The organism is Candidatus Rokuibacteriota bacterium (assembly GCA_016188005.1).
In the GTDB taxonomy this organism is placed as follows: Bacteria; Methylomirabilota; Methylomirabilia; order Rokubacteriales; family CSP1-6; genus UBA12499.
On the sequence record JACPIQ010000051.1, the window covers coordinates 1 to 57,671 of the forward strand.

The following is a 57,671-nucleotide window of genomic DNA, read 5'->3' on the forward strand; positions in this document are numbered from 1 at the left end:
CGCGACGGGAGCCGGCTGCGCCGGCGTGGCGGCCGCCCGCGCGGCGACGGCACGCCGCACGCCCTCGGACAGCCGCGCATGCCCGGCCAGGCGCTCGCGCGCCACCCGGCACTCCGCGTCGCTGAGCGGGCGCGGCGGGGTCTGCGCGGTCGCGGGCGTCACGGCAGTCACTCCTAGCACGATCAGGACCACGAGCGGGCGCGGCCGCCATCTCTCCATGGGATGTCTCCTCAGGGTGTGCTCGGCGCCGTCATGTCTTCCAGATCTTCAACGCGCCCGCTCCCCATCCGGTTCCACGGCGCAGTACGCCGAGATCCCCTTTCCGCGTTCACCGGAGCTGCGACGGGCAATGGAGATCGAGGAGGTGACGATGGACGGCATGAGGATATCGCTGACGAAGGGCGCGCCGGTCTTTCGGAAGGCGCCGCCGATCCTTACGGCAACGGCGAGATCGACGACGTCGCCACGCACGGCGAACTCCCGGAACCCCTTCCACACTGCGACCGCTCGTCCTTCCGCGCACCCGGCGCTGGCAGGATTATAGGGTGGAATCGTCACCGACTCAAGAGCACCGGGGTGGACACATCGCCCTCTCCGAGCGCGCGTTGCCGCTCGCGTGGCGCGTCGCCCGGGTGCCACTGGGGCGTTCGGGGGATTGCCGGGGGTCCCCGCGTGGCATAGAGTGCCTGTGTGCGGGCACATCGATGAGCCGCAAGCTCCTGGTTGGCATCGCCGTCCTCGTCCTGCTGGGGGCCCTCTCCTACGGGGCCCGCGCGTGGTACGACTCGCTCTCCAGCATCTCCACCGATGACGCCTATGTCGAGGGCGCCGTCACCCCCGTCAGCGCCAAGGTGACCGGGCATGTGCTGGCCGTGGCCGTGGCCGACAACCAGGCGGTGAAGGCCGGCGATCTCCTGTTCCGCATCGATCCGCGCGACTATCAGGCCAGGCGCGATCAGGCTCGCGCGGCCGTGGCCGTGGCCGAGGCGAGCCACCGGGCGGCGCGCGCGGAGCTGCCGCTGGCGCGCGAGGTCACGCGCGCACAGGGCGAGGAGGCGCGCGCGGCGCTGGAGGCCGCGCGCGTGGCCGAGCAGAGCGCCGCCTCGGCCGTGGACGAGGCGCAGGCGCGGCTCGAGGCCCGGCGCGCCGCGGTGGCCGCCATGCGCGCCGATGTGTCGGGCGCCGAGAGCGCCGCCCGGCAGGGGGCGCGCGAGATGGACCGCATGCGGCGCCTGGCGCGCGACGGCTACGTGGCCGTGCGCGACTTCGACCAGGCCGAGTCGGCGGCGCAGGCCGTGGATGCCGTCCTCGAGGCGACGCGCCGGCGGCTCTCCCAGACGGAGAAGGAGGCGCAGCAGGCCGAGGCCGAGCTGGCCTCGCGCCGGCTGGCCGTGGCGCAGGCGCGCGAGCGCGTGGCCGAGAGCCGCGCAGCGCTCGGCCGGGCCGAGGGGCAGCGCCACCAGGTGCCCGTGAAGGAGGCCGAGCTGGGCCGGGCCGAGGGGCGGTTGGCCGAGGCGCGGGCCGATCTGGCGCTGGCCGAGCTGCAGCTCGGGTACGCCGAGGTGCGCGCGCCCGCCGATGGCGTCGTGGCGAAGAAGAGCGTGGAGGTGGGGCAGGTGGTGCAAGCGGGTCAGCCGCTCCTGGCCATCGTGCCGCTCCATGCGGTCTGGGTGGTGGCGAACTTCAAGGAGACGCAGCTCGCGCGCGTGCGGCCGGGCCTGCCCGCCCGGGTGGAGATCGACGGGTATCCGGGCAAGACTCTCCACGGCACCGTGGACTCCCTCAGCGCCGGCACCGGCTCGCGCTTCTCGCTCCTGCCCCCGGAGAACGCCACCGGCAACTGGGTGAAGGTGGTCCAGCGCGTCCCCGTGAAGATCCGCCTCGACGCCACGGAGGTGGGCAACCCCCGGCCGCTCCGCGCCGGCATGTCCGCGGTGGTGACGATCAAGGTCAAGTAGGGGCATGCAGCCTCCAGCCGAGGCGCACGTCTCCGCGGCGCGGAAGTGGCTCATCACGCTGTCCATCATGCTGGTGGCGGTGATGCAGATCCTCGACACCAGCGTGACCAACGTGGCCCTCCCGCACATGCAGGGATCGCTGTCGGCCGGCGTGGAGGAGGTGGCCTGGGTCATCACCTCGTTCCTGGCGGCCAACGCCGTCATCATTCCCGCGACAGGCTGGCTGGCCGGGCTCCTCGGCCGCCGCCGCTTCTTCCTCATCTGCACGACACTGTTCACCGTCTCCTCCTTCCTCTCGGGACTGGCACCGAACCTGGCCTTCCTGATCGCCATGCGCGTGCTGCAGGGCATCGGCGGCGGCCCCGTGATCCCGCTGTCGCAGGCGATCCTCTGGGAGACCTTCCCGCTGAAGGAGCGGGGCACGGCCATGGCCGTCTGGGGCATCGGGATCATGATGGGGCCCATCCTGGGACCGACGCTGGGCGGCTGGATCGCCGACAACTGGTCGTGGCGCTGGATCTTCTACATCAACCTGCCCATCGGGTTCCTGGGCTTCTTCATGGCGAGCGTCTTCCTCTTCGATCCCGCGTATCTGAGGAAGCCGGGGCGCGTGGACGTCCTGGGGCTCGTGCTGATCGTGGCGGGCTTCGGCTGCCTCCAGCTCGTCCTCGACCGCGGAGAGCGCGAGGACTGGTTCGACTCGGGCTTCATCGTGACGCTCGCCGTCGTCGCGGTCCTGGCGCTGGCGGGCTTTCTCCTCCGCGAGCTGACGACCCGCGAGCCCATCCTCGATCTCCGGGTCTTCGCCGACCGGAACTTCGCCGCCGGCAGCACCGTCATCGCCATGGTGGGCTTCGGGCTCTACGCGAGCATGATCCTCGTCGCGCTCTACACCCAGAAGCTCATGGGCTACGACGCCTGGACCGCCGGCATGGTGCTGGCGCCGGGCGGGGTCGGCAACCTGCTCTCGCTGCTGGCCGCCGGCCAGCTCGTGGCGCGCATGGACCAGCGGCTCCTGCTCACGGCGGGCTGCCTGCTCAACGCGCTGGGACTCTACTGGATGACCTCCCTCACGCTGGGCATGGACTACTGGGCGCTCGTCTGGCCGCGCTTCCTCCAGGGGTTCGGCCTCGGGTTCATCTTCGTGCCGCTGGCGACGCTCACCCTGGCCACGATCCGGAAGGACCGGCTGGGCAATGCCACCTCCGCCTTCAACGTGCTCCGCAACCTGGGCGGCAGCACCGGGGTGGCGCTCGCCACGACCTTCCTGTCGCGCAGGAGCCAGGTCCACCAGGCGACCCTCGCGGCCCACGTGGACGTCTGGAGCCCGGAGACCGCCGCGCGCCTGGCGGCGTGGACGCAGCACTTCGTCGCCCAGGGGGCGGACACCTTCACGGCGAAGCAGCGCGCGCTCGCCATGCTCTACCACGACACCGTCGGCCAGGCTCAGGTGCTCGCCTATATGGACGACTTCTGGGTGCTGACGATCCTCTTCTGTGTGATTCCGTTCCTCATCCCGCTCATGCGCCGCGTGCGCGTGGACCCTGCTGCCCCGGGGGACGGAGGTCCGGGGTCCGGAGGCCCGCCGCCACGGGGGCCGCGAGCCGCCGCGCCCGGCCCGGCGCCGCACGTGGTCGTCGAGTGATGCCCGCCGCCGATCTCGGCCTCCTCGACAGCATCCAGCGACGGGTGCTCTGGCTCGCCACCTGGATGGTCCACCACGCCAATGTCCTCCGCCCGAACCCCGACGGGACCAAGGTGGGCGGCCACCAGGCCTCCTCGGCCTCGCTCACGAGCCTGCTCACCGCGCTGTACTTCCACGCGCTCCGGCCGGGGGACATGGTGGCGGTGAAGCCGCATGCCGCCCCGGCCTTCTACGCGATCCAGTACCTCCTGGGCCGGCTGCCGCGGGAGGCGCTCGGGACGCTGCGCGCCTTCGGCGGCCTCCAGGCCTACCCGAGCCGCAGGAAGAACCCCGAGATCGTGGACCTCTCCACGGGGTCCATGGGGCTCGGGGCCGTGGCCGCCAGCTTCGGCGCGCTGGCCACGCGCTACCTGGGCGATCACTTCGGGGTGCGCCACCCCGCCCGCTTCATCGCGCTGGTGGGCGATGCCGAGCTGGACGAGGGCAATGTCTGGGAGGCGCTCCTCGAGGAGTCGATGGCCACGCTCGGCAGCCTTCTCTGGATCGTGGACCTCAACCGCCAGAGCCTGGACCGCGTGGCGCCCGATGGACGCCGGCACCAGCTCGCGCGGATGTTCGCGGCCAATGGCTGGCACGTGGTCCGGCTGCGCTGGGGCGGCAGGCTCCGGGCGCTGTTCGAGTCACCCGGCGGCAGCCGGCTGCGCCGGCGGCTCGAGGGCATGTCCGGTCCCGAGTACCATGCGCTCCTGCGCTGCCCGCCCGCCGCCGCCCGCAAGCTGCTCGTGACCTCCCCCAGGGGCATGCCCGACGCCGTCATCGAGGGGCTGCTGAGCCGGGTCGCCGACGACGAGCTGCCGGCGCTCTGCGGCGATGTCGGAGGCCACGACCTGGCTGCCATCCTGGCGGCGCTCGGCGAGGCGGAGCGCCAGCGGGACCGCCCCTCGGTGATCCTCGCCGACACGATCAAGGGATGGGGGCTCCCGCTGGCCGCCGATCCCGGCAATCACGGCGCGCTCCTGACCCCGGCGCAGGTCGAGGCGCTCCGCGCTGCCTCCGGCATCGCGCCGGGGGGCGAGTGGGAGGCCTTTCCGCCGGAGAGCCGGGAAGCGGCGCTCATCCGGGGGCGGCCGGCGCTCTTCTCGCCGCCGCCGCGGAGCGAGGCCATCGAGGTTCCCGAGCGGCTCGGGGAGTCGTATCCGGCGGAGGCCTCCACCCAGGAGGCCTTCGGCCGGGTGCTGGGGGCCCTCGCCCGGCTCCCGGCCGGTGACCGCCTCGTCACCCTGTCGCCCGACGTGGCCGTCACCACGCACCTCGCCGGCTGGATCAACCGCAAGGGCGTCTACTCGCCCAGCGGCAAGCGCGAGCCCGCGGTGGAGGCCCCCCGAGCCATGCAGTGGAGGAAATCGCCGGCGGGGCAGCACGTGGAGATCGGGATTGCCGAGCACAACCTCTTCCTCGCGCTCGGCGCCTTCGGGCTCACACGCGCGCTGTCGGGCGTGACCCTCTTCCCCGTCGGGACGCTCTACGATCCCTTCGTCACCCGCGGCCTCGACGCCCTCTACCACGCGCTCTACTCGGGCGCCCAGTTCATCGTGGTGGCGACGCCCTCGGGGGTGAGTCTGTCGCCCGAGGGCGGGGCGCATCAGTCGGTGATCACGCCGGGGATCGGCATCGGGCTGCCCGGGATCGTCTACCACGAACCCGTCTTCGCCTGCGAGGTCGAGTGGATCCTGCTGGATGCCATGCGCAGGATGGCCGCGCGGCAGGGCGGCGAGAGCCTCTACCTGCGGCTGTCCACCAAGCCGGTGGCGCAGGCGCTGGCGCCGCCCGCCACCGACGAGCAGCGCGCCCGCGTGCTCCGCGGCGGCTACCGCCTCGTGGACGGGCGCGCCGACCCCCGCTGGGATCCCGAGGTCAACGCCGTCCACCTCTTCGCCGCGGGCGTGATGGTCCCCGAGGCCGTGGCGGCGAGCCGCGCGCTCCGCGCGGAGGGCGTGTACGCCAGCGTGTTCGCCGCCACGAGCCCGGACCTCCTCTACCGGGGGGCGCGCGCGCCGCGCCCGTACCTGGAGGAGCTCGTGTCCGCCGAGGAGGAGGGCGTGGCCGTGGTGTCGGTGCTCGACGGCCACTCCCACGGCCTCGCCTTCATCGGCGCGGCTCTCGGTGTCCCGCAGATTCCCCTGGGCGTGGATCACTTCGGTCAGTCGGGCACCCGCCAGGATCTCTACCGCCACTACGGCATCGACCCGCCGGCCATTGCCCGCGCCGCGCTGACCCTCCTCGGACGGTAGTCCTCGGGGCGTGCCCGCCCGGCGGGCCGTGGGATAATCCATGGGCGCGACCCCGCGCGAGGAGAAGAGTCCCATGGAGCAGCCGACGATCCTCGTGGTGGATGACGACCCGGACGTGCGCGAGACCCTGTCGGAGTCCCTCGCGGCGCTCGACTACCGGGTGCTCACCGCCGACTCCGCTCCGGCGGCCCTGGCGGTGCTCGACACGGCGCGCCCCGATCTCGTCCTCACGGATGTGCACATGGGTGCCATGAGCGGTGTCGATCTCTGCACGCGCCTCAAGGCCGATCCGCGCTGGGAGCTCATCCCCGTCGTCATCCTCACCGGGGTCTCCGATCTCGAGGCGCGCGTGGCCGGGCTGGCCGCGGGGGCCGACGACTTCTTCGGCAAGCCCGTGGAGCTGCTGGAGCTGGGGACGCGTGTGGCGGCGCTGCTCAGGGTCAAGCAGCTGCTGGACCAGCTGGAGCGCGCCGAGGGCGTGATCACGAGCCTCGGCCTCACGATCGAGGCCCGCGATCCCTACACGGCCGGCCACTGCGAGCGGATCCGGAAGTACGCCGTGGCGCTGGGGCATGCCCTCGGCGTGGACCAGGCGACGCTTCGGGCGCTGGCCCTCGCCGGCTATCTCCACGACCTCGGCAAGATCTCGGTGCCGGACGGCATCCTCCTCAAGCCGGGGCCGCTCACCGCCGCGGAGCGCCAGATCATCCAGACGCATGCCGGCGCCGGGGCCGATCTGGTGCAGGGGCTCAGGACGCTGGAGGACGTGCGGCCGATCATCCGCCATCACCACGAGAAGATGGACGGCACGGGCTACCCGGACGGGCTCGCGGGCGCGGCGATCCCGCTGGGGGCGCGCATCATGGCTGTGGTGGACGTGTACGACGCGCTCCACACGGCGCGGCCGTACAAGCAGGCGCTCTCCCACGCCGAGTCGGTGGCGATCCTGCTCCGGGAAACGGAGGCCGGCTACTGGGAGCCGCGCATCGTCACCACCCTCGTCGAGGTGCTCGAGGACCTGGGCCCCGACCGCGTCCGCTGACTGCGCCTGGCCGGCGGGTCAGAGGTCGGGGGAGGCGTGGTGGCCCAGGATGCGATCGGCGTGGTGCCGCCCGAGCGCCCGGCAGTAGCGCCGGGTCAGCTCGGGCATGATCGTCTCGCCCGACGGGGCGCGCTCGAGCCCGAACACCGTTCCGGGGAAATCGAGCGCCTCCTGGATGGCCCAGATGCGATCGTGCTCGTGGGGCGGCAGGATGGCCGCGGGATCGCCGACGGCCACCCAGCCGATGGGCACCACGGCGTCCGCCGCCACGCGCGTCCCCACGTGCACGACGCCGTTGATGCGCACCTCGGCCCGCGCCCCGATCGTGGCCCCGTTGAAGACCGTCGTGCCGGCGGCCAGGAACACGCACTCCTCCACCGTGCATCCCGTCAGGTAGGCGCGCGGACCCACCAGCACGTGATCCCCGATGTGCAGGGGGTGGATGCGCGTTCCCCGGACCACCGCCCCCTCCATCACAATGCAGTGCGAGCCCAGCACCACCGGGCCCCCTTCCGACGTCAGCGTCGCGCCGAACAGGACGCGGCACTCGGGGCCGACGACGACGTTTCCCGCGACGGTGGCCGTGGGAGCGATGTAGGCGGTCGCGTGGATCCTGGGGCGCCTGCCGTCGTGCTCGATGAGCATGCTGTGGCCCTCCCGGCGCTCCCGGCGGGGCGCGCGCGCTGACAGGTCGGTGGGTGCGCGAGCCTATTGTAGCGTGCCCGGGGACGGGCCGCGGGTCGGCGCGCCGCGCGCTGGAGCGGCGCCTTGACGCCGCCCGGACCGGGCCGCATGCTACCTGCTGACATGCCCCATGCGGAGCTGCTCCCCGCCCAGGAGGTCTGCCGGAGGCTCGCCGCCAGCATCGGGGGGGTGATGAAGGGGCAGGCCGGTTCCACGCGGAAGCTCCTGGCCGCCTTCGCCTCGGGCGGCCACGTCCTGCTGGACGATTACCCCGGCACGGGCAAGACCACGCTCGCCAAGGCGCTGGCCCGCTCCATCGGCGCCCGCTTCAAGCGCGTCCAGTTCACGCCGGACCTCTTGCCGTCGGACATCCTGGGCGTCTCCGTCTTCGACCAGCGCGATCAGGCCTTCCACTTCCACCAGGGCCCCATCTTCACCAATATCCTCCTCGCCGACGAGATCAACCGGGCCTCGCCCCGGACTCAGTCGGCGCTGCTCGAGGCCATGGCCGAGGGGCAGATCAGCGTGGACGGCACCACGCATCGGCTCGGGGCGCTCTTCTTCGTCATCGCCACCCAGAACCCCGTGGAGTTCCGCGGCACCTATCCGCTCCCCGAGGCCCAGATGGACCGCTTCGCGCTCCAGTTCGGGCTCGGCTACGTGGGGGCCGAGGACGAGGTGGCGATCCTCTCGGCGCAGGAGCGGGCGCACCCGGTGGACGCAGTCACGCCCTGCGTGTCCACCGAGGACACGGTGGCGCTCCGCGCGCGCGCGGCCGAGATCCGCATCGCCGCCGAGCTCCGGCGCTACGTCGTGGATCTGGTCCGCGAGACGCGGCGGGCGCCGGGCGTCTCGCTCGGCGCCAGCCCGCGCGCCTCCATCGCCCTCATGAAGGCCGCCCAGGCCCTGGCCCTCCTGGACGGGCTCGACTTCGTCACGCCGGAGCACGTGCAGGAGCTCGCCGTGCCGGTCATCGCCCACCGCATGGTGGTGGATCCCCAGGCGCGCTTCTCCGGAGTCACGGCGGAGCGGGTGGTGGAGGAGATCGTGAAGACGATCCCCGTCCCCGCGTAGCCGAGGGCGGCCTCCGGGCGTGACGCGCCGGCTGCTCTTCCGCGCCTTCGGCCTCACCTATGCCGCCGAGCGCTGGATCCGCCGGCGCTTCACCGGGGCCGGGCTCCTGGCGCTGGGGGCGGCGGCGGCCGCCGCCGTGGTCGGCCTGGACACGACCCGCACGCAGGCTTACCAGCTCTTCGCCTTCCTCGCGGCGCTCCTCGGCGTCGCCATGGCGGCGAGCCTCTCCTTCCGGGGCCGCTTCGCGGTGCGGCGGCTCCTGCCGCGCTTCGCCACGGCCGGAGAGCCGCTCGCCTACCGTGTCGCGATCCGCAACGAGACCGCGCGCGCGCAGCCCGGGCTCGCGCTCGTGGAGGAGACGGCCGATCCGCGCCCCGGCTTCCAGGAGCTCCTGCGCGCGCGCGAGCCGGGGGAGGAGCGGCGCAACTGGTTCGACCGCACCGTGGGCTACCCGCGCTGGATATGGCTCGTGCGGCGGAACCAGCGCGCCCGGATCCCCGAGGTGCCCGTGCCGGCGCTCTCGCCGCGCGGCGAAGGGGAGGCCAGGGTCGAGATCATTCCGCTCCGGCGCGGGCCGCTGCGGTTCACGGGGGTGACGCTGGCGCGCCCCGATCCTCTCGGCCTCTTCCGGGCGCGCGTCACGGTGCCGGCCCCGCAGTCGGTGCTGGTGCTGCCGCGCCGCTACCCCGTGCCGGCGCTCGCGCTACCCGGGACGCGGAAGCACCAGCAGGGCGGCGTGGCGCTGGCCGCGTCGGTGGGAGACTCGGAGGAGTTCGTGTCGCTGCGCGACTACCGGCCCGGCGACCCGCTGCGGCGGATCCACTGGAAGAGCTGGGCGCGGGCCGGCCGGCCCGTGGTCAGGGAGTACCAGGACGAGTTCTTCGTCCGGCACGCGCTGGTGCTCGACACCTTCACCGGTCCGGCGCCCGGCGCGCGCTTCGAGGAGGCGGTGTCCGTGGCCGCCTCCTTCGCCTGCGCGGCGCCCACGCAGGACGCCCTCCTGGACCTCATGGTCGTGGGCGGGGAGGCGTACTGCTTCACGGCGGGGCGCGGCCTGGCCCATGCGGACCGCATGCTCGAGATCCTCGCCTGCGTGGAGCCGGCCACGGCCGGCTCCTTCCGGGTGCTCCGCGACGCGGTGCTGGAGCGCCACGCCTCGCTCAGCGGCTGCGTCTGCGTGCTGCTCGCGTGGGACGAGGAGCGGCGTGACCTCGTGGGGCGCCTCGAGGCGCTGGCGATCCCGACCCTCGTCCTCGTGCTCGGCGACGGGGACGACCCCGCGCCGGACCGTGCGGCGCTCCCGGCCCGGCCGGCGGGTGCTGCGGCGGTCCACCGGCTCCAGGTGGGCCGCATCGCCGAGGGGCTCCGGCGGCTGTGAGGACGCCCCGGCTGCTCGTCGGCGCCGCGCTTCTCTTCTGGGGGTGGCAGGTGGGTCTCCTGCTCCCGGCGGTGGCCGCCGCGCTGCTGCTCGAGGGCGCGCGCCTGGTCCGCTGGCGCTGGGAGCTGTCCCGGGGCGACTTCAACCGCGTGTCCGACCTGTCGAGCCTCGTCTTCGCGGGCATCGTCGTCTACCTCGGGGCCACGCGCGAGGCGCCGCGGGCGCTCACCCTGCTCGTCCAGTGGCTCCCGCTCGTCCTGCTCCCGCTGCTGGCGGCCCAGGTCTACAGCACCGCCGGCGGGGTCGATCCGCGCATGTTCTTCTGGAGCCAGCGGAAGCGCGCGGAGGCGGACGGCGACGGGCAGCGCCGCCTCGTGGACCTCGGCTACCCGTATCTGGCGCTCGTGATCCTGGCGGCGAGCGCGGCCAATGTGGGGACCCGGGTCTTCTACGCGGGCCTCTGTGCCTCGGCCGCCTGGGCGCTGTGGGCGAACCGGCCGCGCTGGGCCTCGCCGGCCGGCTGGGCGGGACTCCTGCTGGCGGCAGTGGTGGGGGGCTGGGGCGGTCAGGTCGGGCTCCACTCCCTCCAGCGGGTCGTCGAGGCCACGGCCTTCGAGTGGGTGTCGGAGTGGATCCGCCGGGACACGGACCCGTTCCGGGCCAGCACCGCCATCGGCCAGCTCGGCACGCTGAAGCTCTCCGACCGGATCGTCCTGCGCGTCCTCCCCGAGGGCCCCGAGCCCCCGCCGCGGCTGCTCCGCGAGGCGACCTACAACATCTACAGCGCGCCGGCGTGGCTGGCCGTGGACCCGGGCTTCAGCCGGATCCACTCCGAGGCCGACGGCACCACGTGGAAGCTCGGCCCGGCGGCGCCGGCGCCGCGCACCGTGACGATCGCGACCGCGCTCCGGCGAGGGCGCGGCGTGCTCGCCCTCCCCGGCGGCGCCTTCGAGATCCGGCGGCTCACCGTCGGGCGGCTGGAGCGCAACCGGCTCGGCGCGGTGAAGGTGGACGAGGGGCTGGGGCTCGTCACCTACACCGCGCTGGCAGGTGCCAGCGCGCCGCTCGATGACCCCCCGACCGACGCGGATCTCCTGATCACTCCGCGCGAGGTCCCCGTGTTCTCCTCCGTGGCCGCCCAGCTCGGGCTCCGCTCGCTCCCGCCGCCAGAGGCCGTGCGGGCCGTCGTGGACTTCTTCGCGCGGGGCTTCCGCTACTCGACCTATCGGCCCGGGCGCGAGCGGGAGGCGAGCCCCCTCGAGGAGTTCCTGCTGCGCTCCCGCGCGGGGCACTGCGAGTACTTCGCCACGGCCACCGTGCTCCTGCTCCGCGCGGGGGGCATCCCCACCCGCTACGTCACGGGCTTCGCCGTCGGGGAGTGGAGCGCCCTCGAGAAGGCCTACGTCCTGCGCCAGCGCCACGCCCACTCCTGGGCGCTGGCCTGGACGGGCGGGGCCTGGCGGGATGTGGACACGACGCCGGCGGTGTGGGCCGAGGAGGAGGCGGCGCAGGCCTCGTTCTGGCAACCGGCGGCTGATGTCTGGGCCTGGGGTATGTACCTCTTCTCGCGGTGGCGATATGGGGAGGGGCGGGAGGGCGTCGCCGGGTGGCTTGGCTGGCTCCTCGTGCCGCTCGTCTTGCTGCTGGCCTGGCGCATCTACTCGCGCAAGCGGGTCAGGCGCTTCCCGCCCGCGCCGACCCTGGCCTCGGCCCCGGCATCGCGGGCAGGGCAGGACTCGGAGTTCTACCTCATCGAGCAGCGGCTCGGACGGCTCGGGCTCGGACGCCAGGAGTGGGAGCCCCTGGCGCACTGGATCGAGCGCATCGGCCAGGCGCCCGAGATGAGCCGCGCGGCCGCGAGGCTCCCGCGCGTGCTGCGGCTGCACTATCGCTACCGCTTCGACCCCGCCGGGCTCTCCGCGGCGGAGCGGGAGCAGCTGCGCCACGACGTCACCGACTGGCTCGCCCAGTAGGGGGTCAGGTCTTGCATTTCGACATTGGCAGGTGTCTCAGGGAGCGCAAGAGTGGTGGGGCCCCAGCTACGTGTCGGATTGCAAGACCTGACCCCAGGTGAGGCAGGTGAGGAGGGTGGCGGTGGTGCGGATGCCCTGGAAGAGGTGGTCGAGGCGAAGGTGCTCGTTGGGGCTGTGCTGGCGGTTGCTGGCATTGGCATAGGGCAGGACGAGGGTCGGCAGGCCGAGGAGATCGGTGAAGGCCCAGAGCGGTACGCTGCCGCCGAGCGTCGGCAGGAGCACGGCCCGCTCGCCGCCGTGAGCCCGCTCCACCGCTGCGATCACTTCGCGGCAGATGGGCAGGTCCAGCGCCGTCTTCGCCGGATCGTAGCCCCCCTTTCCCACCACGCGGATGGCCCGCCCCCGGAGCGCGTCGGGCAGCGGTGTCTCCGCCCCCTCGATGACCTCGAAGCCCTGAGCCCGGATGTGCTCGACGAGGCGCCGGTACATCGTCTCCAGCCGCTGGTGCTTGGCCATGCGGACGTCGATGGACACCGAGGCGCGGTGCGGGACGATGGTGTTGGCCTGCTTGCCGGTGAAGCCGCTGGCAAGCCCGCGGATGTTGAGCGTCGGATGGAACATGAGCCGCTCGAGGTAGTCCGCCGGCACGCGCACGCCGAGCTCGCGCTCGAGCGCGGGCCGGTCCACCGGGATCCGGGCCAGCATCTCCCGCTCGGCCGCCGAGGGCGGGGCCACCTCCGCCTCGAAGCCCTCGATGAGCGGGGTGCCGTCCGGCGCCGCCATCGAGGCGAGCAGCCCGTTGAGCGCCCACGCCGGGTTCGGAACCACGAAGTTGCCCGAGTGGACATCGCGCCGCGCCGCCTCCAGCATGAGCTCGAGCGTCAGGACGCCGCGGGCGCCGCCGGAGACGGTGGGGCGGCCGCTGTCGTGCTTGGGCCCGTCGGTGACGAGGACGAGATCCGCCGCCAGGAGCTCCCGGTGCGCCTCGGTGAAGGGGCCGAAGCAGGGACTGCCGATCTCCTCCTCGCCGTCGAAGACGAACTTCACGTTCACCGCGGGCGCGATGCCGGAGGCGTCCATCAGCTCGAGGGCCCAGAGATGCGCCCAGATCGGCCCCTTGTCGTCGGAGGCCCCACGCGCGTAGAGGCGATACTGCCCGAGATCCTCGTCGGCGATGGCCGCGGGCGCGACCGTCGGCGCCCCTTCCTCGGCCAGTCCCCGGCGGAAGACGGGCTCGAGCGGCGAGGGCTGCAGCCACCCGTCCGGCGGCACCGGCTTCGTGTCGTAATGGCAGTAGAGGAGGAGCGTCCGGCGGGCGCCCGGGACGCGCCGCTCCCCGAAGACGGCGGGGTTGCCGCCGGTCTCGATGACGCGGGCCTCGAGGCCGCGGGCCTGCATGGCGGGCGAGCCACTCGCTGCAGGCGCGGACGCGCTCGCGCTCCTGGCTCACCGACTCCAGGCGGAGGAAGGGGATGAAGTCCCCGACGATGGCGCGGCGGCGCGAGGCCAGGAGCCGGTCGAACGCGGGCCAGTCAATCATGGCGGGGATGCCCCCTGAAGCGCCGCGGTGGACCGGGATCCGTCACTTGCGCGCGACGACCTGAAGGACACGAATACGTCCCTCCTCGAGGTTTCGCCTCAGGTTCCGCGTCATGGCCGCGAAGTCCGGTCCCAGCACCAGGTGCAGGCCGAGCGGCGGCGGGCCCGTCTCCCGGACCTTCCTGGCCAGCCCCGCGAACCAGGCCGCGGCGGCCGCCGTCGTATCTTCCCAGCTGTCGATCGTGAAGCCGCTGGCCTCGAGGAACCGCCGCAGGGCCTCGGGGGCGACGAGGAAGCTCGTTTCCGGCGAGCGGGCCCAGGGGACGGGAAAGACCACCTCGCCCCCGGAGCCGGCGACCACATCGTAGAGTGCCAGCGCGCCCCCGGGCGTGAGCACCCGGAAGATCTCCCGGTAGAGCCTCGCCTTGTCCGGGATGTTCATGCCGGCGTGCTGGGTCCAGACGAGATCGAAGGCCGCATCGGGGAAGGGGAGGGCCAGGGCATCGCCCTGCTGGTACGTCACGAGATGCGCGAGCCCCGTGCGCTCCGCGAGCAGCCTCGCCACGCGGCAGTACTCGTCGGTCAGGTCGATGCCCGTGACCTGGCAGCCGAACTCACGCGCGAGGCACCGCGACGGCCCGCCCAGGCCGCTGCCCACGTCCAGCACGCGCTGGCGCGTCTCGAGCCCGGCGGCGCGAGCCAGCTCGAGCGTCGCCTTCCGGCCGCGGACGTGAAACTCGTCGATCGGCGCCAGGTCCTCCGGCGTGAGGTGCTCGACGTCCTTCCCGGCGCCCGTGAGGGCGGTGAGGATGACGCTGGCCAGGTCGCCCCTGGCATAGTGTCGCGTCACCTCGTCCTTCAGCGCGTCAGGCGGCGCCATGGGCTCTGACCTTCAGCGGCGCGCGTCGAGCTGTCCGCGGAGGCGGCGGAAGTCGGCGATGGAGCGGTCCTCGTCGGGACCGAAGCGGTACGTGAAGTTGCGCAGGTAGGCGGCGACCTCGCGCTCGTCGAAGCCCGTGTCGCGGCGCCGCGCGGCGATGGCCGGGATGCTCTCCATCCCGCGGCCAAGCGCCGCGCCCAGCGCCTGGGCGAAGCTGTCCCGCTCGACCGCGGGCACCGCCGCCCGGATGCTCCAGCGGGCGAACACGCAAGGCAGGCCGGTCCACTCGTGCCAGTCGCCCGCGATGTCGAGCACGTGCTTCCAGGGGCGCCCGGTCTTGGCCTCGCGGATCGCCTTGTCGCCGATGAGGAGGATGGCATCGTAGGGCTCTTGCGGACCCACCCAGGCCCGCGGTGTCACCTCGTGCTTGAGCGCCAGCAGCACCCGGAGCAGCTCCACGGAGGTCGCCGTCTCGTCCGTCACGCCGATCACCGCGCCGTCGAGATCGGACGGGGCGCGGTCCGAGAAGAGGAGCACGCTGCGGACGGGGCCACGGCTGGCGATGCCGAAGGGGAGCGGCACGAGCAGGTGCTCGAGGCGGAGGGCGTCCATGAGCGACAGCGGAGCGGCGTCCAGCCCACCCGCGGCCATGGCCTGGCCCAGGGCGCGAGGCGTCTCCGAGATCAGCTCGACGCCGGCGAGGTGGATGAAGTACGGCTCGCAGTTGAGGTAGGGGATGTGGCCGATGCGGAGCATGAGGGATGTCCTCCGGTTAGCTGTGATGGCGGCGCATGACGGCGACGAAGCGCTCCCGGATCCTCTCCTCCGCCTCGTGGTGCCGGTCGCGCACCACCCAGCGGCCGGCGACCATCACGTCGCGTACCGGGCTGGCGCCGGCCATGCCCCCGGAGATCACCCAGGCGTCCAGCGCGGTGCGCTCGGTCTGGCCCAGGAGGGCGGGCGCCTTGGGGTCGAGGACGACGAGATCGGCGCGGCGGCCGGCGGCGATGGCGCCCACCGGCTGCGCCAGCGCCTGGGCGCCGCCGCGGCGCGCGGCGTCGAAGAGGACGCGGCCGGGACTCTCGGTCGCCTCGTCCCCGGGCGTGACGACCACGTTGCGCAGCCGGTGGTGGAGGCGCTGACCGTACTCGAGCATGCGCAGCTCGTCGGCCACCGCGATGAGCGTGTTGGCGTCGGTGCCGATGCCGAAGCGACCGCCACCCCGATGGTAGCCGCGAAGGGGGAAGCGCCCGTCGCCCAGGTTGGCCTCGGTGAGCGGGCAGAGGCCCGCGACGGCGCCGGTCCGCGCCAGCCCCGCGCGCTCGGCGTCGGTCACATGCGTGGCGTGCACGAGGGTCCAGCGCTGATCGACGCCGGCATTGGCCAGGAGCCACTCCACAGGGGGTGCGCCGAGCCCGGCGCGGCATTCCTCCACCTCCTCCGTGCGCTCGGCGGCGTGGATGTGCACGGGCCCCTCCGGCGCGGCCGCGAGGAGCGCGAGGAGGAGCCGGGCGGGGACGGCGCGGAGGCTGTGAGGGGCGATCGCCACCGTCCCGTGTCGCCGCACGGCTTCCACCAGCGAGAGGTAACCGTCAAGGTCGAGGAGGAAGCGACGCTGATCCTCCTGCGCGGGCTTGCCGATCCCGCCGCTGGCGTAGAGCACCGGGGCCAGTGTGAGGCCGATGCCCACGGCGCCTGCGGCGGCCACGATCCGCTCGGCCATCTCCGCGGAGTTCGCGTAGGGCCGGCCGTCCGGCTGATGGTGAACGTAGTGGAACTCGGCGACGCTGGTGAAGCCGCCGCGCACCATGTCGAGATAGGCCTGCGCGGCGAGGGCCTCCAGGTCCTCGGGCTCCAGGGCACGCATGAACCGGTACATGGTCTCGCGCCAGGACCAGAGGGTCTCGACGGCGACGCCGGGGGCCAGGCGGTCCCCCCACCCCACGAGCCCCCGGTGGAAGGCATGGGAGTGGAGGTTGGGCATGCCCGGGACGACGTAGCCCGCGATGCGCTCGGCGCCGGCGATGGGCGCCTCTCCCACGGCGGCGATCAGCCCGTCGGATGCCACGGCGACGAACCCGGGGGAGAGCCAGCCGGTCTCCCCCAGCAGGTGATCCGCGCGGTAGGCCTTCATCGCTCCCGTCTTCGATTCGGCGGTGGTCGGGGCACAAGCGAGCATCTCGGGGTCCTTGGCTCCAGACCCTGGGACAGGACACTAGCACCCGGTCTCGTGAGGCGTCAACGCGCCGCGGCCACGTGGCCTGGCACGCTGCGCGCCCGTGTCGTCCCCGGGCCTCGGGATCCGGGTCGCGCGTCGGCTTCACTGCACAGGCGGCGTGATCACCTCTACGCGAGGCGGCCGATGGCGCGCTCCACGGCCGCCTGGACGGCGCCCCCTTCCGCCAGACCGAGCGCCGCGGTGAGGTCGTGGTGGAGGAGGCGGTCGGTGTCGAGGCCGGGGATGCGGGCGCGCACGGCGGCGTGCGCGGCGCGGCTGCCCGCGCCGGGAGTGAGCGGCCGGCGCAGATCGAGGGCCTGCGCGGCCAGCAGCAGCTCGATGGCGAGCACCTGGCGGACGTGGCCGAGGATCTGCCGCGCCTTGAGTGCCGCGCCCGCGCCCATGGAGTTGTAATCCTCCTGCAGCCCCGAGGTCGGGATGGAGTCGGCGCTGGCCGGGTGGCTCCAGGCCCGGCACTCCGACACCAGCGCCGCCGCCACGTACTGGGCGATCATGTAGCCGGAGTGCAGCCCCCCGTGAGGCGACAGGAAGGCCGGCAGCCCCTCGCTGGTGAGCGGGTTGACGAGGCGGTCGATGCGGCGCTCGGCGATGCCGGCCAGGGAGGTGAGCCCCAGGGCCAGCGTGTCGAGGCCGAGCGCCAGGGGCTCGCCGTGGAAGTTCCCGCCCGAGAGCACGGCCCCGTCGCCGGCGTCCCCCTCGGGGAAGAGCAGCGGGTTATCGGTGACGCTGTTGATCTCGCGCCCGATGATCTCCCGCGCGAAGCCCACGGCCTCGCGGCAGGCCCCATGGACCTGCGGCATGCAGCGGAGGCTGTAGGCGTCCTGCACGCGGGTGCAGTCGCGGTGCGAGGCGATGATGGCGCTGTCGGCGGTGAGCGCGCGGAGATTGGCGGCCGAGGCGAGCTGCCCCGGATGGGGGCGGAGCGCGTGGATGCGCGCGTCGAAGGCCGCGCTGGAGCCCATGAGCGCCTCCAGGCTCATGGCCCCGGAGATGTCGGCAAGCCGCGCCAGGGCCAGCGCCTCGTCCACGAGGAGCGCCCCCAGCCCGGTCATGAGATGCGTGCCGTTGAGCAGCGCGAGCCCCTCCTTCATCTCGAGGACGAGCGGCTCGAGCCCCGCCCGTCGGAGCGCCTCGCGCGCCGGCTGCCGCGCGCCGGCCAGCATGGCCTCGCCCTCGCCGATGAGGCAGGCGGCGATGTGGGCGAGGGGCGCGAGATCGCCCGAGGCGCCCACCGAGCCGCGCTCGGGGATCACGGGCAGCACGCCTCGGTTCAGGCAGCCGGTGAGCAGCTCGACGACGGCCGGCCGCACCCCCGAGTGGCCGCGTGCCAGCGAGGCCGCCAGGAGCAGGAGCACCGCGCGCGTCTCTGGCTCGCCGAGCGGGGCACCCACGCCGGCCGCATGCGAGAGGACCAGGTTGCGTTGCAGCTCGCGGCGGGAGTCATGCGGGATCAGCGTGTCCTTGAGCTTGCCCACTCCCGTCGTGACGCCGTAGACCGGCTGCCCGCCGCGATCGATGGCGTCCAGCAGCGCGCGCCCGCGCTCGAGCCGCGGCCCCGCGTCCGGATCCAGCAGGACCGGCGCGCCGGCCCGGGCCACCGCCACGACGTCGGCAACGTCGAGCCGGCCCGCGCCGAGGACGACGGTCCTCAGCGCTCCCACACCACGCTCCCCCGCTTGATGACCCGGGCCACGTGGTTGACGCCGTAGAAGTAGGGGATGTGCTCCCAGGTGGGCACATCGGCGAGGACGAGGTCGCAGAGCTTGCCCGGGCGCAGCGAGCCGATCTCCGCCTCGAGGCCCAGGGCGTGAGCAGCGTGAAGCGTGACGCCCAGGAGGGCCTCCTCCATGGTCATCTTCATCTGGCTCACGGCCATGGTCATGACGAGCTGGAGGTTGCAGCCCATGGACGAGCCCGGGTTGAAGTCGCTGGCCAGGGCCACGCGCGCGCCGGTCTCGAGGAAGGCGCGCGCGGGCGCATACGGGAGCCCGAGGAAGAAGGCCGTGCCGGGCAGCAGTGTCGCCGTGACGCCGGCCGCCTTCATGCGGGCGATCCCCTCGACGCGGGCCTTGAGGAGGTGGTCGGCCGAGAGCGCCCCCACCTCGGCCGCCAGCTCGGCGCCCCCCACGGTGACGAACTCGTCGGCGTGGAACTTCGCGCGCAGGCCGTGGCGGGCCCCGGCCTCGAGGATCCGGCGCGTCTGCGCCAGCGAGAAGACGCCCTCCTCGCAGAACACGTCCACGTGGCGGGCCAGCCTGCGGCGCGCCACCTCGGGGAGCATCTCCTGCACCACGAGCTCCACGTACGCGTCGGTGCGCCCCCTGAACTCCGGGGGCACCTCGTGGGCGCCGCAGAAGGTGGGCGCCACCGTCACCGGATGCTCGGTGTCGAGCCGGGCGATGGCCTCGAGCATCTTCAGCTCGTCGGCGGTGGTGAGCCCGTAGCCGGACTTGGCCTCGCAGGTGGTGGTGCCGTGGCGGAGCATGAGGTCGAGGCGCAGCCGGCCGAGATCCACCAGCTCGTCCACGCTCGCCCGGCGCGTGGCGCGCACCGTGGAGAGGATGCCCCCGCCCGCCGCGGCGATCTCCTTGTAAGTGGCGCCGCGCGCCCGCATGGCGTACTCGTGCTCGCGCGAGCCGGCGAAGACGAGATGGGTGTGCGAGTCCACGAAGCCGGGGAGCGCCACGCGGCCTCCCGCGTCCACGATCCGGGCCTCGGCGCAGCGCACGACCTCGCGCTCCACCCGCGCCTCGGGGCCGACCCAGCAGATGCGCCCGCCGGCCGCGGCCAGGGCGGCGCCCGCGATGATGCCCAGCGGTCCCTCGCCGAGCCCCGGCTCGCCGCTGACGAGCTGGCCGATGTTGCGGACGAGGAGATCGGCGGGGGCGGTCATGGCGCCGCGCGGCGGCCGGATCGAGCGCACCAGGCGATCGCCCCTGCCGCGAAGGCGCCCGCACAAAGGGCGTGCACGCGGTGGAAGCTGCCCGGGAGGAACAAGGCATTGCCGGCGATCCATGGCGCCAGCGGTGCCACGTCGGGATGGATCACCGCGTCGAGGAGGCTGTGGGACAGGGCGCCGAACAACGCCCCGGTCAGCGCGGCCCCCCAAGGTACCGGACCCAGCTCGGCGACGAGCCGCTCGGCTACCTGGCCCCTCGGGCGCAGCCTGCCGGCGGCGGCGCGGTAGGCACGGGACAGCGCGGCCCGCGCTGGTCCGACCACCGCGAGCGCCGCCACGGCCGACCCGGACAGCGTGTGAAGCCCGCCGTGAATGGGATGGCGGCTCGCGGCAATGTTGACGATCGTCTCCAGGTCGATCATGACCTGGACGATGGCGAAGATGCCGAGGCTCAGCGCGCGCGGGCAGGCCGCCTTGAGGACCATCGCGGGACCGAGGTGAAAGGGGGTGACCGGCATGATGTGGTCGCGCCTCAGGCCGTGATCCCCGGGAGGGTGAGGCCGTGGCGGCGCGCGGCGGCGATGGCGTCCTCGTAGCCGGCGTCGGCGTGACGCATGATGCCGGTGCCGGGGTCGCTGGTCAGGACGCGCTGGAGCCGGCGCGCCGCCTCCGGCGTGCCGTCGGCCACCACGACCATCCCGGCGTGGATCGAGTAGCCGATGCCGACGCCGCCGCCGTGGTGGACCGAGACCCAGGTGGCCCCGGCGGCGGTGTTGACCAGCGCGTTCAGGATGGGCCAGTCGGCGATGGCATCGGAGCCGTCGCGCATGGACTCGGTCTCGCGGTTCGGCGAGGCGACCGAGCCCGAGTCCAGATGATCCCGCCCGATGACGAGGGGCGCCTTCACGCCCCCCGAGGCCACGAGGTCGTTGAAGATGCGCCCCGCGCGGGCCCGCTCGCCGTAGCCGAGCCAGCAGATGCGCGCCGGCAGACCCTGGAAGTGGACGCGCGCCCTGGCCATGCCGAGCCAGCGCACCAGGTGCTCGTTGTCCCGGAACGCCTCCATGAGAGCACGGTCGGTGGCGAAGATGTCCTCGGGATCGCCCGACAGCGCCACCCAGCGAAACGGGCCCTGGCCCTGGCAGAAGAGCGGGCGGATGAAGGCCGGGACGAAGCCCGGATAGGAGAAGTCGGTGACGCCGGCGTTCTCGGCCTCGCGGCGGAAGTTGTTGCCGTAGTCGAAGAGGATGGCGCCGCTCCGCTGGAAACCCAGCATGGCCCGCATCTGGAGCGCGATGGACTCATAGGCCCGGCGCAGGTACTCCTTCGGGTCGCGCTGGCGAAGGGCGGTGGCCTCGCCCACCGACAGCCCCGCGGGGATGTAGCCGTTCACCATGTCGTGGGCCGAGGTCTGGTCCGTCACCACGTCGGGGCGCAGGCCCCGGCGGGCCATCTCGGGGTGGGCCTCGGCGGCATTGGCGTGGAGCGCGATGGACAGCGCCTCGCCGCGTGTCCGCGCCGCCTCCGCCCAGCCGAGCGCCTCGTCCAGCGAGGCCGTGGCGCGGTCCACGTAGCCGAGGCGCAGCCGGCGCTCGATGCGCGCGCCGTCCACCTCGACGAAGATCCCCACGCCCTCGTTCATGGTGACGGCCAGCGGCTGGGCGCCGCCCATGCCGCCGAGCCCGGCGGAGAGCACGAGCCGGCCGCGGAGCGTGCCGCCGAAGTGCGTGCGCGCGCAGGCGGCGAAGGTCTCGTAGGTGCCCTGGAGGATGCCCTGCGTGCCGATGTAGATCCACGAGCCCGCCGTCATCTGGCCGTACATGGTGAGCCCCATGGCCTCGTACCGCCGGAAATGCTCCCAGTCGCCCCACTCGGGGACGAGCATGGCGTTGGCGATGAGGACGCGCGGGGCGTCGGGGTGAGTGCGGAAGATGCCGACGGGCTTCCCCGACTGGACCAGCAAGGTCTCGTCCCCCGCGAGGCTCCGGAGCGAGGCGACGATCCGGTGATACGCCTCCCAGGAGCGCGCGGCCTTGCCCGAGCCGCCGTAGACGACGAGGTCCTCCCAGCGCTCGGCCACGTCGGGGTCGAGGTTGTTCATGAGCATGCGGAGCGCCGCCTCCTGCGGCCAGCCCTTGCAGGACAGCGCGCTGCCCCGCGGGGCGCGGATGGGCTCGGTGGGCCTGCCGGCGGCGGGGCCGCTCATGGTCAGAGCACGTAGAGCCAGGGCCGCGCGGTGAGGCTCGCGGCGCGCCAGAGGCCGCTCTCGGCGAGCCAGCCGACGGCCTCCGCCGCGTCGGTCGACGCCATCACCGCCAGCGTGCACCCCGCGGGGAGGAAGCCCCCGAAGAGCAGGCGTCCGGCCCCGCGGGCCTCGACCAGCGCGAAGTCGGCCATGTCCACATCCGTGGCCTCCCCCTCGACGATGGTGGCGGCGCGCGACCCATCGGTGACGAGCGGCGGCGGCCGCCACGGCTCGAGGAAGCGCTCGAAGAGGGTCGAGGTGTAGCCGGTCCACGCCCCGCCCTTGAAGTACGGGTCCTCCTCCACGACGCACGCGACGTCCGGGGCCTCCGGCACCCGGTAGAAGATGTCCGCCGTCCTTCCGTCGGGCGAAGGTCCCCCGGCCACCACGAAGCCCCGGGTGCGCAGGTCCATCAGCCGCGCCAGGTGGGCCTCCCGGAGGGGGGTGCGCCGGGTCACGTAGTCGGGGGCGGGGGTGATGGCGACGTGGGAGACGGGCATGTCCGCATGGTACTTTGCCGGGCCCCCTCGGCTCAATGCCCTATACTGGCCGCGTGCGGCTCCCGGGTCAGCGCCCCTCGTTTCGCCGCGTGGTCCGCGCCCTCGCCCTCGGGGTCCTGGTGAGTGTGGGCGTGACCGCGCTGTCGCACGCGGGCGTGCTGGCGGGCTGGGAGACGCGAGCCGTGGACGCCTTTCTCTTCTTCCGCGACCGCGAGCCCTCCCCCGACATCGCCGTGGCCCTCGTGGACGAGGAGGCCTTCCGCGAGCTGGGCGAGCGCCAGCCGCTCTCGCGCCGCTACCTGGCCGACCTGGGCGAGCTCCTGCTCCAGAGCGGCGCGCGGGTCGTGGCCTTCGACGTGCAGTTCCGGGCGCCCACCGCGCCCGAGGAGGACGACGCGCTGCTGGCGCTCTGCGAGCGCTGGCAGGGGAGCGGTCAGGGCCGGCTCGTCTTCGCCTCCGTCGCCACGCCGCGGGACGGCGCGGCGGGCGGGCCGTATGACCTGGCGCCGCTCTTCTCGTCGCGGCTCGGCGGGCTCGTGGGCTTCGCCAACGCGCCGGTGGGGCAGGACGGCGTGATCCGCCGGATGGTGCCCGTGCTGCCCGCGGCCGGCGGCGGGCTCCTGCCGTCCTTCGCGCTGGCCGTGGCGGCGGGGCACGCCGGCCATGCCCCCGCGGATCTGGCCCGGGCCCTCGCCGTGGGCTCGCCGCTGACCCTGCCGGTGCGCGACGTGACGGGGAGAGTCGGCCGCGCTGACTCTCTGCCCCTGGCGCGGCTCGCCTCTGCCCAGTGGCGCATCGACTACGCCGGTGCCGCGGGAGCCTTCACCTCCTTCCCCAGCGGCCCGCTGGTGGCGCTCGGGCGGAGCGGGGTCAGGCCTCCGGCGGACAATCCCTTTCGCGGGAAGATCGTCCTGGTGGGCGCGGCCTTCGAGGCGAGCCGGGACTTCCACCCGACGCCCGTGGGGATGATGGCCGGCGTCGAGGTCCACGCCAACATGGTCCACACGCTGCTGGGACGGCGGGCGCTCCTGCCGCCGCCCATCCTCCTCAACCTCGCGGTGCTGATCGGGGCGTGCCTGGTCGTGTCGCTGCTCTCGGTGTGGCTGCGCCCCGTGTGGGCGGCGCTGGCCGTGGGCGGGCTCGTCGCCCTCTTCGCGGCGCTCTCCTACGAGGCCTACACGCGCGGCGGCTACTGGCTCGACTTCGTGGCGCCGCTCGTGGGGATGCTCGCGTACCTGCAGGGCGCCCGGCTCCTGGCGCGGCGCAGGCTGAGGCAGGCCTTCGGGCAGTTCGTGAGCCCCGCGGTGATGGATCGCGTGCTGCGCGACGGCGCGGCCCTCGGCGGCGAGACGCGGACCTGCTCCGTGCTGATGTCGGACCTGCGCGGCTTCACGAGCATGGCGGAGCGGTTGCCGCCCGCGCGGGTCTCGGCGGTGATGAACGAGTACTTCACCGCCATGGTGGACGTGATCCTCGGGCACCGCGGCATGGTGCAGGACTTCATCGGCGACGGTATCCTGGCGGTGTTCGGGGCGCCCCTCCCCAACCCGGAGCACGCCTGGCACGCCGTCGAGACGGCGCTGGGGATGCAGGCGGCGCTCGCCGCCCTCAACAAGCGCTGGCAGGCGGAGGGCCGGGCGCCGCTGGCCATGGGGGCCGCCGTGCACACGGGGGTGGTGTTCGCCGGCAACGTGGGGGCGCCGCGGAAGAAGAAGTACGCGGTGCTGGGAGACACGGTCAACACGGTGTCGCGCATCGAGGGGCTCAACCGCGAGCTGGGCACGACGGTGCTCGTGAGCGCTGCCACGCTGGCTGCCGTGGGGGATCGGGTCGCCGTGAAGGACCGCGGCGCCCTCACGGTCAAGGGCAAGGCCGAGCCCGTGCAGGTCTTCGAGCTGCTGGGGAGGTAAGGCGGCGATGACGGGAAGACGTGGGCTCGTGGCGTGGCTGGGCACCGCGCTGGTGGCCGCGGGCGTCGGGCTCGCTGGCGATGCCTCCGCGCAGACCGGCGAGGTGGCCGGGATGATCACCGAGATCAAGCTCGGCAAGGGCGCGGTGGAGGTGAGGCCGGCGGGCGGCGACTGGCGCCCGGCCGGGCCGCTGATGAGCCTGCTGTCGGGGGACACCGTGCGCGCCACCGGGGGCGGATCGACGGTGATCCTCCTCACCGGCGGGCGTGGGACGATCCGCGTCGAGGGCCATACCGGGCCCGTGGTCGTGCCGGGTCCCCAGGCCGGCGAGGGGAAGATGCAGAAGGCGCAGGCGCTGCTCAGCGCCAGCCTCGGCTTCCTCTCCTCCCGGGCCAAGGAGATGCCACAGGCCGTGCTCGGCACCCGCTCCTGGCTCAAGCCCCCGGCCGTGCTGGCGCCGCGCAACGGCCCGGTGCTGGCCGATGCGCTCAGCTTCGAGTGGTGGGGCAGCCGGCTGTCGCGCTACACGATCCAGATCGTCGGGCCGTCGGGCGTCGCCCTTGAGCGCGCGGGGGTCACGGGGGCGCGGCTGGACTACCCGGCTGATGCGCCCGCACTGGCTCCCGGCATCCGCTACACGTTCAGGGTGAGCGCCGAGGGGCAGCCGCCGCAGGAAGCGTGGTTCGAGGTACTGAGCCCCGAGCGTACGCGCGAGGTGCGGGCGAGCCTGGCCGCGCTCGAGCAGGAGGTGGGCGCGGCGGCGCCGTCGAACACGCTGGTGGCCCTGCGCGCGGGCTTCCTGGCGCAGCAGGGCCTCGTCCACGAGGCGCGCCGCGCCGTGCTGGCGGCGCTCGCGAAGGACCGGGACGAGCCGACGCTCCACCTGCTCCTGGGCAACCTCTACTCCCAGTCCGGGCTGCCCGAGCAGGCCCATCAGTCCTTCGACGAGGCCCGCTTCCTCATGGGCGGCACGCTCAGGCGGTAGGCCAGGCCCACGCCCCGGCCGTTCTCGACGCGTGCCCGTCGCGCATCCCCAGTGGCGGGTGTCAGTAGTCGCCGATGTAGAGACGCACGGCGAACTTCTGCGGGCTTTCCTTGACGAGCACCTCGAGGAAGGTGCGGACGGGGGTGAGCTCCTGCAGGATGCCCTCGCCGATCACCTCCTGGATCACGACCTCGAACCTGCGCTCCGTCAGGACGCCAAGAAGCATCTGCGCGATGCCCAGGCGGCGCTTGGCGAGGTTCTCTGGGGTGAGCGCGGCGGCTTCCGGAGCGATCCCGGCGAGGCCGCGGGCGGCCACCTTCGCTGAGAGGGCCTCCAGTCCGCGCCGCTGGAGCTTGCTGTCGGCTGCGACGACGTTGGCAGGCTCGCCGCTCAGGATGCGGGTCACCGCCAGGACCTGACGGACTTCCCGGACCCTGGCGGGCGGGGTGTCAGCGAAAACTGCGGCGAGCGTCTGTGAGAGCCGTTCGAAGGGCGTCACGGGGCGCTGCTGGCCCGGCGAGACATCCTATCGGGTCCGGACGGACGCGCTCTGTGTCACGAACAGCGGCGGGAAGCGGAACTTCGATCCATCGAGGTAGTCCTCGACGAGCTCGATGGCGATCCAGCGCCGGTCGAGATGCTCGGCCGCTTGCCCCGTGATGTTCGATCCCGCGAACATGTCGAGAACGACATCTCCCCGGTCAGTGCAGAGCTTGATGAAAAACTCCGGGAGGCCCGGCGGGAACCGAGCCGGGTGGACCGGAAGCCCCGCCTGCTGGCAGCGCTTGAGGTACTCGCCGTTCGAGTCGTTGTTCCCGAGCTCGATGAGGTTTGGTGGAATCGCCCCGCCGTGGTCGCGCGTGAACTTCGACGTGATCGTGTGGCCGCTCGGCCTGGCCTTCGCGCGATACCCGCGCTCGAGCAGGCGGCGCATGTCGGCGCTGTACTCCTTGAGGACCTTGCGGTTGTCGGCTTTGGGCCAGGGGGTCTTGGACAGCCACCAGACGAGGTTGACCGCGCACTTCACCCGGATTCGGCGGACATTCACCCACTCGGCAGGGGCGGGGAGGGCTCCGGGATTGTACCAGTAGATGTCCTGCGCGAGGTGAAGGCCCACCTTGTCGTGGAGCGCGAGGAGAAGATGGTACTGGTAGAGGCTGCGGGTCGGGGCTCCCTTGTTCCAGACCCCGCCGATGTCGATCACGAAGCTTCCGTCCTCGCGCAGCACCCGCTTGCAGTGGTCGGCGATGGGCAGGAACCAGGCGATGTACTCGTCGATGCGGACCGTCCCATACGGCTTCTTCTTCTGGAAGGTCAGGGGGAACGGGGGCGACGTGACGATCAGGTTGACCGACTCGCTCGGCAGGTCCGCCAGAACGTCGAGCGCGTCGCCCAGGTAGGCCCGGCCGAGTCTCGTCTGGTAGAAGGGCTTCATGGTGCCGTTCGCGCGAGCTCCTCTCCCCGGCGAGAATAGCCTGCTTCGGGAAGAGCTGTCAACGAGATCTAGGGGTATCGTCAGAGATACACCCCCGCATGTTGGGGTTGGGTGGGAATCGGGCCCCGACCCTCACGTCACCCAGCCGCCGGCGAAGGGGATGACCTGCCCCACGAAGAAGTCGGCGTCCTCGGAGGCGAGGTAGACCGCGAGGCGCGCCGACTCCTCGCTGCGCGCGATGCGGCCCGCCGGGATGTTCTTCACCATGCGCTCGAGGGCCTTCGGGTCCGCCACGAGCTCCGGCGGGAAGTAGGTGGGGTTCTCCACGTAGTTCTGGGCGATGGCGTTGACCTGGATGCCGTCGCGCGCCACCTCCCGCCCCACCGCCTTGGTGAGCCCGTTGATCCCGGCCCGCGCCGCCGTGTAGGCCGCGTAGCGGGCGAGCCCCGGGAAGGCGGCGGCCGAGGACATGTTGATGATCTTCCCGCGCCGGGCCGGCCGCATGACCCGGAGCGCGGCGCGCAGGCAGTAGAAGGGCTCGTCCAGGAGCCGCTGCATCAGCTCCCGCCACGCCGCGTCCGTGACCGCCTCGGTGGCGCAGCCCGCGGGCGGGCAGGCATTGTTGTTCACGAGCACGTCGAGCCTGCCGAAGCGCGCCACCACGGCGTCCACGGCGCGATCGGCCTCGGCCGACTCGGCGAGGTCCCCCGTGAGGGCCAGCGCCGTGCGCCCGAGGCGCTCGGCGAGAACGACCAGGGGCGCGGCGGCCTTCGGCTCGCGGTCGTGGAGCGCGAGCGTGGCGCCCTCCCGCGCGAACTCCTCCGTGAGGGCCGGGCCCATGAAGGCGCTGCAGTTGGTGATCAGCGCGACCTTGCCGGTGAGTCTCATGCGGGCCTCGGCATCCCGCGCCAGCCTAGCCCCGATGGCCCGCGCGCGCAAGGACGTGGCCCGGGCCGAGCTGATGATGTGGGCGCCGGGCCTCTCAGGGCGCGACCAGCGTCAGCCTCGGGAAGTAGCTGCGGTAGCGCCGCGCATCGCGTGTGAGGAGCGGCAGTCCGCGTACCGCCGCGTGGGCTCCGACGTAGAAGTCCGGCAGGGGCGAGCGCTTCCGGCCGCCCGCTCGCCGATATCTCAGGAAGCACCTGGCCGCCAGGAAGGCCGCCTCCCAGGGCAGGGCCTCCCGCCGGAAGAAGTCGGCCGGAAGGGCAGCGTCGACGTCCTCGATCTGCTCGAAGCCGACCGAGACCTCGGAGTACACGATGGGATTGATGACGAGCGCATGGTCTTCGGCCAGGCGCGCGAGCTGCCCCGAGGACCACTCGAACGACGTCGTGTCCTCCGTCACCACGTCGAGGATGACGTTGCTGTCGACGAGGATCTCGCGCATCCAGGAACGTCTACCGGGCGCGCGTCAGGGCCATGATCTGGTCGGTGGTCAGCCGGGTGGTGGCCCTCCCTCGCATGCCAGCCAGGAGCCGCCCGCCCCGGTGGCTGGCGGCCCGGACTCTGCGAAGGATGACAGTGCTCCCCCTCAGGCGGAACTCCACCTCGGTTGCCGGCAGTAACCCCGCCTTGCGGCGAATGGCCAGCGGGATCGTCACCTGTCCCTTGCTCGTGATCCGCATCGTTCCCTCCCCTCGGGCGCAGGAGTCTTACCGGTAAGAGTAAGAGCCTGGCACAGGCGAGTCAAGGCGCACGATTCGGATTCGGCTCGCGGTCGTGGAGCGCGAGCGTGGCGCCCTCCGGCGCGAACTCCTCCGTGAGGGTCGGACCCATGAGCCCGAGAAGAATCCTCTTTACTCCTGCCGAGACAGTACTTATAGTCGCGGGCACCTGCGGGCGCCCGACCGTGTCGGGGAAAACCCGGACTCTCCCGCTCTTGTCCCCGGGGCCGATACGCCTGCGCGCTCTGTGGGACTGGAAGCGAGGTGTCGCGTGCAACACGGGACATCTGAGTCGAGAGGTATCACCGCTGGTGCCCGCCCGGTCATGCTCGTCGTGGAGGATGACGAAGGGGTCCGCGCGGCCTACCGGGTGATCTTCGAGAGCGAGTATGACATCGTCGCGGTCCCGGATGGCCTCAGCGCGATCGAGATCGTTCAGTCCCGTCCCGTCGATGTCGTGCTCCTGGAAATCCTCATGCGCGGCATCGACGGCCTCGAAGTGCTCCGGGAGATCAAGGCTTTCGATGGGCAGATCCCGGTGGTCATGGCGACGGCCGTGAAGACGGTGCGGACGGCCGTGGACGCGATGAGGCTCGGCGCCTTCGACTATCTCACGAAGCCGTTCGACGACGAGGAGGTACTGGGCGTGGCCCGCCGTGCCGTGGCGCAGCGGAGGCAGCAGGCTCCTCCTGGGGCTGGGGGAACCGCCCGACCGCTGGCGCGCGCGGTGCCCGCCCCGGGGCGCATCCTCATCATCGGGGGCGACATCGGCTGGCAATCCGTCCTCGCCGTCGCCCTCCAGCGATCGGGCCTCGTGGAACTGGTCGCCACCGCGGCCGCCTTGGTCGCCGATGCGGATCTGCGGTGGGTCAAGGGTGTGATCGTGGATCCTGGCGAAGTGGCACCAGGGATCCTCGGCTTCCTCACCGCGCTGCGAGAGCGTCTTCCGATCAGCCCGGTGCTCGTTCTCGGCGCCGCTCCGGACGTGTCCGAGCTCCGCACGCCGCGCCTGCACTGGGTGGCGCGCGCTCCTGGGCATCTGGCGAGGTTGGTCGACGGGATGACTGCCGCGTGCCCGGCGGGCCGGCCGGCGGCGGCTCCGCTGACCCCTTACTCCGGGCGCGCGATGGAGCATCTCGCGATCCACTATGGGCACCCACTCACGGTTGCCGGCGTGGCCGGCGCCATCGGAATCTCGGAGAGTCATCTCGCCCACACCTTCCGGGCCGATACGGGGATGTCTGTCAGGAAATTCCTGACACGGGTCCGGGTGAGAGTCGCCGAGCACCTGCTGGCGACGACGTCCGGCAAGGTGGCCGGGATCGCCGCGAAGGCCGGGTTCTTCGACGCCTCCCACCTCGCGCGAGTCCTCCGCCGGCACGCCGGGCCCCGTTCCGGGGCGCGCCGCCCGACCCGCGCCGAAGGGCTGTAGAGGCCGCAGCCCATCCCGGCCCTGCTTGTACAGGGCGGCTGCAGCCCTGTCCTCCATTTCAGCAGCCCTGTCCGATTGACGCCGCACTGCTTCCCCCCCATGTTCGGGGCCGTGGCGATGCGCAGCCCGTCGCAGCTGGACGGTATGGCGCGCGGCTCGACCGGACAGCGGAGGGGTCGCTGTGACGGCTAACCTCGCAGAGCACCGAGGCCCGTAGCGTGATCGGACCGGGAGCGCGCTCGGGCGCCGACGAGCTGGACGCCTCAGATCAGTCCCTCCGACTTGTCTCGACGTGGCAACGCGTGGCCGTTCTGGTGCTCGCGGCCGGCCTGCTCACCGTCGGCCCGGTGCCATCAGCGTCAGCGGCCCCTCCGTCCTGGTGGAATGCGGCATGGAGCTTCCGTCAGCTCGTGACGATCACGGCGCCTCCGGCGTCCATCCCGCAGGGGTACAGCCTGAAGGTCACGCTCGACCACGCAGCACTCGTGGCTGCGGGGAAGTCGCTCGCCTCCGGACAGGACGTGCGGGTCGTGTACTGGAACGGCGCCGCACACGTCGAGCTCGATCGCATCCTCGCGCCCGGCTCGTCCTGGAACACGAGCACGACGACGCTCTGGTTCAAGGCGCAGGCCGCAGTGTCCGCCGGAGCCCCCGACGACAACCACGCCCTCTACTACGGCAACACGGCAGCCGGCGCGGCCCCCGCCAGCGGCGACAGTGTGTTCTTGCTGTGGGACGACTTCCAGGCGGCGGCGCTCAACGCGGCCAAGTGGGTGGTCTTGACCTCGGGGGCGGTGACGGTCACGGTCAGCAACGGTCAGGTGAAGGTCAGCGGGACGACGGACGCCAGCAACCAGTACTCCGGCTTTGGGGTCCGATCAGTGGCCACGTTCACGGCCGACTTTCTGGTGGAATCCTCGTTCAGCATCGCGGCCCAAGGGACCGGGGCCCACGCCAACTGGAAGGGGGCCTTCGGGCTCGGCGAAGGCTGTGCGAGCGGGCTGGGGGTGAAGAGCGCGGGGAGTACGAACAAGCGGATCCGGTGCTGGAACGGGTCGATCTGGGTGGACATCGCCGACAGCAGTCTGGATGCCCAGACGTTCGCGGGGCGCGGGGTGGGCCAGGCCTTGACGAGTGACGGGGTGGGGCGCCACTACGAGGACGGGGTGCTCAAGGCCACCCGTACCGGGCTCAGCACCGCCGCGCGCACCCCCGTCCTCCGGTATGGGCCGGATCAGGCCAGCCAGACCTTCGACGTTCGGTTTGACAACGTGCTGGTCCGGATGTTCCTCGCAGCGGACGCGTCCATCTCGGTCACCCTTGGAGCCGAGGTCGCACAGACCGGGAACCCGGCCCCGACGCTCGGCGCGATCTCGCCGACGAGTGCGGTCGCCGGAGGCGCGGGCTTCACGCTGACCGCCACCGGCAGCAGTTTCGTGTCGGGTTCCGTGGTGCGCTGGAACGGGGCGGACCGGACGACTTCCTTCGTGAGCGCCACGCAGCTTCAAGCCACCATCCCCGCGACCGACCTGGCGAACCCGGGCACCGCCCAGGTCACCGTATTCACGCCGACGCCCGGTGGCGGCACATCGGCGCCTCAGGCCTTCACGATCACCAGCGCCGCGACCACGCTCGCCATCACCTCGGTCAATGGCGGCGCCAACCCGACGGCGGGGGCCCCGTTCTCGGTCGTCGTGACGTCCCAGAACCCCCAGGGGGGCAGTGCTGCCGTCGCCACCGCCACAGGCACGACCCTGAGCCTCAAGACGGGCACCGGTACCCTCGGGGGCACGCTCACCGGGACGATTCCCGCGGGGACGAGCCAGGTCACCATCAGCGGAGTCACGTACACCAGGGCCGAGAGCGGAGTGGTCTTCACCGCCACGCGGACGACGGGCGACGCCCTGACCCCGGGCGACAGCGCGGCGTTCACGGTGAATGCTGGTCCAGCCAGCGCCCTCGCCTTCACCACCCAGCCCGCGAACGCCGCCGTGGGGGGGCTGATCCCCGGGCCCCCAACCGTCGCGGTACGGGACAGCCAGGGCAACACCGTCACGACCTCCACGGCGTCCATCACGGTTGCCATCGGGACGAACCCGGGGGGCGGGACCCTCAGCGGCACCGCCACCAGGAGCGCTGCGTCCGGGGTGGCGAGCTTCAGCGACCTCAGCATCAATAACGCCGGGACGGGCTACACGCTCACCGCGACGGCGGCGGGGCTCGCGGGGGCCACGAGCAACGCCTTCAGCGTCGGGGGAACCGGCACGATCAGCGGGAGTGTGTCGCGCGGCAGTGACGGCCGGGCCGTCGGCGGGGCAACGGTCGAGGCCCTCCAGGGTGGCACGGCGAGAGCCACCGATGTGACCGCGCAGGACGGAACCTACAGCCTTCCGAACCTCGCCGCCGGGACCTACGACGTCCGGGCGTCTGCCGACGGGTACCTCGCCAGCTCAGAGAACGGGGTGGTGGTGACAGGCGGCGCAACGGCGACCGTGAACCTGAGCCTCACCGCTGGTCCGTTGCCGGGGTCGATCGCATACCTGTACGACCGATCGGGGCGTCTGGTGGGAGTGGTGGACCCCGCGGGGGAGACGGCCGTGTACAGCTACGACCCGGTCGGGAATCTCCTCTCCATCGCCCGTCGCAGCTCCAGCGTGGTGTCGATCATCGACTTCTCGCCAGGCAGCGGGGCCATAGGGGCAACGGTGCGGATCTACGGTACCGGATTCAGCGCGACGGCATCGCAGAACACCGTGAGCTTCAATGGGGTAACGGCGGCGCTGACGTCGAGCACCGCGACTGAGATCGTCACGGCCGTACCCTCCGGTGCGACCTCGGGCCCGATTGCCGTCACCGCACCGAGTGGGTCAGCGACCAGCAGTGCATCGTTCATCGTTGGGGGAGCGGGCGGCGCCCCGACGATTAGCGGTTTCAGCCCCGGGATTGCGACGGCTGGCACACCGCTCACGATCAACGGGACGAACTTTGATCCGGCGTATGCAAACAACAAGGCGCGCTTCAACATCACGCTGGGGACTGTCACCACGGCTACGGCGAGTTCGTTGGGGACGAGCGTGCCGTCGTCCACGGGGTCGGGACGCATCTCGGTCACAACCCCGGGCGGGATGGCGGTGAGTAGCGGGGATCTCTTCATCCCACCCTCTCCGTATACCCCCCCTGACGTGGTGTTCACGAGTCGCATGGGAAACCCTGGGAATGCGTCAGTCACGATTGGGACAGCTAGCAAGATCGCACTGGTCGTGTTCGACGGCCAGGGAGGACAGCCGCTCAACGTGTCGATGACCGGGGTGACGATCCCGCAGAGCACGGTCACGCTCTACAGTCCTACCGGCGCCGCCCTCGCATCCATGTCGGTGAGCACAGGCGGCGGGAGTTTCCCGATACAGACCCTCCCGGGCAACGGGAGCTACACGATCCTCGTAGCACCGACGAGTCCGTACACAGGAAGTATGACATTGGCCGTTGGTACGCCGCCGGACCTGGTGGTGGTCGCTCCGGTGACGGTGCCGACGGCGCCGGTGCTCCCGAACGCGGATGGGAGCTACAGCGTGCCGATCTCCTGGACGGTGCAGAACACGGGGATGAGCGGGATTCCCACCTCGGCCTCCTGGACGGATCGGGTGTACGTCTCGGTGGACGCGGTCGAGGACGGGGTGGACGTGATAGTGCGAGACGAGGCGCACGTCGATGGGCTGGCAGGGGGAGCGAGCTACGCGTCGGGCGCGGTGACGGTGACAGTTCCGGCGAGTGTCAGTCCGGGGAGCTATTACATCATCATCCGGACCGACGTCCACCAGCAGATCGCCGAGAGCGATGAGGGGAACAACACCCGGGCGTCGGCCACCCAGGTGACGCTGGCCCCTCGGCCGGACCTGGTGGTGACATCGCTCCAGGCGCCAGGGAGCGTGGCACGGAACGGCGACGGCACGTGGAGTGTCCCCGTGCTCTGGGCAGTCCAGAACGTGGGAACGACACCGACGCCGGCATACCCGTCCTGGTGGGATCGGGTGTATCTCTCGACGGACACGGTGCTGGACGGGAGCGACATCGGCTTGGGGCAGGTGTACCACGCTGACGGGCTTGCAGCGGGAGCCACCTACCAGGGCTGGCTGACGGTGACGGTGCCGGGCTCGGTGGCGCCCGGCAGCTACTCCATCATCGTCAAGACCGATGACCCGTATAACGACCTGATTGAGGCCGACGAGACCAACAACACCCGGGCCTCGGGAATCCAGGTGACGCTCTCGCCATGACGACCATGCGACTCAAGCCTGCGTTCGGCGTCGTCCTTCTGCTTGCGCTGGGTTACTTGTTGGTGCCTCAGGCCTCCGGTCCCCGCTCGACGGCGCGTGGGCAGGAGACCGCCGGCCAGAGCGCCACCGTCTTGCCTGATGGCCGCTGGCTCGTGCTCGGAGGCCAAGGACCCGATGGTCCGCTCTCGGGGGGAGCGATCTGGGACGGACCGTCCTCATCGTGGGGGGGCTGGGCGTGGACGGGCGGGTGGTGGCCGAGGCAGAGCGCTTCGATCCGGCAGCGCAGCGCTTCGAGGCGCTGACCTCCGCAGCGCCCACGCCGCGTGCGTATCACACCGCGACGCTTCTCACGGATGGTCGGCTGCTCATCGTCGGCGGGATCGCGGAAGATGGAGTGCCGTCTAGTCCCGCCGAGACCTGGGACCCGCAGGCCGGCACGACGGAGACTGTCCGCGCCGGTCCCGCGGCGCCCCGCCTGGGCCACACGGCGATGCTCCTCCCGGACGGCAGCGTCCTGATCTCGGGTGGGGTCGATCGCGCCGGCGTCGCCCTCACGCGAGGTGAGGTGTACGACGCGGGCGCCGGGCGCTTCGCTGCGATCGAGACGCCCCAGCAGCCAGCCGCGGTGCCGACGGCTGGCCCGCGCGTGGAGTTCTCGGTACCGTCTGACGGGGCCACGGACGTGCCCCTCGCGCCGCGCCTGGTGCTGCGCTTCTCGGTCCCCGCGCGGGTCGAGACGGTGACGAGCAAGACGGTCACGCTGAGCGGCCCCGAGGGGCCCGAAGCCGTCACCGTGACGGCGGCCGAAGGCGGCATGCTGGTGTTCATCCGCCCGAACGCGCCGCTCCTGCCGGGCGCCACCTACACGCTGTCGCTGAACGGGACGGAGGACGGGCGCGGGCTCTCTCTGCCTTTCACGGCCGTCCAGTTCAGGACCCGGGAGGCGCCGGCGGGGCCCGAGAGGGCGGCCCGGGCGCCGGCGCCCGGGCCCGCGACCCACTCGGGGGCGGCTGACCCGGGGGCGAAGGGGGACGCGGAGGCCGCCGGCAACGCAGAGGACTGGGAGTGGAGGGGCGAGCGGCGGGACGGCCAGCCCTACTCTCGGTGGCAGGCTCTGCCACCGCTCCAGGCCCCGGCGGGGGTGACGGCGCTGGCCGGCCAAGTGCTCAAGCTCAACGGGGAGCCGCTGCCCGACGTCACGCTGCGCATCGGCGGGCGCAGCGTGCAGACGGATACGACGGGACGCTTCCTGCTCACCGACCTCCCCGCCGGCGGGCCGCTGATGGTCATCGACGGCTCCACGGCGAGCCGGCCGGGGCGCACCTACGCGCGGTTCATCCAGCACGTGGACCTCACGGCCGGCGTCACGACCGTGCTGCCGTATACCATCTGGCTGGCGCTCATCGACACGAAGCACGTGGTGCGGCTGCCCGTTCCGACGACGCGCGAGGTCGTCGTGACGACGCCTCGGGTGCCGGGGCTGGAGATGCGGATCCCGGCGGGCGTCGTCCTGCGCCACCGCACGGGCGAGGTGGTCAGGGAGGTGTCGCTGACGCGCATCCCGACGGACCGACCGCCGTTCCCTCTGCCCAAGGGCACCGACTTCTTCTTCACCCCCGAACTACTCGGGGCGCACGTGGAGCGCCCGGACGGCACCGAGAGCCCTGTGGGGGTGCGCTTCGTGCTCCCCAACTACCAGGGCCTGGCTCCCGGCGTCCGGGTCGACCTCTGGGACTACCTGCCCGAGCACCGCTGGCGCGTGTCGGGCCAGGGCACGGTGCGGCGCGATGGCCGCCAGATCCTGCCCGACCCCGGCGTGGAGTACTTGCGTGTGGGCTGCATCTTCACCCTCGGGAGCGACGGCTTTGCGCCCACGATGGGGCCGATCCCGGGGGCCAAGCGGTGCTGCGACCCGGTGGATCCGGCCACGGGGCTGTTCGTGCTGGAGAAGACCGACCTCATCGTGCCCGACGTGATCCCGATCGTGCTGATGCGGACGTACCGGCCCGGGGGGCTGACGCGGCAGTTTGGCGCCGGGGCCAACCACCCCTACTTCATGTTCCTGGTGGGCGAGGCCGTGACCTACAGCTCGGCGGACCTGGTGCGGGCGGACGGCTCGAAGATCCACTACGTGCGGACCTCGCCAGGGACCGGGCAGACGGACGCCGTGATGGAGCACACGGCGACGCCGACGGCCTTCGACAAGTCCCAGTTGGCCTGGAACGCGACCCGGGCCGGCTGGGACATCACGCTGCGGGACGGCACGGTCTACGAGTTCGCGGGGGCGGCCCCGGCCCCGGGCCCCCCGCTGACCGGGATCCGGGACCGGTGGGGGAACCGCTTGACCATCGAATACGCAGTGTCGCGGCAGATCAAGCGGATCACCACGCCGAGCTGGCGGTGGCTGGAGTTCACCTACACGACCACGGACCTGATCACCCAGGCCCGGGACCACGCCGGGCGGGTGGTGAACTACGAGTACGACGGGTTCAATCGGCTGACCGCCGTGGTGGACGCGGGCGGGGGGCGGACGGAGTACACATGGGACCCGGGCGGCGCCGACCGGATGCTGACGCTGAAGGACGCCCGAGGGATCGTGTTCCTGACCAACGAGTATGACGCCGCGAACCGGGTCACCCGGCAGACGCAGGCGGACGGCACGAGCTACCAGCTCGCCTATACGCTGGACCTGGACGGCAAGATCGTGCAGACGGACATCACCAACCCCCGGGGCGACGTGCGGCGGCTGACGTTCAACGCCGCGGGCTACCCGCTGACCCACACCGCCGCTTCCGGCACCCCGCTGGCCCAGACGACGACGTACGTGCGGGACACCGCCAACCGGCCGACCTCCATCATCGACGCCCTGGGGCGGCAGACGGCCTACGCATACGACGCCCAGGGGAACCTCACGAGCCTCACCCGGCTGGCAGGGACGGGCGAGGCGGTGACGACGGGCTTCACCTACGAGCCCCTCTTCAGCCAGGTGGCGAGCGTGACGGACCCGCTGGGCCACACGACGACGCTCGCCTACGACGCGGCGGGGAACCCGACGACGATCACGAGCCCGCTGGGGGTGGCGACGACGCTGACCTGGACGGCGGCGGGGCAGCCGCTGACGATCACGACGCCGGCGGGGACGACCCAGCTCGGCTACGACCTCGGGGACCTGGTCACGATCACCGACCCGCTCGGGCGCATCACCACGCGCTTCACGGATCTCGCCGGCCGGCTGGTGAGCGTCACGGACTCCCGGGGCGGCCAGACCCGCTATGCCTATGATGCCCTGAACCGGCTGACGAGCCTGACCGACGCCCTGGGCGGGGTGACGCAGTTCAGCTACGACCCGAACGGCAACCTCCTCGCCGTGACCGACGCCCGGGGGAGCGTCACCGGGTACAGCTACGACAGCATGGACCGGGTGGCGACGCGGACGGACCCGCTCCTCCGGGTGGAGAGCTACCAGTACGATCTCGCCGGCAACCTGACCCAGGTGACGGACCGGAAGGGCCAGGTCACAACGGTCAGCTACGATGCCCTGAATCGCCGCACAAGCGCGACCTACGCCGACGCCTCGACGACGAGCTACGGCTACGATGCGGGCAACCGGCTGCGGACGGTGACGGACTCCCTCGCGGGCACGCTCACCCTCACCTACGACACCCTTGACCGCCTGACCCAGGAGGTCTCCCCCCAGGGGACGGTCGCCTACAGCTACGACGCCGCCAGCCGACGGAGCAGCATGACCCTCCCGGGCCAGCCGGTCGTGACCTACGGCTACGATGCCGCCGACCGGTTGCTGCAGATCGCGAAGGGCAGCGCGGCGGTCACCTTCGGCTACGATGCCGCGGACCGGCGGACGCTGCTGACCTTGCCCAACGGGGTGACGACGGAGTACACGTATGATGTGGCCTCCCAGCTCACCGGGCTGACCTACAAGCAGGGGGCGGCGACGCTCGGCGTCCTCACCTACGCCTACGACCCCGCCGGGAACCGCACCCAGGCGAGCGGGAGCTGGGCGCGGACGGGGCTGCCGGACCCCATCACCTCGGCCAGCTACAACGCCGCGAACCATCAGCTCGCCCTGGGCGGCCGGGCGATGACCTACGACTTGGCGGGGAACCTCCTCACCCTGGCGGAGCCCACGGGCACGACGAGCTTCACCTGGGACGCGCGCAACCAACTCAGCGCCCTGACGACGCCGGACGGGACGGCGAGCTTCCTCTACGACGGCCTGGGGCGCCGCCGGGCGAAGATCCTCAACGGCACGCGGACCGACTACCTCTACGATGGGTTGACGCCGGTGCAGGAGCTGCCCGTGGGAAGCGCGGCCGCCACCCTCCTCACGGGGCTGGGGATCGACGAGTACTTCACGCGGACGACGGGCGCCACGACGCGCACGCTCCTGACCGACGCCCTGGGCTCGACTGTCGCCCTCACCGACGCCACGGGGGCCCTTCAGGCCGAGTACACCTATGAGCCCTTCGGGGCGACCACGGAGACCGGCGCCGACAGCAATCCCTTCCAGTACACGGGGCGGGAGCAGGACGCGGGCACGGGGCTCTACTCCTACCGGGCCCGCTATTACCACCCGGGGCTCCAGCGGTTCGTGAGCGAAGACCCGATCGGGTTTGCGGGGGGAGATGTCAACTTCTACGCCTACGTCCGTAACAATCCGCTTCTCTGGATAGATCCTTGGGGCCTCAGATATACGGTTGAGCAGTTGGCGGCCATCATTTACAACGAGACCGCGGGTTACGAGGACGGGGGCCAGTGCAGCCTTTACGGAGCTCGGACCGCCATCGGCAACGTGGCCGTGAATCGTGAGGCAGTCGGCATGCTTGGCGGTATCGCACCCGCGAGCCTCGGCGTCCAGGAGGAGCGGAACATCCGGGGTGGACATCCGCGGGCTGGCGCGGCCTACGCACAAGCGCTCAGTGTGGCCGCTGCCGTCCTAGCCGGACGGAAGGATGAGGAGCAGAACTTGGTGGACCCCACCCGTGGGGCACTACACTTCATTTTCGACTATGGCCAGGGTCTACCGCGATGGGCTCGAGTCGCACCACGTCTCATGTTCGGACCGTGCATCAACCGCGGAGGCGGCGGTGATGTCCCCCGCAATGTTCCTACTCTGATCAAGGTGGTTCCGTGAGGGTCGTCGGAGACGGGTCTTGGCGCGGCGGGATCGGCTCACGCTCCGGCAATGCGATTGTTGCCCTTGCCGCGATGGTCACGATTGTGTTGGCGCCGGACGGGGCAGCGGCCGCGGCCGAGCAAGGGAGGGTCGCAGCGCTATCGACGAGAGAACTTGTGGACTGTCTTAGATCCGACGCTCACTGCAGGATCGAGGAGTGGGTGATTCGTGAGGAGATGTCGCGCAGGAAGGAAGTTGCCCTCTTGACTTCCGCGTACGTGACGAGCACCGACGAGGTCCAGAAGGATCGGCTGGCTGAGGTGCTTTTTGAGATCGATGACCTTGAGGTCTCCCGGTTCATGCGGGCACTGATGACGCCAGAGGCGACTCTACGCGGCTATTACGCGGCGCAGTACCTGGCACAACGTGGGGACCGTCGCGCGCTGTCGATCATGAACCAGAACTATTTCAAGTATCCGGTGTCGTCTGCAGCGTGGGCGTCAACCGTCCAGCTGTTCGGCAAGTACCGATATCGCCCTGCGATCAGCCACCTTATCGAGTCCATCGACGCGGCGTCGGTGAACGTTGCTGCAGCCGCTGTGGAGAGCCTTCAACTGCTGTTCCCTGGTTCGCCATCGGAATTCAAGTCAGCCGCAGAGGCGAAGAAGTACTTTCGGGAGCGAGTAGGGCGACAACCTTAAGACGGGGCCGCAGGAGCTCGTGATCGACGGCCGGAGCGCGAGCGGGCCGGGGCGGAGGTACGGGGTGTTCGAGGTCGGGGTCGTGATCACGGCCGGCCAGACCATCGGGCTCGGCTACACGGTCTGGATGCCGCGGATCGACACGGCGCATGCGGTGACGATCCCGACGCAGACGGCGACGGCGCTGGTGATCACGACCCCGCGCATCCCGGGGCTGGAGCTGCGGCTGCCGGCGCACAGCAGCATCCGGGATCACGAGGGCGCCCCGGCCACCGAGATCAGCACCACGCCGATCCCGCAGGACCGGCCGCCGTTCCCGCTCCCGCAGGGGTCGGCGCCGCCGGCGTACTTCACGATCCAGCCGGGGGCGGGGTACATCTCCAATCCCGACTATGCGGGGGCGCAGCTGGTCTATCCGAACCGGCAGCAGGCGCGGGCGGGGACGCGCTTCGAGTTCTGCCAGTACGATCCGAGGGGGCGGGGCTGGCACGTGTACGGCCACGGCACGGTGATGGAGGACGGCCGCCAGATCGTGCCCGACCCGAAGGTGGCGATCTACGAGTTCACGGGGGCGATGGCGGCGGACCCGGGGCTGGGTTACGCTCCGGCGCTGGCGGGGGCGAGGCTCTCCGGGGGGGACCCGGTGGATCTGGCCACGGGGCTGTTCGTGCTGCGGAAGACGGACCTGGTCGTGCCGGACCTCATCCCGATCGTGCTGACGCGCACGTACCGCCCCGGGGATGGCCAGTCGCGGGCCTTCGGGTTCGGGATGAGCCACTCCTACGACATGTTCCTGGTGGGGGACGTCAATCCCTACACCTACCTGGACCTGTTCCTCCCGGACGGGACGCGGATTCATTTCGCGCGCATCTCGCCGGGGGGGAGCTGGCCGGACGCGGTCTACGAGCACACGGCCACCCCGACCCGGTTCCACAAGGCGCGCATCGTCTGGAACGAGAGCCATGTCGGCTGGGACCTCACGCTGAAGGACGGCACGCTGTACCAGTTCCCGGAAGCCAACGGGGCGCCACGCCCCCAGTGGGCGGCACTCAAGGGGTACCGGGACCGGTACGGCAACGCCCTGACGCTGACCCGCGACAGCAACCGCGACCTCACGCGGCTGACCACGCCGAGCGGCCGGTGGGTGGCGCTGACGGTGGACGCCAGCCACCGGATCACCCAGGCGCAGGACAATACTGGCCGCACCGTCAGCTACACCTACGACGCCGGGGGGCGGCTCAGCACGGTGACGGACGCGGCGGGCGGGGTGACGACCTACGGCTACGATGCCTCGAACCGGATGACGACGATCACGGATGCGCGCGGCATCGCCTACCTGACCAACGAGTACGACGCCACGGGCAAGGTGATCCGGCAGAGCCAGCCCGGGGGGATCGTGCACCAGCTCGCCTACACGCTGGGCCCCGGGGGCATCGTCACCCAGACCGACGTCACCGATCCGCGGGGCGGGATCGAGCGGGCCGCCTTCAACGACGCGGGCTACCCCGTGAGCGACACGCGCGCGCTGGGCGCGCCGGAGCAGCAGGCGACCAGCTACGAGTGGCAGGCGGCGACGAACCTGCTCCTGGCCCAAACCGACGCCCTGGGGCGGCGGACGGCCTACGCCTACGACACCAACGCCAACCTCAGCAGCCTCACCCGGCTGGCGGGGACCGGCGACGCGGTGACGACGGGCTTCAGCTACGAGCCCCTCTTCAGCCAGGTGGCGAGCGTGACCGACCCGCTGGGCCACACGACGACGCTCGCCTACGACGCGGCGGGCAACCCGACGACGATCACGACCCCGCTGGGGGTGGCGACGACGCTGACCTATACGGCGGCGGGGCAGCCGCTGACGATCACGACGCCGGCGGGGACGACCCAGCTCGGCTACGACGGAGGCGACCTCGTCTCGATCACCGACCCGCTGGGGCGGACGACGACGCGTTTCACCGACAGTGCCGGGCGGCTGGTCAGCGTCACCGACCCTCGGGGCAGCCAGACCCGCTACGCCTACGACGCGCTGAACCGGCTGACGAGCCTCACCGACGCCCTGGGCGGGGTGACGCAGTTCGGCTACGACCCGAACGGCAACCTCCTCACCCTGACCGACGCCCGGGGGAGCGTGACCGGCTACAGCTACGACGCCATGGACCGGGTGGCGACCCGCAGCGACCCGCTCCTCCGGGTCGAGAGCTACCAGTACGACCTGGCCGGCAACCTGACCCAGGTGACGGACCGGAAGAGCCAGGTCACGACGGTCAGCTACGATGTCCTGAACCGCCGCACAGGGGCGACCTATGCCGACGCCTCGACGACCACCTACGGCTACGACGCGGGCAATCGCCTCCGCACGGTGACGGACTCCCTGGCCGGCACCCTCACCCTCACCTACGACACCCTCGACCGCCTGACCCAGGAGGTGAGCGCCCAGGGCACCGTGAGCTACGGCTACGATGCGGCGGGGCGGCGGACCAGCCTGGGCATCCTGGGGCAGCCGGCCGTGACCTACGGCTATGACGCCGCCGACCGGTTGCTGCAGATCACGAAGGGGAGCGCGCTGGTCGCCTTCGGCTACGACGCGGCGGACCGGCGGACGCTCCTGACCTTGCCCAACGGCGTGACGACGGAGTACACGTATGACGTGGCCTCCCAGCTCACGGGGCTGACGTACAAGAAGGGCGCGGCGACGCTCGGCGCCCTCACATACGCCTACGACGCCGCCGGGAACCGCACCCAGGCGAGCGGGAGCTGGGCCCGGACGGGGTTGCCCGACCCCATCACCTCGGCCAGCTACAATGCGGCGAACCACCAGCTCGCCCTGGGCGGCCGGGCGATGACCTACGACCTGGCGGGGAACCTGCTCACCCTGGCGGAGCCGACGGGGACGACGACCTTCACCTGGGACGCCCGCAACCAGCTCTCGGCGATGACGACGCCGGACGGGACGGCAAGCTTCCTCTACGACGGCCTGGGCCGGCGCCGCGCCAAGATCCTCAGCGGCACCCGGACGGACTACCTCTACGACGGGCTGACGCCGGTGCAGGAGCTGGCGGGCGCCACGGTCACCGCGAATCTCCTCACGGGCCTCGGCATCGACGAGTACTTCACGCGGACGACCGGCACCACGACGCGCACGCTCCTGACTGACGCCCTGGGTTCGACTGTCGCCCTCACCGACGACACCGGCGCCCTTCAGGCCGAGTACACGTACGAGCCCTTCGGGGCCACCACGGAGACGGGCGTCGACAGCAATCCGTTCCAGTACACGGGGCGGGAGCTCGACGCGGGGACGGGGCTCTACTACTACCGCGCCCGCTATTACCACCCGGGGCTCCAGCGGTTCATCAGCGAGGATCCGATCGAGTTTGCCGGTGGCGACATGAATCTGTATGCCTACGTGTTCAACGATCCGGTCAACGCCGCCGATCCGAGTGGGACCGTGCGTATCGAAACGCCCCCACTGCTTGCGTCTATGTGTCGGGGTGATCTCCTGCCGGGTCTCGGCGGCCGGAAGGATCCCTCAATATTGGAGCGTGTTGTTGGCTTTGCCCGTGATCTGGTCGGCGATTCTGCCTGCGATCCGAACAACCTGCTGCCCGGGCCGGGAATGGTAACAGGGCCCACGAAGGGCATGCTGAAGGCGTTTGGCAACCAACTCGCGAAGCACGGCAGAGGATCGCTGGGAAAATCGCTCGCGACTCTGGAAAGGCGGCTGGCCGAACATCTCGGGAAGCTTGCAGACATCGAGAAGGCCGGAGAGCCCCCGGGTTCAGTTCAACGAGAGATCCGAAACTTTCAGGCGCAGATCGCAGCGCTTAGGAAGATATTGGAGAACCTACAGTGACGACACGTCGACTCCTGGGAACGGCGGCGGATATCGTAGCGCTCGGAGAGCGTCTTTCACGGTCAGCAGAGGTGACCAAGTTCGATGAAGGCGAGCACCGGGAGGCATGGGCGCTCGCGCATGCCTTTGCGGATTTGGAGGAATCATTCGACAAGTTCCTTAACGAGCAACTTCCCCGACTGGTGCAAGATTCACCTGACGTGGCAGAGATTCCCGATGTGCTGCTTGAGATCGGAGAAGAGTTTCGCCACATTCTTTACCACCTGCGGGACCCCAAATTCTACAGCTACCTCGACGACAGGGCCGATTCCTGAGCGTGGTCGAAGCGGCGGACTGCGTGATGGTCAATGGAGCCAAGATCGAGCGCGAGTTCTTCGAAGAGAGTGGCGCTGAGACGAGGGCCTACACGTTGATACATGGCGGCCCAGGAGACCAAGTGGGCGGCCCAGCTTGGCCATGACCTCGGGGACCTGGTCACGATCACGGACCCGCTGGGGCGGACGACGACGCGCTTCACCGACAGCGCCGGGCGGCTGGTCAGCGTCACCGACCCCCGGGGCAGCCAGACCCGCTACGCCTACGACCCCCTGAACCGGCTGACGAGCCTGACCGACGCCCTGGGCGGGGTGACCCAGTTCGGCTACGACCCGAACGGCAACCTCCTCTCGGTGACCGACGCCCGGGGGAGCGTCACCGGCTACACCTACGACGCGATGGACCGGGTGGCGACGCGGACGGACCCGCTCCTGCGCACGGAGAGCTACCAGTACGATCTCGCCGGGAACCTCACCCAGGTGACGGACCGGCAGGGGCAGGTCAGGACGTTCAGCTACGATGCCCTGCACCGCCGCACAAGCGCGACCTACGCCGACGCCTCGACGACCACCTACGGCTACGACGCGGGCAATCGCCTCCGCACCGTGACGGACTCGCTGGCCGGCACCCTCACCCTCACCTACGCCACCCTGGACCGCCTGACCCAGGAGGTCTCCCCCCAGGGGACGGTCGCCTACAGCTACGACGCCGCGGGGCGGCGGACCAGCATGAGCCTCCCGGGGCTGCCCGCGGTCACCTACGGTTACGATGCCGCGGACCGGCTGCTGCAGATCACGAAGGGGAGCGCTCTCGTCACCTTCGGCTACGACGCGGCAGATCGGCGGACGCTGCTGACCTTGCCCAACGGGGTGAGGGCGGAGTACACGTATGACGTGGCCTCCCAGCTCACGGGGCTGACGTACAAGCAGGGGGCGGCGACGCTCGGCGCCCTCACCTACGCCTACGACCCCGCCGGGAACCGCACCCAGGCGAGCGGGAGCTGGGCCCGGACGGGGTTGCCCGATCCCGTCGCCTCGGCCAGCTACAATGCGGCGAACCATCAGCTCGCCCTGGGCGGCCGGGCGATGACCTACGACCTGGCGGGGAACCTGCTGAGCCTGGCGGAGCCGACGGGCACGACGGCCTTCACCTGGGACGCCCGCAACCAGCTCTCGGCGATGACGACGCCGGACGGGACGGCCAGCTTCCTCTACGACGGCCTAGGCCGCCGGCGCGCCAAGATCCTCAACGGGACGCGGACGGGCTACCTCTACGACGGCCTGACCCCGGTGCAGGAGCTGTCGGGCGCCTCGGTGACGGCGACGCTCCTGACCGGCCTCGGGATCGACGAGTACTTCACGCGGACGACGGGCGCGACGACGCGCACGCTCCTGACCGACGCCCTGGGCTCGACTGTCGCCCTCACCGACGACACCGGGGCCCTTCAGGCCGAATACACGTACGAGCCCTTCGGCGCCAGCACGGAGACGGGTGCCGACGGCAATCCCTTCCAGTACACGGGGCGGGAGCACGACGCGGGCACGGGCCTCTACTCCTACCGGGCGCGCTACTACCACCCGCAACTCGGGCGGTTTATCAGCGAGGATCCGCTCGGCTTTGCCGGAGGTGGCCCGAACCGTTACGCCTACGTCCGAAATAATCCGTTGCGCTTCACTGACCCGCTCGGCCTCCTCAACATCATCGCGGGCGCTGGTGGGAGCGTGGTCGGCGCCAGTGGCGCCGAGGCGAGCGGCGGCTTCTTCTTCAACCCCGGCGGTGGGAGTCAGACGCTCGACGCCGGTCTCTTCGGGTCGGCCGGTATCGGCACTGGCGTCAACGTGAGCGGCGATGTGTTCGCCGGGTTCATCTTTGGCGGCGTGGACAACATCTCGGGGGTGACGGCCAATCTCAACATCGGCCTTGGTCCCTTCAGTCTCACTTTGCTCTACAACAATGCGGGATTCGGCGGGCTTACATTGGGCGCAGGCCCCAGCGCCCTGCCTGTGGGCGGCTCAGCGACCGCATCCGTCACAGGTACATGCTCGTTCTTCACGCTCATCAAGTCGTTTAGTTGCACGCCACCACCGCCGCGCAGCAAGAGCAGCCAGTGATGCGTGGGGGAGACCGGCCCCTCAACGCCGGGTTGAGACGCACCAGCCGAGCCCTGTTGATCGCTTGGTTCTTCCTGGGGTTTCCGCTCGGGTTACTTGCCGCGGTTCATCCGCTTTTCGTCATTGGTCCCCTTGCGTTCCTGGCGGTCGTAGGTATCTGGAGCATGCGCCTTCGATGCGCCCGGTGCGGACACCCGATCCACAAGCACAATGTTGTATTGGCCGGAGCGACGTTCTCGTACTGGGCTCCGTGGATTCGGAAGCGGTGTCTTCGGTGTCACGCGGAGATCCCGGGAGGGATCGCACCGTCGTGGGGCTTGCGGTGGCAGCGGCTGTGGTGCGTGGCGACTGCTGGACCGGAGCCCGAGGGCGCGCGGTCGTCAGGCGCGGTGTTGAGGAAGAGAACTTTCGTCTTGATCGTCTTGATCTTCACGAACATCATCGGGGGGGTTGGACTTGCACTGGTCGTCGATGCCCGTCTCATTTGGATCGCGATAGCCCTGCCCACACTGTTCGCGGTTCTGCTCGTCGCCCTTCGCTGGTCCTCGACGCGGTAAGCGCATCAGCGCATGGTTGGGCGGACGGCCGTGCCCGGGGGCGGACGGTTCAGGTCGGAGTTTAGGTGAGTGCGTCCGGTGCCAGGTCGAGGCCCCCTGATGGAAATCTCTCGAGGATGTCCCGGTCGCTGTTGAATTTGGCCGAGCGCAGCGGCACCACATTGTACCTCGATTCATCCTGACCGATCAGCGCGAGCGACTGACGCTCACACAGTGGCCACTGGGGGGATCCTCCGAAAGAAGCGTCTCACGCAGGTATTGCTGCGGAAGCAGGCGGGACCACGACGCCGAGGTCGGCGAGCCGCCGGGTGTGGTAACGGACGAGCTGCTCTCGGTTGAGCCGGCCGAAATGATCGCCTCCGAGGTCCCGGTAGGGCACGCCCTCTCGGAGGATGTGCCAGGCCGCGACGAGGATCGAGTGGCCCACGGCGACGATAGCTGTCTTGTCGCCGCGGCGGCGTGCAAGCCGGTGGTACTGGGCCGCCAAGTAACTCTTCTTGGCGCGGACGGCGCCTCGGGCGCACTCGACGAGCGTCGCGCGCAACCAGCGGTCCCCCTTGCGAGTCTTGCCGGATTTTCGCTTCCCGGCACTCTCGTGGTTACCCGGGCAGATCCCGGCCCACGAGGCGGCATGGCCGGCGGTCGGAAACCGGGTCATGTCGTCACCCAGCTCGGCGAGAATCTGCTCGGCGCTGCGCCGAGCCACGCCGGTGATGGTGTCGAGGCGCTCCAGCGCGGTGGCGTAGGGGCGCGTCTGCTCCTCGATCCGCCCATCGAACAGCTCGATCTGCTGTTCGAGGAAGTCGATGTGACTCAGCAGGGCGTCGAGCAGGAAGGCGTGGTGGTCGGTGACTCGCCCGACCAATGCCTCCCGCAGCTGGGCGGCCTTGTCGCGCAAGCGGCCCCGCGCCAGGGCGGCGAGCTTCTCCGTATCGCGCTCCCCGGCCACGAGCGCCTTGAGCATCGCACGCCCGGAGGCGCCGAGCACATCCGCCGCCACGTCGCCGAGCTTGATGTTCGCCGTTTCGAGCACCTTCTGGACCCGATTGGCCTCGCGGGTGTGTTCCTGGATGAGCTGCCGCCGAGAGCGGGTCAACTCACGCAGCTCGCGGAACGGGGCCGGGGGGACAAAACTCGCGCGGAGCAAGCCGTGCTCCAACAGCTGCGCGATCCACTGGCAGTCGCGGACGTCCGTCTTTCGCCCGGGGACGGCCTTGACGTGCTGTGCGTTGACGAGCAGCAGCTCGATGCTGCCCTCCAGGATATGGTAGACGGGTCGCCAGTACACGCCGGTGCTCTCCATCGCGACGTGCGTGCAGCCGGCCATCGTGAGCCAGTCGGCCAGCCGCAGCAACTCGTGGGTCGTGGTTCCGAAGGTGCGCACCTCCTCCGCGCGCCTGTCCTTCGGCCCCGGAGAGCGCAGACAGGCTGCTACCGTCTTCTTGTGCACGTCGAGGCCGCAGCAGACGCGATAAAGGACGTCCATCGCTCGCCCTCCTTGGCGCGCCGCTCCGGAGGCGTGACTCCTTCGCCGAGTATCCTCCGCGTGCTCCCCGCGCGAGCGGGGGGCAACAGTCCGAGGTGCCGTCCGTCACGCCCTGGTCACGATACCGACGGGCTTGTGGCACCATTCCCCTAAACCCCGACCTGTCTCGGAGCGGCGCGGTGGAGAAGAGTCTACTCGCACTCCTCACTTCGCACTCCTCACTTTCATTCGCTGCAGGTGGGGCGCGCCCCATGACGCGATACCGACATAGTGGCCCCCCTCCTCAAGATTGATCCTGGAGCCAATGCGGGCCTCGATGTCGCGGCGCGCCGGGCCCGACCGGCGATGATCACGCGGCCTGCTCTCCCGCGGCCGCCGGGCGAAGGGCGGTGGCGAGCGCCGGGAGGTCGCCGTGCCCCTTGATCCGCCGGAAGCGCACGGCCGCACGCAGCACGCCCAGCCCGACCCAGCGACGGATCATCGTGCCGTTGCGCCAGCGCTTGACGTTCCGGGCCACGTGCCGCAGGGTCCCGATGAAATTCTCGATCGCGTTCGTCGTCGCGAAGAACCGCCGCAGCCGAGGCGGCAGCCCCAGCGTGAGGACCGTGGGTGAGCACAGGGGCCCTGCCGGCCACGTGACGCCCGCGTGCTATCATGCCCTAAGCGTGAGCCTTCCTGCGACCCTTCATCCCCTCTTCTGGGACTGTCAGCCCGAGGACCTCGATCCCGAGGCTCACGCTCCCTTCATCCTCGAGCGGGTCCTCGAGTACGGGACCCTGGTCGGGGCACGCTGGGCGCTCGGGACGTACGGGCCTGACCGGGTGGCCGTCTTTCTCAGGACTCGAGGGACGCGCACCCTCTCGCGCAAGACGTTGGCTTTCTGGGCCCTGCTGCTCGGGCTCGAGGGCGAGGCGTGTTTCGAGAAATCCTCACTGGACCACAGCAGGCCCTTCTGGAACTACTGAGCCGGATCGCCGAGGTCCGGAGCTTCTACCTCGCCGGGGGCACGGCCCTGGCGCTCCACCTCGGCCACCGCCGGTCCCGGGACCTCGATTTCTTCAGCGCGGCGCAGTTCCTGCCCCAGGATCTCCTCTCGCGGCTCCGCGCGGCCGGAGAGCCGACCGTCCTCCAGGAAGCGTCTGGGACGCTGAGCGTCATGCTGGGCGGCGTCCCCACGAGCTTCTTCCACTACGACTACCCCCTGCTCCGCCCCCCCGTGGAATCGCCCTGGGGCCTTCCGCTGGCCGATCCCCAGGACATCGCCGCCATGAAGCTGTCGGCGCTGGCCGGCCGCGGCTCGCGCAAGGACTTCGTGGACCTGTACGTGTATGCCCGAAACCTCGCTCCCCTCGAGGAGGCCTTGGCGTGCTTCCGCGAGAAGTACCGGGGCGTCACGGTGGACCCGTATCACTTGCTGAGGAGCCTGACCTACTTCGAGGATGCGGAGGCCGAGGCCATGCCCGAGGTGCTGGGGGGACCGACATGGGAGGAGGTCAAGGCCTTCTTCCGCGCCGAGGCGACGCGCCTGTTCCGCGCCCTCCCGTAGTCGCTTGGATCCCGCGCCAGCGCTCGGCCCCCCCGTGGCCGCGCTCCGCACCATCGGCTCCAGTGCACAGGGCCGGGAGCCACGGTCAGGGCTCGCCAGAGGCTGGGGCGAGCTTCCGGCGCTGCCGTCCCGCGCGTGGAGCTCTCGGTGCCGTCCGACGGCGCCACGGACGTGTCCCTCGCGCCGCGCTTGGTGCTGCGCTTCTCGGCCCCCGCACGGGTCGAGACGGTGACGAGCGAGACGGTCACGCTCAGCGGGCCCGAGGGGGCTGTCCTCTCCCCGACGCCCGGACCCGCGATCCACTCGGGAGCGGCTGACCCGGCGGCACAGGCGGACACGCAAGCCGCGGGCGACGCAGAGGACTGGGAGTGGAAGGGCGAGCGGCGGGACGGGCGCCCGTACTCGCGGTGGCAGGCCCTGCCGCCGTTCAAGGCCCAGGCGGGGGTGACGGCCCTGGCGGGCCAGGTGCTGCGGCTGAACGGAGAGCCGCTCGCGGACGTGACGCTGCAGATGGAGCGGGGCTCGGGGGCGGGCCTCGTCTCGGCGCGGACGGACGACACGGGACGGTTCCTGCTGGCGGACATCAAGGTGGGGCAGCGGGAGCTGTTGATCGATGGCCGGAGCGCGAGCAGGCCGGAGCTGACCTACGGGGTGTTCGAGGTGGGGGGTGAAGATCAAAGGGACCGAGACGAGTTCCACTACGACAGCGTCAACCCAGTGCAGGAGCTGTCCGGAGCCGCCGTCGTCACAAACCTCCTGACCGGCCCGGGAGCCGGCAAGTTCTTCAGCCGCACCGACGCTCGGGGTATGCGGTTGGGCTCTCTCGGTGGCTCCCCACAGAACGAGTAGGCTTCTCCGCCGATCTGCTAAGATGCCCTCAATGACGCACGCTGCGAGGAGGAGGCCTCACATGAGCCAGGAGAAACACGAAGTCCTCGAGCTGATCCGCCGACTCCCCGACGATGTGACCACCGCGGACATCATGGAAGAGCTCTATTTCAAGCAGCAGGTGGATAAGGGGCTGCAGGATGTCGCGGAAGGTCGCGTGCTGACCCAGCAGGAGCTGAAAGAGCGCCTCGCGCGATGGCGGATCTCCGCTGGTCGCTGACGGCCGAGGCGGACCTGCGGGCGATCGAGGACTTCATTGCCAAGGATTCCGTGCTGCATGCGGTCAACTTCATCGATCGGCTGATCGAGGCGGCGGACCCGCTCACCCCCGCCCCCCAGATCGGGCGCGTGGTCCCCGAATTCCACCGAGACGACCTCCGGGAGCTGCTCTTTCGGGGCTATCGGATTGTCTATCAGGTGCGCGACGAGACGGTCACCGTGCTCCGAGTCGTACACGGGGCGCGGGACCTGGCCCGCCTGGTGCGCCGAGAGCCATGGATCATCGAGTGACGTCTCAGACCATCGCACCCTCACGGGCGTGCCTCTCGCGCAGGTATTCTCCGATTGGAGCTACTTCTCGGCGCTGAATGACTCCGTCCCGCGGCGGAGTAGCTCCTGGGTGAGACGGTGGACGTCTTCCTGGCTGAAGGGCTTCGGGAGACAGGGCGCGCCGGTTCGGTCCAGGAAGGCCTCGACCTCCGGGGTGAAGCGATTCCCCGTGACGAAGAGAATGCGCCCCAGCAGATCCGGGCGCGATCGCTCGAGCTCGGCGTAGAAGCCCGGGCCATCGAGCCCGGGCATCCGCATGTCGCAGAGGATGAGATCGTAGGCGCCCAGCTGCACCATGCCGAGGGCCAGGAGCCCCTGGTCGGCCGTGTCCACCTCGTGGCCGTCGTCGGTGAGCATGTCGCTCAGGATCTCGGCGATCCACGGCTCGTCGTCGACGACGAGGACCCGCTTGCCCACGATGGGTTCTGATGGAGAGGGTGGCTGCATGCCGCCTGGCCTCACCATGATGAGGAAGCAAGTGGTGAGCCAGTGCAGGGGGTTGAGGAATCAATGGCTTGCGCACAGCTCCGGGGCGGCGCGCCGAGAATTGTAGGCGCGGCGCCCCAGAGTGGGGGGATTTCGAGCCGATCCAGGCGATGGGGCGTGGCCTCCGCCCCGCCTGACATGGTAACGTGCGGGCAAGGGCGTGGGACGCCGGAAGCGCGGGGGCGCGGGCGCCCGGCCCCGGAGGCGCGCGCATTTCCACAGCAGGCCTGCTCGAGTCGTTCGCCGCCCGCTACCCGTTCCGCCTGGACGACTTCCAGCTCGAGGCCATCCGGGCGATCGAGGCGGGCCGGTCGGTGATCGTCTCGGCGCCCACCGGCTCGGGCAAGACGCTGGTGGCGGAGTTCGCCATCCACGCGGCGCTCTCCCGCGGCCGGCGGCTGGCCTACACCACGCCGCTCAAGGCGCTGTCCAACCAGAAGTTCGCCGACTTCGGCCGCCAGTGGGGCCCCGACCGCGTCGGCATCCTCACCGGGGACGTCAAGGTCAACCCGGGGGCGCCGGTGCTGGTCATGACCACCGAGATCCTGCGCAACATGTTCTACACGGGCGGGCTGTCGGGGCTCGAGACGGTGGTGCTGGACGAGTGCCACTACATGGGCGACGAGGGGCGGGGGACGGTGTGGGAGGAGATCATCGTCAACGCCCCGAAGGATGCCATGCTGGTGGCGCTGTCGGCCACGGTGGCGAACATCGCCGAGATCGCCGACTGGATCGGCCTCGTCCACCGCCCCATCGTGGCCATCACGCATCCGCACCGGGCGGTGCCGCTCCAGTACCTGGTGGCGGACCTCTCGGGCGAGATCCACCCCTACCATGCGGTTCGCGCGGGGAAGGTTCGCCTGCTGGGCGAGGAGCGCGAGGGCGGTCCCACGGACCGGGGGCGCTGGTACACGCGCCGGGTGGTGGACCCCACGGTGATGCTCGACGAGCTCGAGGGGCGCGGCTGGCTGCCCGCCATCTACTTCATCTTCAGCCGCGCCGGCTGCGAGCGGGCCATGGAGACGGTCCTGGCCGAGGGCAAGCCGCTGCTCACCAGGGCGCAGCAGCGCGAGGTGGACGAGGCGATCCGCCAGGCCGTGGAGGAGACCCCCACCATGGCCGAGTCGCCGCTCAACCAGACCATCTTCCAGGCCCTCGGCATGGGCGTCGGGCTCCACCACGCGGGCATCCTGCCCGGGGTGAAGCGGCTCATCGAGGTGCTCTTCGAGCGCGGACTGTGTCGCCTGGTGTTCGCCACCGAGACCATGTCGCTCGGCATCCACATGCCCGCCAAGAGTGTGGTGCTGCAGTCGCTCGCCAAGCGCACGGATCGCGGATTCCGCAGCCTCACCCACAACGAGCTGACGCAGATGGCGGGCCGGGCGGGCCGGCGCGGGATCGATCCCGAGGGCCAGTGCGTCATGGCGCTGGACGCGCGCGACGGGCTCGAGGAGATGCGGCGGGTGGTGGACGGCGACGCCGAACCCGTCCAGAGCCAGTTCAAGCTGGGCTATGGCTCGGTGGCGCTGCTCCTCGGCAGCGGGAGCGACGAGGCGACGATCCGGCGCATCGTGGAGTCCTCCTTCGGCCAGTACCAGAACCTCAAGCGGGTCCGCGCCCTCGAGGCCGAGGCGCAGGACCTCGAGACCGCGCTCGCCGCGGCGCGGGCTTACGCCGCGGCGTGCGGGGACCTGCCGCGCATCGGGCGCTACCGCAAGGCGCGCGGCGAGGTGGAGGCGCGGCGCGCCGCCCAGGGGAGGGGGGGGCGCCGGGGCGAGCGGTCGCTGGCCGAGGCGGAGCCCGGGCGGCTCGTGCTGGCCCGCCGGCGCGGGGGCGCGGTGCTCGGGCTCCTCTGCCGCGTGGACCCGCGCCGCCACCGGCTCGTGGCCAGCGTGCTCCTTCCTCACGGCGAGACCGTTGCCCTCAAGGCGGCGCACATCAAGAAGGTGTTCTGGGCCACACCCCCCGTGCCCATCCCGCGGGACTGGGAGCGGCGCACCGTCGCCCTCCGCGAGCATCTCTCGCGCGTGTCGCTGGAGGAGGTCACGGGGCGCGAGCGGAGCCAGGGCCCGGAGGCGGCGCTGGGCGAGATCGAGTGCCACCGCTGTCCGTGGGGCGCCCGGCCGCGCTGCGAGGAGGCGTGGAAGGGGATCGAGCGGCTCGAGGCGCGGCTCGGCCAGAAGCGGGAGATGCTCGAGGCCGGCCGCAACGTGTACTGGCAGGAGTTCTGCCGGGTGGTGGAGGTGCTCGAGCACTTCGGCGCCGTCCGCGATGGTAAACTCCTGCCGAAGGGGCAGCTCATCGCCGCCCTCCGCCACGACAACGAGCTGCTGGTGGCCGAGGTGGCGGACCGGGGCATCCTCGCCGACACGACCCTGGCCGAGGCGGCCGCGCTCTGCTCCTGTCTCGTCGAGGAGTCGCGCTCGAGCGACTCGGCCCTGGCGCGGCTCTTCCTGAGGAAGCGGCCCAAGCTCCGGAGCAAGCTCCGGCAGCTCGAGGCCGCGGCAGATGCCGTGCTCCAGGCGGAACGGCTGCATCGCCTGCCGATGCCGGTGGCGGTCTCCACGGGCTTCATGCCGGCCGTCTTCCGCTGGGCCTCCGGCGACGAGGACTGGTCGGGGATCGTGGAGGAGTCCTTCGGCGGCCACGAGGGCGATCTCATCCGCGCGATGCGCCGACTGATCGACGTCCTGCGCCAGCTCTCGGAGGCCGACGGGGTGAAGCGGGCGCTGGCGGCGCTCCTCGGCCGCGCGGCCCGCGTCGTGGACCGCGGCATCGTGCTCGAGTCGGCACTCATCTGAGGAGCGGGCGGGAGGAGGGACGCGGCGTGAGGATGGCGCGCACGAGCCGGCTGGCGCTGGCAGGGCTCCTGCTCCTGGGGGGCGCCGGCTGCGCCGCCCAGATGGAGACCGTGGAGCGGAGCGGGCAGGGGCCCAAGGCCGAGGCGCTCTTCCTGGCGCGCTCCTTCCTCCGGAACGGCCGCGAGCCTTCCTTCGACGAGAAGCGCATGTGGGAGGACCGGATGGACGACCGCGTCTCCCGCTACCTCCGGGAGCACCCGGAGCTGCAGCAGACCACCCGCTACACTGACTTCCGCTTCTGGCGCCAGGTGAGCCTCGGCAGCGCCCGGGGCGAGGTGCGCGCCCTCCTGGACGAGCCCGAGGAGGAGACCATCGATCCGGCCCTCATGGCGGCGCTGGCCAGGCAGCACTGGACCGAGATCTCGCGCCGGGCTGGCGAGGCATGGGTCTATCCGCTCGGCTGGGTGATCTACTTCGACGAGCAGGGCGTTACCGACGTGGTGCGCCGCATCGGCCCGGTGGAGCGCTTCGGCCGGTAGGCCCGGCCGCCCCGCATCGTCCAGCAGGATGCGGAAGAACCCTGCGGGCTGCTCAAAAAGGCCCAGATGCGAGGCGGCGCCCGACGGCCGCACGCGAGGCGTACTCCCTGTACGTTGAGCGTGCGGTCGAGGGCGCCAACGAAGCAGATGGGCCTTTTTCAGCAGCCTGCTAGACTCTCCCAAGGAGGCGTCATGATCCGATCCGCGCTCTCGATGACCAAGACGACCCCGCTCGCGGCCAGGGGCATGGTGGTGGCCGAGCACCCGCTGGGTGCCGAGGTGGGCGCAGCGATCCTCGCCCGGGGCGGCAATGCCGTGGATGCCGCGGTGGCCACGGCCTTCGCCATGCCGGTGGTGGAGCCCTTCATGTCCACGCTGGCGGGCGGCGGCTCTTTCCTCATCCACCTGGAGCGGCGCGGGGAGACCGTGGCCATCGACGCCAACGTGGAGGCGCCGGCCGCCTGCCACGAGCGCTCCTACACGCTCGGCGAGGGGGTGTCCGACGACCTCTTCCCCTGGCGGCGCGTGGTGGACGACGCCAACGTGTTCGGGCCGCAGGCCGTGGCCGTGCCGGGCTCCGTGGCGGGGCTCTGCCTGACGCTCGAGCGCTACGGGACCATGGAGCTGGCCGACGTGCTGGCGCCCGCCATCCGGCTCGCGGACGAGGGCTTCGTCCCGGACTGGTACGTGAGCCTCACCACGGCGCTCTACACCCAGGAGCTGTCCGCCTTCCCCGAGACCGCGAGCACCTATCTGCGAGGCGGCCGGCACGTCTACCGCCCGCCGGCCCTCGCCGAGGGCGACCTCCTGCGGCAGCCCGAGCTGGCCTCCGGCTCATCGCCAAGGATGGGCCGTCGGCCTTCTACCGCGGCGCCATCGCCCAGATGATCCACGAGGAGCTGGGGCTCAGGGGCGGCTTTCTCACGAAGGACGATCTCGCGGGCTACACCCCCCGTGTGCTCTCGCCGCTCCGCGGCTCGTACCGCGGCGTGGACCTGGCCTTCACGCCAGGGGCCACGGGCGGGATCACGGCGCTCGAGATCCTGAACGTCCTCGCCCAGTTCCCTCCGGCGCGGGTGACCGCAAGCACCGCCGGAGGCCTTCACCTCCGTGCCGAGGCGGTGCGCGTGGCCTTCCTGGACCGCCTGCGCCTGCTGGGCGATGCGCTTCGCGTGACGGCGCCGTGGGAGGGGCTCGCCTCCCTCGCATACGCGCGGGACGTCGCGCGCGGGCTGAGACCTGGCGGGCCGCGGAGCCAGCGGACCACGCCCGACCCGTGGCGCTACGGCAGCGCCCCGGCGATGTCCGGGTCCCCGGCCCCGAGGCCCGTCAGCAGTGGGGGGAGCGCGGGGGCCATGTCCAGGCCCCGGCGCATGGCGGCCGGCTCGGACTGCACGACGCACGTGGGCGTGGTGGACCGCCAGCGCAACATGGTCTCCCTCACGAACACGGCCGTCTCGCTCTTCGGCGCCCGCATGGTGGTGCCGGGGACGGGCATCCTGCTCCAGAACGGCATGATCTGGTTCGACCCCGAGCCGGGGCGGATCAACTCCATCGCTCCCGGCAAGCGGCCGCTGGTCAACATGGTGCCGGTGCTCGGCTTCCGGAAGGGTGCGCCGGCCTTCACCCTGGGGGCGCCCGGCGGCAGGAAGATCGTGGCCGTGATTCCGCAGATCATCTCGAACATGCTGGATGCGGGTGACTCGCCCCAGGCGGCCATGGAGGCGCCGCGGCTTCACACCGAGGGCGGGGACCTGTGGGTCGACGACCGCGCCGGGGCCGCGCACCTCAAGGCGCTGGCGCGGATGAAGCACCCGGTGGTGGCCAGGCACTCCTCCATCGGCACCTTCCACTTCGCGCGCCCGGTGGCCATCCGCATTCGCAAGACCGGGCTCGACGCCGGGCTCGACCCCCTGAGCGACGCCAGCGCCGCGGGCGCGTAGCGTCACGTGCTCGAGGCGATCCGCGCCACCGCTCGAGCAGGGGAACATCGGTATACTGCTCATGCGCAGGGGCGCATGGCACACAGACGGATCACCGACGCGGAAGTGCGGCAGGCGCTCCTCGGTCCGGATGCCGAGGTCATCGAGGAGTACCCGGCTGACAAGTACAGTCCGAGCTGCCTCATCTTCGGGGTCACGGCGCAGAGGCGCGTTCTTCATGTCCAGGCCACCGCCCAGGGTGTGGTGGTGACGGTGTACGAGCCAGACCCAGAGGAGTGGATAGACCTGAAGCGGAGGAGACCGACATGAGTCGCGAGTGTCCCGTGTGTCATCACGTGATGGACGCGAAGCGGATCCGACATGTTCAGACGTGGGACGATCGGGTCATCGTGTTCGAGAACGTCCCGGCTGAGGTCTGCTCTCGGTGTGGTGAAGTGCTGTTCTCTGGCCCTGTGGTGGACAAGCTGAACAGCCTGCTCTGGTCGACTGAACCGGCCCCGCGCACCATCGAGGCCCCCGTGTACGATCTCTCGGCTGCGTGAGAACCTGAGAAGGAAAGGAGAGCGCATGATCGAGGAGAAGGTCATCGCGTCGTGGAAGTACAGGAAGGGCGTGCTGGACCAGAAAACCGCGAGCCTGTGCTACCTGGCGGCGAACCTGGCGGCGGGCAACACCCACTGAGCCAGGCGCGACCTGGCAGGTGCCAGGGCCGCCGGGGCGA

The 57,671-nt window shown here is 71.2% G+C and carries 48 protein-coding genes; 27 read left to right on the plus strand and 21 right to left on the minus strand.

Going from position 1 to position 57,671, the window contains the following annotated elements; genetic code table 11:
* Both HYV93_09945 and HYV93_09950 read right to left on the minus strand, forming a co-directional pair.
* Positions 1-219 (minus strand): hypothetical protein (locus tag HYV93_09945; GenBank protein ID MBI2526292.1); only part of this gene is annotated, 219 nt, incomplete at its 3' end.
* Between the two features lie 48 nt (positions 220-267).
* Positions 268-498, minus strand: a complete 231-nt coding sequence (locus HYV93_09950; protein ID MBI2526293.1) for an MscL family protein — start codon at positions 496-498, stop codon at positions 268-270.
* 206 nt (positions 499-704) lie between these two features.
* Here HYV93_09950 and HYV93_09955 point away from each other — a divergent pair, with 206 nt between their 5' ends.
* The 4 genes from HYV93_09955 to HYV93_09970 all read left to right on the plus strand — a co-directional run bounded on the left by HYV93_09955 (position 705) and on the right by HYV93_09970 (position 6,936).
* Positions 705-1,958, plus strand: coding sequence for an HlyD family secretion protein (locus tag HYV93_09955; GenBank protein ID MBI2526294.1), 1,254 nt, complete (start codon positions 705-707; stop codon positions 1,956-1,958).
* A 4-nt stretch (positions 1,959-1,962) separates the two neighbouring features.
* Positions 1,963-3,603 (plus strand): DHA2 family efflux MFS transporter permease subunit, encoded by a 1,641-nt coding sequence (locus HYV93_09960; GenBank protein MBI2526295.1) that lies wholly within the window; start codon positions 1,963-1,965, stop codon positions 3,601-3,603.
* The gene (locus tag HYV93_09965) at positions 3,603-5,894 is read left to right on the plus strand and encodes a pyruvate dehydrogenase (GenBank protein ID MBI2526296.1); all 2,292 of its coding nucleotides are present in this window, start codon (positions 3,603-3,605) and stop codon (positions 5,892-5,894) included. The genes HYV93_09960 and HYV93_09965 overlap by 1 nt, the downstream gene beginning before the upstream one ends.
* Before the next feature lie 73 nt (positions 5,895-5,967).
* Positions 5,968-6,936 carry a response regulator gene (locus HYV93_09970; protein MBI2526297.1) on the plus strand — a complete coding sequence of 323 codons (969 nt, stop codon included), beginning with the start codon at positions 5,968-5,970 and terminating at the stop codon, positions 6,934-6,936.
* Between the two features lie 18 nt (positions 6,937-6,954).
* Here HYV93_09970 and HYV93_09975 read toward each other — a convergent pair whose 3' ends face one another.
* Positions 6,955-7,581 (minus strand): gamma carbonic anhydrase family protein, encoded by a 627-nt coding sequence (locus HYV93_09975; protein MBI2526298.1) that lies wholly within the window; start codon positions 7,579-7,581, stop codon positions 6,955-6,957.
* 162 nt (positions 7,582-7,743) lie between these two features.
* Between HYV93_09975 and HYV93_09980 the strand changes: the two genes are divergently transcribed.
* Genes HYV93_09980 through HYV93_09990 form a run of 3 tightly spaced genes read left to right on the plus strand, consistent with a single transcriptional unit; the run spans position 7,744 to position 12,045 of the window.
* Positions 7,744-8,694 carry a MoxR family ATPase gene (locus tag HYV93_09980; GenBank protein ID MBI2526299.1) on the plus strand — a complete coding sequence of 317 codons (951 nt, stop codon included), beginning with the start codon at positions 7,744-7,746 and terminating at the stop codon, positions 8,692-8,694.
* Positions 8,695-8,713: 19 nt separating this feature from the next.
* Complete coding sequence (locus tag HYV93_09985) at positions 8,714-10,072, plus strand: DUF58 domain-containing protein (GenBank protein ID MBI2526300.1); 1,359 nt, start codon at positions 8,714-8,716, stop codon at positions 10,070-10,072.
* Positions 10,069-12,045, plus strand: a complete 1,977-nt coding sequence (locus HYV93_09990; protein ID MBI2526301.1) for a hypothetical protein — start codon at positions 10,069-10,071, stop codon at positions 12,043-12,045. Before HYV93_09985 ends, HYV93_09990 begins: the two co-directional genes overlap by 4 nt.
* A 66-nt stretch (positions 12,046-12,111) precedes the next feature.
* On the opposite strand, the gene HYV93_09995 is transcribed toward HYV93_09990, so the two are convergent.
* From HYV93_09995 to HYV93_10035, 9 genes are all read right to left on the minus strand, one after another.
* Positions 12,112-13,443, minus strand: coding sequence for a M20/M25/M40 family metallo-hydrolase (locus HYV93_09995; protein ID MBI2526302.1), 1,332 nt, complete (start codon positions 13,441-13,443; stop codon positions 12,112-12,114).
* A gap of 184 nt (positions 13,444-13,627) precedes the next feature.
* Complete coding sequence (locus HYV93_10000) at positions 13,628-14,464, minus strand: methyltransferase domain-containing protein (GenBank protein MBI2526303.1); 837 nt, start codon at positions 14,462-14,464, stop codon at positions 13,628-13,630.
* 12 nt (positions 14,465-14,476) lie between these two features.
* Positions 14,477-15,220: a menaquinone biosynthesis protein gene (locus tag HYV93_10005; GenBank protein MBI2526304.1), complete on the minus strand. Its 744-nt coding sequence runs from the start codon at positions 15,218-15,220 to the stop codon at positions 14,477-14,479.
* Between the two features lie 16 nt (positions 15,221-15,236).
* A complete protein-coding gene (locus tag HYV93_10010; protein ID MBI2526305.1) occupies positions 15,237-16,643 on the minus strand; it encodes a formimidoylglutamate deiminase in 1,407 nt (468 codons plus the stop codon).
* Positions 16,644-16,810: 167 nt separating this feature from the next.
* Positions 16,811-18,355, minus strand: coding sequence for a histidine ammonia-lyase (gene hutH / locus HYV93_10015; protein ID MBI2526306.1), 1,545 nt, complete (start codon positions 18,353-18,355; stop codon positions 16,811-16,813).
* Entirely contained in the window at positions 18,352-19,596 is a 1,245-nt protein-coding gene (locus HYV93_10020; GenBank protein MBI2526307.1) for an imidazolonepropionase, read from the minus strand. Before HYV93_10020 ends, hutH begins: the two co-directional genes overlap by 4 nt.
* Positions 19,593-20,120, minus strand: coding sequence for a hypothetical protein (locus tag HYV93_10025; GenBank protein ID MBI2526308.1), 528 nt, complete (start codon positions 20,118-20,120; stop codon positions 19,593-19,595). The genes HYV93_10020 and HYV93_10025 overlap by 4 nt, the downstream gene beginning before the upstream one ends.
* Before the next feature lie 14 nt (positions 20,121-20,134).
* Positions 20,135-21,808, minus strand: coding sequence for a urocanate hydratase (gene hutU, locus HYV93_10030; GenBank protein ID MBI2526309.1), 1,674 nt, complete (start codon positions 21,806-21,808; stop codon positions 20,135-20,137).
* Positions 21,809-21,810: 2 nt separating this feature from the next.
* Complete coding sequence (locus HYV93_10035; protein ID MBI2526310.1) at positions 21,811-22,347, minus strand: hypothetical protein; 537 nt, start codon at positions 22,345-22,347, stop codon at positions 21,811-21,813.
* Positions 22,348-22,400: 53 nt separating this feature from the next.
* On the opposite strand from HYV93_10035, the gene HYV93_10040 reads away from it, so the two are divergent.
* Together HYV93_10040 and HYV93_10045 are read left to right on the plus strand one after the other, a co-directional pair.
* Positions 22,401-24,257: an adenylate/guanylate cyclase domain-containing protein gene (locus HYV93_10040; GenBank protein MBI2526311.1), complete on the plus strand. Its 1,857-nt coding sequence runs from the start codon at positions 22,401-22,403 to the stop codon at positions 24,255-24,257.
* A 7-nt stretch (positions 24,258-24,264) separates the two neighbouring features.
* On the plus strand, positions 24,265-25,242 hold the full coding sequence (locus tag HYV93_10045) for a hypothetical protein (GenBank protein ID MBI2526312.1): 978 nt from the start codon (positions 24,265-24,267) through the stop codon (positions 25,240-25,242).
* Between the two features lie 61 nt (positions 25,243-25,303).
* Here the strand turns inward: HYV93_10045 and HYV93_10050 are convergent, their stop codons facing one another.
* From HYV93_10050 to HYV93_10070, 5 genes are all read right to left on the minus strand, one after another.
* Positions 25,304-25,741 carry a hypothetical protein gene (locus HYV93_10050; GenBank protein ID MBI2526313.1) on the minus strand — a complete coding sequence of 146 codons (438 nt, stop codon included), beginning with the start codon at positions 25,739-25,741 and terminating at the stop codon, positions 25,304-25,306.
* Positions 25,742-25,768: 27 nt separating this feature from the next.
* Positions 25,769-26,677 carry a site-specific DNA-methyltransferase gene (locus HYV93_10055; GenBank protein ID MBI2526314.1) on the minus strand — a complete coding sequence of 303 codons (909 nt, stop codon included), beginning with the start codon at positions 26,675-26,677 and terminating at the stop codon, positions 25,769-25,771.
* 132 nt (positions 26,678-26,809) lie between these two features.
* Positions 26,810-27,565, minus strand: a complete 756-nt coding sequence (locus tag HYV93_10060; GenBank protein MBI2526315.1) for an SDR family oxidoreductase — start codon at positions 27,563-27,565, stop codon at positions 26,810-26,812.
* Positions 27,566-27,659: 94 nt separating this feature from the next.
* Positions 27,660-28,064, minus strand: coding sequence for a type II toxin-antitoxin system VapC family toxin (locus tag HYV93_10065; GenBank protein MBI2526316.1), 405 nt, complete (start codon positions 28,062-28,064; stop codon positions 27,660-27,662).
* 10 nt (positions 28,065-28,074) lie between these two features.
* Positions 28,075-28,302, minus strand: coding sequence for an AbrB/MazE/SpoVT family DNA-binding domain-containing protein (locus HYV93_10070; GenBank protein ID MBI2526317.1), 228 nt, complete (start codon positions 28,300-28,302; stop codon positions 28,075-28,077).
* Positions 28,303-28,666: 364 nt separating this feature from the next.
* Here HYV93_10070 and HYV93_10075 point away from each other — a divergent pair, with 364 nt between their 5' ends.
* From HYV93_10075 to HYV93_10105, 7 genes are all read left to right on the plus strand, one after another.
* The gene (locus HYV93_10075) at positions 28,667-29,773 is read left to right on the plus strand and encodes a DNA-binding response regulator (protein ID MBI2526318.1); all 1,107 of its coding nucleotides are present in this window, start codon (positions 28,667-28,669) and stop codon (positions 29,771-29,773) included.
* 410 nt (positions 29,774-30,183) lie between these two features.
* Positions 30,184-34,047 carry a DUF2341 domain-containing protein gene (locus HYV93_10080; protein MBI2526319.1) on the plus strand — a complete coding sequence of 1,288 codons (3,864 nt, stop codon included), beginning with the start codon at positions 30,184-30,186 and terminating at the stop codon, positions 34,045-34,047.
* Between the two features lie 220 nt (positions 34,048-34,267).
* Complete coding sequence (locus HYV93_10085) at positions 34,268-39,199, plus strand: Ig-like domain-containing protein (GenBank protein MBI2526320.1); 4,932 nt, start codon at positions 34,268-34,270, stop codon at positions 39,197-39,199.
* Positions 39,196-39,882 (plus strand): hypothetical protein, encoded by a 687-nt coding sequence (locus tag HYV93_10090; protein MBI2526321.1) that lies wholly within the window; start codon positions 39,196-39,198, stop codon positions 39,880-39,882. Before HYV93_10085 ends, HYV93_10090 begins: the two co-directional genes overlap by 4 nt.
* Before the next feature lie 19 nt (positions 39,883-39,901).
* Entirely contained in the window at positions 39,902-43,729 is a 3,828-nt protein-coding gene (locus HYV93_10095) for an RHS repeat protein (GenBank protein ID MBI2526322.1), read from the plus strand.
* Positions 43,730-43,800: 71 nt separating this feature from the next.
* Entirely contained in the window at positions 43,801-44,043 is a 243-nt protein-coding gene (locus HYV93_10100; GenBank protein ID MBI2526323.1) for a hypothetical protein, read from the plus strand.
* Positions 44,044-44,145: 102 nt separating this feature from the next.
* On the plus strand, positions 44,146-46,155 hold the full coding sequence (locus HYV93_10105) for an RHS repeat protein (protein ID MBI2526324.1): 2,010 nt from the start codon (positions 44,146-44,148) through the stop codon (positions 46,153-46,155).
* Positions 46,156-46,432: 277 nt separating this feature from the next.
* Here the strand turns inward: HYV93_10105 and HYV93_10110 are convergent, their stop codons facing one another.
* From HYV93_10110 to HYV93_10120, 3 genes are all read right to left on the minus strand, one after another.
* Positions 46,433-46,588 carry a hypothetical protein gene (locus tag HYV93_10110; protein MBI2526325.1) on the minus strand — a complete coding sequence of 52 codons (156 nt, stop codon included), beginning with the start codon at positions 46,586-46,588 and terminating at the stop codon, positions 46,433-46,435.
* Positions 46,589-46,959: 371 nt separating this feature from the next.
* Entirely contained in the window at positions 46,960-48,198 is a 1,239-nt protein-coding gene (locus HYV93_10115; GenBank protein MBI2526326.1) for an IS110 family transposase, read from the minus strand.
* A 349-nt stretch (positions 48,199-48,547) separates the two neighbouring features.
* Complete coding sequence (locus HYV93_10120) at positions 48,548-48,715, minus strand: hypothetical protein (GenBank protein ID MBI2526327.1); 168 nt, start codon at positions 48,713-48,715, stop codon at positions 48,548-48,550.
* Positions 48,716-48,863: 148 nt separating this feature from the next.
* Between HYV93_10120 and HYV93_10125 the strand changes: the two genes are divergently transcribed.
* From HYV93_10125 to HYV93_10145, 5 genes are all read left to right on the plus strand, one after another.
* Positions 48,864-49,163, plus strand: a complete 300-nt coding sequence (locus HYV93_10125; protein ID MBI2526328.1) for a hypothetical protein — start codon at positions 48,864-48,866, stop codon at positions 49,161-49,163.
* Complete coding sequence (locus HYV93_10130) at positions 49,112-49,744, plus strand: nucleotidyl transferase AbiEii/AbiGii toxin family protein (protein ID MBI2526329.1); 633 nt, start codon at positions 49,112-49,114, stop codon at positions 49,742-49,744. The genes HYV93_10125 and HYV93_10130 overlap by 52 nt, the downstream gene beginning before the upstream one ends.
* 147 nt (positions 49,745-49,891) lie before the next feature.
* A complete protein-coding gene (locus HYV93_10135; protein MBI2526330.1) occupies positions 49,892-50,593 on the plus strand; it encodes a hypothetical protein in 702 nt (233 codons plus the stop codon).
* 61 nt (positions 50,594-50,654) lie between these two features.
* Complete coding sequence (locus HYV93_10140; protein ID MBI2526331.1) at positions 50,655-50,852, plus strand: hypothetical protein; 198 nt, start codon at positions 50,655-50,657, stop codon at positions 50,850-50,852.
* On the plus strand, positions 50,828-51,142 hold the full coding sequence (locus HYV93_10145; protein ID MBI2526332.1) for a type II toxin-antitoxin system RelE/ParE family toxin: 315 nt from the start codon (positions 50,828-50,830) through the stop codon (positions 51,140-51,142). The genes HYV93_10140 and HYV93_10145 overlap by 25 nt, the downstream gene beginning before the upstream one ends.
* 60 nt (positions 51,143-51,202) lie before the next feature.
* Here HYV93_10145 and HYV93_10150 read toward each other — a convergent pair whose 3' ends face one another.
* Positions 51,203-51,598, minus strand: a complete 396-nt coding sequence (locus HYV93_10150; protein ID MBI2526333.1) for a response regulator — start codon at positions 51,596-51,598, stop codon at positions 51,203-51,205.
* A gap of 215 nt (positions 51,599-51,813) precedes the next feature.
* Between HYV93_10150 and HYV93_10155 the strand changes: the two genes are divergently transcribed.
* The 6 genes from HYV93_10155 (at position 51,814) to HYV93_10180 (ending at position 57,492) form a co-directional block, all read left to right on the plus strand.
* The gene (locus HYV93_10155) at positions 51,814-54,468 is read left to right on the plus strand and encodes a DEAD/DEAH box helicase (protein MBI2526334.1); all 2,655 of its coding nucleotides are present in this window, start codon (positions 51,814-51,816) and stop codon (positions 54,466-54,468) included.
* A gap of 26 nt (positions 54,469-54,494) precedes the next feature.
* Positions 54,495-55,007, plus strand: coding sequence for a hypothetical protein (locus HYV93_10160; protein ID MBI2526335.1), 513 nt, complete (start codon positions 54,495-54,497; stop codon positions 55,005-55,007).
* 192 nt (positions 55,008-55,199) lie between these two features.
* Positions 55,200-55,895, plus strand: coding sequence for a gamma-glutamyltransferase (locus HYV93_10165; protein MBI2526336.1), 696 nt, complete (start codon positions 55,200-55,202; stop codon positions 55,893-55,895).
* Entirely contained in the window at positions 55,844-56,950 is a 1,107-nt protein-coding gene (locus HYV93_10170) for a gamma-glutamyltransferase (GenBank protein MBI2526337.1), read from the plus strand. Before HYV93_10165 ends, HYV93_10170 begins: the two co-directional genes overlap by 52 nt.
* A 75-nt stretch (positions 56,951-57,025) precedes the next feature.
* Positions 57,026-57,259: a DUF4258 domain-containing protein gene (locus tag HYV93_10175; GenBank protein MBI2526338.1), complete on the plus strand. Its 234-nt coding sequence runs from the start codon at positions 57,026-57,028 to the stop codon at positions 57,257-57,259.
* A complete protein-coding gene (locus HYV93_10180; protein ID MBI2526339.1) occupies positions 57,256-57,492 on the plus strand; it encodes a type II toxin-antitoxin system MqsA family antitoxin in 237 nt (78 codons plus the stop codon). The genes HYV93_10175 and HYV93_10180 overlap by 4 nt, the downstream gene beginning before the upstream one ends.
* Positions 57,493-57,671: the final 179 nt, after the last annotated feature.

Excerpts from the sequence above, each read along its gene's own strand:
- HYV93_09955 (MBI2526294.1), top strand. The coding sequence starts at position 705 with ATGAGCCGCAAGCTCCTGGTTGGCATCGCCGTCCTCGTCCTGCTGGGG.
- HYV93_09960 (MBI2526295.1), top strand. The coding sequence starts at position 1,963 with ATGCAGCCTCCAGCCGAGGCGCACGTCTCCGCGGCGCGGAAGTGGCTC.
- HYV93_09965 (MBI2526296.1), top strand. The coding sequence starts at position 3,603 with ATGCCCGCCGCCGATCTCGGCCTCCTCGACAGCATCCAGCGACGGGTG.
- HYV93_09970 (MBI2526297.1), top strand. The coding sequence starts at position 5,968 with ATGGAGCAGCCGACGATCCTCGTGGTGGATGACGACCCGGACGTGCGC.
- HYV93_09975 (MBI2526298.1), bottom strand. The coding sequence starts at position 7,581 with ATGCTCATCGAGCACGACGGCAGGCGCCCCAGGATCCACGCGACCGCC.
- HYV93_09980 (MBI2526299.1), top strand. The coding sequence starts at position 7,744 with ATGCCCCATGCGGAGCTGCTCCCCGCCCAGGAGGTCTGCCGGAGGCTC.
- HYV93_09995 (MBI2526302.1), bottom strand. The coding sequence starts at position 13,443 with ATGCAGGCCCGCGGCCTCGAGGCCCGCGTCATCGAGACCGGCGGCAAC.
- HYV93_10000 (MBI2526303.1), bottom strand. The coding sequence starts at position 14,464 with ATGGCGCCGCCTGACGCGCTGAAGGACGAGGTGACGCGACACTATGCC.
- HYV93_10005 (MBI2526304.1), bottom strand. The coding sequence starts at position 15,220 with ATGCTCCGCATCGGCCACATCCCCTACCTCAACTGCGAGCCGTACTTC.
- HYV93_10010 (MBI2526305.1), bottom strand. The coding sequence starts at position 16,643 with ATGCTCGCTTGTGCCCCGACCACCGCCGAATCGAAGACGGGAGCGATG.
- HYV93_10020 (MBI2526307.1), bottom strand. The coding sequence starts at position 19,596 with ATGACCGCCCCCGCCGATCTCCTCGTCCGCAACATCGGCCAGCTCGTC.
- HYV93_10025 (MBI2526308.1), bottom strand. The coding sequence starts at position 20,120 with ATGCCGGTCACCCCCTTTCACCTCGGTCCCGCGATGGTCCTCAAGGCG.
- hutU (MBI2526309.1), bottom strand. The coding sequence starts at position 21,808 with ATGAGCGGCCCCGCCGCCGGCAGGCCCACCGAGCCCATCCGCGCCCCG.
- HYV93_10035 (MBI2526310.1), bottom strand. The coding sequence starts at position 22,347 with ATGCCCGTCTCCCACGTCGCCATCACCCCCGCCCCCGACTACGTGACC.
- HYV93_10045 (MBI2526312.1), top strand. The coding sequence starts at position 24,265 with ATGACGGGAAGACGTGGGCTCGTGGCGTGGCTGGGCACCGCGCTGGTG.
- HYV93_10055 (MBI2526314.1), bottom strand. The coding sequence starts at position 26,677 with ATGAAGCCCTTCTACCAGACGAGACTCGGCCGGGCCTACCTGGGCGAC.
- HYV93_10060 (MBI2526315.1), bottom strand. The coding sequence starts at position 27,565 with ATGAGACTCACCGGCAAGGTCGCGCTGATCACCAACTGCAGCGCCTTC.
- HYV93_10065 (MBI2526316.1), bottom strand. The coding sequence starts at position 28,064 with ATGCGCGAGATCCTCGTCGACAGCAACGTCATCCTCGACGTGGTGACG.
- HYV93_10070 (MBI2526317.1), bottom strand. The coding sequence starts at position 28,302 with ATGCGGATCACGAGCAAGGGACAGGTGACGATCCCGCTGGCCATTCGC.
- HYV93_10075 (MBI2526318.1), top strand. The coding sequence starts at position 28,667 with ATGCTCGTCGTGGAGGATGACGAAGGGGTCCGCGCGGCCTACCGGGTG.
- HYV93_10105 (MBI2526324.1), top strand. The coding sequence starts at position 44,146 with ATGGCGGCCCAGGAGACCAAGTGGGCGGCCCAGCTTGGCCATGACCTC.
- HYV93_10115 (MBI2526326.1), bottom strand. The coding sequence starts at position 48,198 with ATGGACGTCCTTTATCGCGTCTGCTGCGGCCTCGACGTGCACAAGAAG.
- HYV93_10140 (MBI2526331.1), top strand. The coding sequence starts at position 50,655 with ATGAGCCAGGAGAAACACGAAGTCCTCGAGCTGATCCGCCGACTCCCC.
- HYV93_10145 (MBI2526332.1), top strand. The coding sequence starts at position 50,828 with ATGGCGGATCTCCGCTGGTCGCTGACGGCCGAGGCGGACCTGCGGGCG.
- HYV93_10165 (MBI2526336.1), top strand. The coding sequence starts at position 55,200 with ATGATCCGATCCGCGCTCTCGATGACCAAGACGACCCCGCTCGCGGCC.
- HYV93_10175 (MBI2526338.1), top strand. The coding sequence starts at position 57,026 with ATGGCACACAGACGGATCACCGACGCGGAAGTGCGGCAGGCGCTCCTC.
- HYV93_10180 (MBI2526339.1), top strand. The coding sequence starts at position 57,256 with ATGAGTCGCGAGTGTCCCGTGTGTCATCACGTGATGGACGCGAAGCGG.